The organism is Kocuria sp. CPCC 205258, assembly GCF_040981005.1.
In the GTDB taxonomy this organism is placed as follows: domain Bacteria; phylum Actinomycetota; class Actinomycetes; order Actinomycetales; family Micrococcaceae; genus Kocuria; species Kocuria rosea.
In genome coordinates this window covers 282,954-340,624 of the sequence record NZ_JAVKPS010000004.1, presented here as the reverse complement: position 1 = coordinate 340,624, position 57,671 = coordinate 282,954, and the positions used below count along the sequence as shown (strand labels likewise).

The window sequence follows — 57,671 nt, the reverse complement described above, 5'->3', positions numbered from 1 at the left end:
GCCGCCGTGGGCGAGATCGAGTCCACCAAGTCCGTGAGCGACATCTTCGCCCCCGTCTCCGGCGAGGTCACCGCGGTCAACGAGGCGCTCGAGGCCGAGCCCGGGACCGTGAACTCCGCCCCCTACGCGGAGGGCTGGCTGTTCGAGGTCCGCCCCTCCGGCGAGGACTACCGCTCCGGGCTGCTCGACGCCGAGGGGTACGCCGCCCAGCTCGACTGACCGGCGCAGGACCCGACCACGCGCGAGCCGGGACGTGTCCCGGCCGCCCCTCCGTGTCTCCACCACCCGGTACACTGACAATCAACCGGGTGGCTCCGGCCGGTCGCCCGGGAACCGCCGGGACAGGAGGTCGCGGGGCAGGGGTCCCACAGGACCCGTCCACCAACACGTCACCAGTCGAGGGAAGAGATGTCCAGAACCCAGAACGGCTCGAACGCACCCCAGGGGGAGCCGGAGACCACGTCGATCCAGATCGTGGCCGAGGTCCTCTCGCACGCGGCTTCCCACAAGCTCTCCCCCGAGGAGAGCTCAGCGGTCTCCGCGCTCCCGCCGCGCAGCGCACTGCTCGTGGCCCACGACAGCGGCGGCTCCGGGTCACGCTTCCTGCTGGACCGGGACGAGGTCCCCGCCGGCCGCCACCCGTCCTCCGAGATCTTCCTGGACGACGTCACCGTCTCGCGCCGGCACGCGCGGTTCGTCCGGCGCGGCGACTCCTTCGAGATCATCGACTCCGGATCCCTGAACGGCACCTACGTCAACGGCGACCGCGTGGACAGCGCGCAGCTGGACAACGGCGACGAGGTCCAGATCGGGAAGTTCCGGTTCACGTTCTACCGTTCGCTGCGCTCGCAGTCGGACCAGTAGAAGGGAGCCATGACCGACCCCGCGGAGACCGATCCCCACCGGGACGACGTCCAGCACGAGGCCCGGGTGGGCATCAGCGCCGTGCTCAAGGAGCTCGGCGAGGACCACCCCGGCATCACCGCCTCGAAGCTGCGCTTCCTGGAGGACAAGGGCCTGGTCCACCCGGCGCGCACCGCGTCCGGCTACCGCAAGTTCTCGCGCGCGGACGTGGACCGGCTGCGCCGGATCCTGGAGCTCCAGCGCGACCGCTACCTCCCGCTGAAGGTGATCCGGGAGCGGCTGGACGCCGACGAGGACGCCCGCGCCGACGACGCCCGGCGCACCGCGGAGCCCGCCGACCCGGTCACCGCCCCCCTGCCGGTCGTCAGCGCGCCGCGCACCTACAACCTGCGGGAGCTCGCCGCCCGCACGGGCGCCGGCATCCCGCTCGTCCGCGAGCTCGTGAGCTACGGGCTGATCCGGGAGCAGAACGGGGCCTTCGACGACCACGCCCTCGCCATCACGCGGGCGGCCCTCGCGCTGACGGCCCACGGCCTGGAACCGCGCCACCTGCGCCCCTTCAAGGCTGCCGCGGACCGGGAGCTGGGCCTCGTGGAGCGCGCCGTCGCGCCCCTCACCTCCCGCCGGGACGCCGCCTCGAGGGCCCGCGCGGTCGAGCGCGCCCAGGAGATCTCGGGCCTGTGCCTCACCATCCACACCTCGCTCGTGCGCTCGGAGATCGCCGCGCTCCAGGAGCGCGCCGTGGTGGAGGGCTGACGTGGCCGTGCACCAGGTCCTGATGGAGATCGCGGGCGTCCGCATGGACGTGCCGTCGGCGCAGCCCGTCGTCGTCCTCCGCGAGGTCGAGGGTGGACGGCACCTGCCGATCTGGATCGGCACGAACGAGGCGACGTCCATCGTCTTCGCCGTGCAGGGGATCGAGCCGCCCCGGCCCCTGACGCACGACCTCGTGCTGTCGGTGGCCACCGCGTTCGGGCGCACGCTCACCCGGGTGCGGATCCACACGGTGGAGGAGGGGGTCTTCCACGCCGCGCTCGAGTTCTCGGACGGCACGGTCGTCGACTCCCGCGCCTCGGACGCGATCGCCCTGGCCGCCCGCACCGACTGCCCCATCCTGTGCACCGAGACCGTCCTCGACGAGGCCGGTCTCGTGATGAGCGGGGACGGGGAGCTGCGGGAGCCGTCCCCCCGCGCGGGGGAGGGGGAGCCGCAGCTGCCCCCGGAGACGCAGGTCGAGCAGTTCCGTGACTTCCTCGACAACGTCGACCCCGAGGACTTCTGAGCCGTCCCCGTCCGCCCGACACGGGCTCCGGGCCCTTGATGTCTTTGACCCCGTCCCCGGGGAGGTCTACCGTCATAAGGTGTACTCGAGGTGTTCCCGGGGGGATCCGGACGTCTCTGCGAGACCATCCACTCCCGGCGCCGCGAGCACCGGGTCCACGAGCGAGGAGGCGGCGTGAGCGAACGCGAGCAGCCCGGCGGCCCTCCGGCGCACGGCACCCAGGGCGTCCTCTTCGACGACTCCGTGATCCGGGACGAGTCCGTCGGCTACCGCGGCCCCACCGCCTGCAAGGCCGCGGGCATCACCTACCGGCAGCTCGACTACTGGGCGCGGACCGGTCTCGTGGAGCCCACCGTGCGCGGCGCCTCGGGGTCCGGCACGCAGCGGCTCTACAGCTTCCGCGACATCCTCGTCCTGAAGATCGTCAAGCGGCTCCTGGACACCGGCGTCTCCCTGCAGCAGATCCGCACCGCCGTGGGGGCGCTGCGCGCCCAGGGCGTGGAGGACCTGGCCCGGCTCACCATGATGAGCGACGGCGCCAGCGTCTACGCGTGCACGTCCCCCCACGAGGTCATCGACCTGGTGCAGGGCGGACAGGGCGTCTTCGGGATCGCCGTGGGCCGGGTGTGGCGCGAGGTCGAGGGGACCCTCGCGGCGCTCCCCGGGGAGCACACCGGAGCGGACCGCGCCCCCGCCCAGGAGCCGCTGCCCGGGGACGAGCTCTCCGAGCGCCGGGCCCGCCGGCAGAGCGCGGGCTGAGCCGGGCGGCTCAGGACGAGCCGTCGAGCAGGCCCTGCAGGATCGCCGTGTACCGCCCGGAGATGTCCTGGGCCTCCGCTCCCGGCCAGCGGTGGATCGGCCAGGCCGCGCCCTGCGCCTGCTGCCAGACGGGCAGGTCCGGGATCACCGGGCTGACCAGCAGGGGGCCGAACAGCTCCTGCAGCTCGTCCAGGCGGTGCCGGTGCTCCACCGACGAGTGCTGGACCTTGTTGACCACCACCCCGGCGGCCGGCACGGCCCACGTGCGGCTCTGCTCGAACTGGGCGATCGCCGTCATCGTGCGCTTGGTGCCCGCCACCGAGAACAGCGAGGGCTCCGCCACCGAGAGCACCTTGTCGCTGGCGGCCCACGCCGTGCGGGTCAGCGCGCTCAGGGTGGGCGGGCAGTCGACCAGCACCAGGTCGTACCCCTGGGCGCCGGAGAGCGCGCGCTCCAGCCGGCCCAGGTCTTTCTCCCGGTACTCGGAGCGGTCGAGGTGGGACGAGCGGGCCGAGCCCGGGGCGACGTCGAGGGCCCTGCTGTCCAGACCGGCCCGCACCGCCCAGGCCGAGGCAACGACCACGCGCTCGAGCGCTCCCCGGCGCGGCCTGCGCAGCACCTCCCCGATGTCGTGACCGCGCTCCGGGTGCACGCCCAGTCCGGTCGTGGCGTCGGCGTGCGGGTCGAGGTCCACCACCAGCGTGGGCACTCCCGCCTGCAGGGCCGCCGAGGCGATCCCCAGGGTCACGGAGGACTTGCCGACACCGCCCTTGAGGCTGCTGACGCTGACGATCTGCACGGAGGGGACACCCTTCGCTCGCGGGGAAACGGGAGGAGCGGCTCCTCGGGTCCGGGATCGGGGGCCGCGGCGAGGAGACGGCTGCGCCCATCGTAGCCGGGCGGGCGCGCTCCGCCCCGCTCCGGCGCGGAGCCGCCCGCGGCCGCCCCGCCGCCGCCGTGTACGCTGACCACGACGTCGCTCTGTGACAGCAGTCACAGTGTGCCCCGGGGTGGCGTGGTTCACTGGTCAGGACCGCCCGCGGACGGCCATGCTGACCGTGTGCGCGACGTTGTACGACCTTCGACGAATCAGTGCCCGGGTGTCCGCCGAACGGCCCCGGGTGCGGAACGGGTGTTGATGTTCTCCAAGATCCTGGTGGCCAATCGCGGCGAGATCGCGATCCGTGCCTTCCGTGCCGCCTACGAGCTGGGCGCCAAGACGGTGGCGGTGTTCCCGTACGAGGACCGCAACTCGATCCACCGGCAGAAGGCCGACGAGGCGTACCGGATCGGGGAGGAGGGCCACCCCGTGCGGGCCTATCTCGACGTCGAGGAGATCGTCCGGGTGGCCAAGGAGTCCGGGGCGGACGCGATCTACCCCGGCTACGGGTTCCTCTCGGAGAACCCGGACCTGGCCCGTGCCGCCGCGCGCGAGGGCATCACCTTCGTCGGCCCGCGGGCCGAGATCCTGGAGCTGGCCGGCAACAAGGTCGCGGCGCTGAAGGCGGCGAAGCGGGCGGGGATCCCGACGCTGGCCTCCACGGAGCCCTCGGCGGACCCCGAGGAGCTGCTGGCGCAGGCGGAGGGCATCGGGTTCCCCATCTTCGTGAAGGCCGTGGCCGGCGGCGGGGGCCGCGGCATGCGCCGGGTGGAGACCCCCGAGGCGCTGCCCGAGGCGCTGGCCGCCGCGATGCGCGAGGCCGACACCGCCTTCGGCGACCCCACCGTCTTCCTGGAGCAGGCCGTGCTCCGGCCCCGCCACATCGAGGTGCAGATCCTCGCCGACAACGAGGGCGGGATGGTGCACCTGTTCGAGCGCGACTGCTCCCTGCAGCGCCGGCACCAGAAGGTCGTGGAGATCGCCCCGGCGCCGAACCTCGACGAGGGGATCCGCCAGGCCCTGCACCGGGACGCGGTGAAGTTCGCGAAGGAGCTCGGCTATGTCAACGCCGGCACCGTGGAGTTCCTGGTGGACACGGCCGGGGAGCGGGCGGGGCAGCACGTGTTCATCGAGATGAACCCGCGCATCCAGGTGGAGCACACGGTGACCGAGGAGATCACCGACGTCGACCTCGTCCAGTCGCAGCTGCGCATCGCCTCCGGGGAGACCCTGGCGGACCTGGGCATCGCCCAGGACGAGCTGGCCGTGCGCGGGGCCGCCCTGCAGTGCCGGATCACCACCGAGGACCCGGCCAACGGGTTCCGCCCCGACGTCGGGAAGATCTCCGCCTACCGCTCCGCCGGCGGCGCGGGGGTGCGCCTGGACGGCGGCACGGTCTACGCCGGGGCGGAGATCTCCCCGCACTTCGACTCGATGCTGGTGAAGCTCACCTGCCGGGGCCGGGACTACGCCACCGCCGTGCACCGGTCCCAGCGTGCCCTGGCCGAGTTCCGGATCCGCGGGGTGTCCACCAACATCCAGTTCCTGCAGGCCGTGCTGGCCGACCCGGAGTTCCTCGCCGGCAACGTGGCCACCGACTTCATCGAGCGCCGCCCCGAGCTGCTCGAGGCCCGCACCTCCGGGGACCGGGCCACCAAGGCGCTGACCTGGCTGGCCGAGGTCACGGTGAACCAGCCCAACGGGGAGCGGGTGGAGGGCATCGACCCGCGCACCAAGCTGCCCCACTACCCGGGCGACAAGCAGGACGAGCCGTTCCGCTCGCCCTTCGACGGACCCTCCGAGCACACCCCGCCGCCGGGGTGGCGGCAGCGGCTCGTCGAGCTCGGCCCCGAGGGGTTCGCCCGGGCCCTGCGGGAGCAGCAGGCGGTGGCGGTGACCTCGACGACGTTCCGGGACGCCCACCAGTCGCTGCTGGCCACCCGGGTGCGCACCCGGGACCTGCTGGCCGCGGCCCCGGCCTACGCCCACACGCTGCCGCAGCTGCTGTCCGTGGAGGCCTGGGGCGGGGCGACCTACGACGTCGCGCTGCGCTTCCTCGGCGAGGACCCGTGGGAGCGACTGCGGCTGCTGCGGGAGGCGATGCCGAACATCCCGATCCAGATGCTGCTGCGCGGGCGCAACACCGTGGGCTACACCCCGTACCCGACCGAGGTGACGGACGCGTTCGTGGCCGAGGCCGCGGCCACCGGGGTGGACATCTTCCGGATCTTCGACGCCCTCAACGACGTGGAGCAGATGGCCCCGGCCATCGAGGCCGTGCGCAGGACGGGCACCGCGGTCGCCGAGGTCGCCCTGTGCTACACCGGGGACCTGCTCGACCCGGCCGAGGACCTCTACACCCTGGACTACTACCTCGAGCTCGCCCAGCAGTGCGTCGACGCCGGGGCCCACGTGCTGGCGATCAAGGACATGGCGGGGCTCCTGCGCCCCGCGGCGGCGGCGAAGCTGGTGACCGCCCTGCGGGAGCGCTTCGACCTGCCCGTGCACCTGCACACCCACGACACCGCCGGCGGGCAGCTCGCCACGCTGATGGCCGCGATCGACGCGGGCGTGGACGCGGTGGACGTGGCCGAGGCCTCGATGGCCGGCACGACCTCCCAGGTGCCCGCCTCGGCGCTGATCGCCGCCCTGGCCCACACCGACCGGGACACCGGCATCCCCCTGGAGGCCGCGACCGCCCTGGAGCCCTACTGGGAGGTCATCCGCCGGATGTACGCCCCGTTCGAGTCCGGGCTCACCGCCCCGACCGGGCGCGTGTACCGGCACGAGATCCCCGGTGGGCAGCTGTCCAACCTGCGCCAGCAGGCCATCGCGCTGGGGCTGGGGGAGCGGTTCGAGGCGATCGAGGACATGTACACCGCCGCCAACGCCATGCTCGGCAGGCTGGTCAAGGTCACCCCCTCCTCCAAGGTCGTGGGCGACCTCGCCCTGCAGCTGGTGGGCATGGGCGTGGACCCGGCCGAGTTCGAGGCGAACCCGCAGAAGTTCGACATCCCCGACTCGGTGATCAGCTTCCTCGCCGGGGAGCTCGGCACGCCTCCCGGCGGGTGGCCCGAACCGTTCCGCTCCAAGGCCCTGGAGGGCCGCAACGTCAAGGTCGGGATCACGGAGCTGGCCCCGGAGGACTCCCAGGCCCTGGCGGGGGACTCGGCCACCCGCCGTGCCACGCTGAACCGGCTGCTGTTCGCCGGCCCGACGCGGGACTACGAAGCCAGCCGGGCGAAGTACGGCGAGCTGGCGCTGCTGCACACCCGGGACTTCCTCTACGGGCTGACCTCCGACCGGGAGCACGTGATCTCCCTGGGCAAGGGGGTGCGGCTGCTGGTGACCCTGCAGGCCATCTCGGAGCCGGACGACAAGGGCATGCGCACCGTGATGGTCACCCTCAACGGCCAGCCCCGGATGATCGAGGTCCGCGACACCTCGATCACCTCCTCGGTGCCCGAGACCGAGAAGGCCGACCCCACGGACCGCGGCCACGTGGCCGCCCCGTTCGCGGGTGCCGTGACCGTGACGGTGGCCGAGGGCGACACCGTGGAGGCGGGCGGCCAGGTGGCCACCATCGAGGCCATGAAGATGGAGGCCTCCATCACCGCCCCCACGGACGGCACGGTCGCCCGGGTGGCCCTCAAGGGCGTCACCCAGGTCTCCGGCGGCGACCTCCTGCTGGCGCTCGACACCGCCGGCTGACCCGGCACGCCCGCGCCGGCACCACCGACCCCGGGAGGGCCGCGGTGCCGGCGGGGGCCGCCCGGCGGCCGCGCATAGGATGGGCCGCATGCGGAAATTCGACCTCATCATCATCGGCTCCGGCTCGGGCAACTCGATCCTCACCGAGGACTACGAGGGCCTGGACGTCGCCATCATCGACGGCGGGACCTTCGGCGGCACCTGCCTCAACGTGGGCTGCATCCCGACGAAGATGTACGCGTACCCGGCGAGCGTGGCCCGCCGCGCCCAGGAGGCGGACCGGCTCGGCCTCGACGTCTCGGTGGAGGGCGTGCGTTGGCGGGAGATGCGGGACCGGATCTTCGGGCGGATCGACGCGATCTCCCACGGCGGGCTCGAGTACCGCCGGACGCTGCCGCACGTGACGGTCTACGAGGAGCACGTGCGCTTCACCGCCCCGCGGACCCTGCGCACCGCCTCGGGGGAGGACCTCACGGCCGACCAGATCGTGGTGGCCTCCGGCTCGCGCCCGGTGCGGCCCGAGATCCCCGGGATCGACCTGCCCCAGGTGCACACCTCGGACACGGTGATGCGCATCGAGGAGATGCCCCGCCGCGTGGTGGTGGTCGGCGGCGGCTACATCGGCGCCGAGTTCGCCCACGTCTTCTCCAGCCTCGGCGCGCGGGTGACCCAGGTCAACCGCTCGCACCGGATCCTGCGCTACCACGACCCGGAGATCGCCGAGCGGTTCGCCCGGGAGGCCTCCCGGCAGTGGAAGCTCGAGACGGGCTGGTCGCTGAGCGAGGTCGAGGAGTGGGACGGCGACGAGTGCGCCGTGATGGTCACCTTCCGCGACCCGCAGGACCCGGAGCTCGTCATGCGCCTGCCCGCGGACGTGGTGCTGGTGGCCACGGGCCGGCAGCCGAACACCGACGTGCTCGACGCCCGGGCGGGCGGGCTGGACGTGCGGCCGGACGGGCTGCTGGCCGTCGACGAGCACCAGCGCGCCCTCTCCGGGGGCCGCCCCGTCGAGGGCGTGTGGGCGCTGGGCGACATCAGCTCGCCCTACCAGCTCAAGCACGTGGCCAACGCCGAGGCCCGCACGGTGCAGCACAACCTCCTGAACCCCGGCGACCTCCGGGCCACGGACCATCGGTTCGTGCCCTCCGCCGTGTTCACCAGCCCGCAGATCGCCTCCGTCGGCATGACGCAGGAGGAGGCCGAGCAGTGGGCGGTCGAGCAGGGCAGCGAGATCACCGTCAAGGTGCAGGACTACGGGGCCACGGCCTACGGGTGGGCCATGGAGGACCGCACGGGGCTGTGCAAGCTGATCGCGGAGAAGGGCACCGGTCGCCTCCTGGGCGCGCACCTGATCGGGGAGGAGGCCTCCCTGCTCATCCAGCCGCTGGTGCAGGCCATGTCCTTCGGCCTCGACGCGCACACGATGGCGCGCGGCCAGTACTGGATCCACCCCGCCCTGAGCGAGGTCGTCGAGAACGCCCTGCTGGGCCTCGACGTCCCCGAGCACTCACCGCTGTCCCCGGGGGCCCTCGTCGGCGGCCGGTGATCCCACCGGCCGCCGGCCGGCCCCGGGTCAGCCGCGGCCCGGCAGGTGCGCGTGGGAGAGCTTCTCCTTGATCCGCTCCGCCGGGGTGGCGGGGGCCGCGGCCGGTTCGGGGGCGGGGCGCGAGTAGATCTCCTCGATCCGGTCCGCGAAGTCCTGCGCGATCCTGGCCCGCTTGATCTTCATGGACGGGGTCAGGTGCCCGGAGGCCTCCGTCCAGTCGACGTCGAGGATCTCGAAGGCCCGGATGCTCTCCGCGCGGGAGACCGCCTGGTTCGCCCGGGTGACGATGTCCTGGACGTGCTCGACGACCTTCGGGTGGCGGGCGGCCTCCGCCACCGGCATCGCGGGGTCCAGGCCCATCAGCTCCAGGCGGGCGGGGAGCACGTCCTGGTCGAGGGTCACGAGGGCGGCCACGAACGGCCGGTCGTCCCCGACCACCATGACCTGGGAGACCAGGGCCGAGGCGCGGATGGGGTCCTCCAGCACGTTGGGGACCACGTTCTTGCCGCCGGCGGTGACGATGATCTCCTTCTTCCGGCCGGTGAGGGTGAGGGCGCCGTCCTCGTCGAGCGAGCCGAGGTCGCCGGTGCGGAACCACCCGTCCTCGAAGGCCTCGGCGGTGAGGTCCTCCCGCCCGTGGTAGCCGCGCATGACATGGGTGCCCCGGACCAGGACCTCCCCGTCCTCGCCGATCCGCACCTCGTTGCCCGGCAGCGGCAGGCCCACGGTGCCGATCTTGCCGATCTCCGGGGTATTGACGGCGATCGGGGCCGTGGTCTCCGTGAGCCCGTAGCCCTCCACGACGTACACGCCGATCCCGTTGAAGAAGTGGCCCAGCCGGGTGCCGAGGGCGGCGCCGCCCGAGACGGCGTGCGTGACCTCCCCGCCCATCGCGTCCCGCAGCTTCGAGTACACGAGCCGGTCGTAGAGGGCGTGGCGCGCGCGCAGGAGCGGCGGGACCCGCCCGTCCTGACCGGCCTTCGAGTACGCGACGGCCGTGGTCACCGCGCGCTCGAAGATCAGGGACTTCGCCCCGCCGGCCTTCTCGGCCTTGAGGCGGGCGCTCTGGTAGATCTTCTCGAACACGCGCGGGACGGCCAGGATGAACGTGGGCCGGAAGGCCCCGAGGTCCGCCATCAGGTTCTTCACGTCCGGGGTGTGGGCCAGGACGGTCCCGGAGTAGAGGGCGATCACCTCCACGAAGCGGGCGAAGACGTGGGCCAGCGGCAGGAACAGGAGCGTCCGGGCACCCGGGTGGATGATGTCCTCGACGACCAGGGTCGTGTTCTCGCACAGCCGCACGAAGTTCCCGTGCGTCAGCTCGCACCCCTTGGGCGGTCCGGTGGTCCCCGAGGTGTAGATGATCGTGGCGACGTCCTCGAGCCCGCGCGACGTGCGGCGGGCCTCGAGCTCCTCGTCCGGCACGTCCGCGCCGGCGCGCGCGAGGTCGTCGAGGCCCGTGCCGGTGCCGTCCAGGCGCCAGACGTTCTCCGCGGCGCGGAACGGCGTCTCCCGCGAGGCAGCGAGCACGGACTCCTCGAGGGCCTGCGTCTCGACGAACACGGCCTTGGCGTCGGAGTCGCCCATGATCCAGGCGATCTGCTGTGTCGAGGACGAGTCGTAGACGGGGACGGGAACGGCGCCGGCGTACCAGATCGCGAGGTCCGCGAGGGTCCACTCGTAGCGCGTCCGGCTGAGGATGCCCACCCGGTCCCCGGGCTCGATCCCCGCGGCCACGAGACCCTTGGCCACACCCTGCACGGCGGCGAGGAACTCCCGGGCGCGCACCTCGCGGGCGGCCCCCTCCGGTGCCAGGACGGTGTACAGGTGCGGATCCTCGTCCTGGCCCGCCTGCATGAGCAGGAAGTCGGTGATGCGGCTGTGGGCCGGTGGGTCCACGAGGGCGTCGGTCGCGACGTGGCGCATAGGGTTCTCCTCGGATCGGGGTCGGTGGGCCGTCCGCTCCAGTCTAGTGAATTGGCTCACGCAAACCCCGTCAGACGCGGGCGCCGTCGTCCAGGTCGTCGCGGTCGTCGGGCAGGGACCGCAACAGGTGGCCGATGGCCCCGACCACGGCGACCAGGCCCCCCACGATGGCCCACCACGGCAGGGAGCCGGGCAGGAGGGAGAGCACCACCAGCAGCACGGGCACCCCGACCAGCACGGTCCAGGACAGCAGCGCCCCGCCGCTGAGTCCCTGCGTGACCGGCCCGGGGTCGGGGGAGTACGGCGCGTCGTCGTCCCCCGCGTCCTCCGGCTCCCCGGCGCCCTCTGCCCCGGCAGCCTCTGCCCCAGCGTCCGCCGCCCCGGCGGACGCGCCCGGCGCGGCGTCCTCGGGGGACCAGTCCCGGGGCCCGGCGAGGTGCCGGTCCCCGGCCCGGCGCACGTCCTCGAGGTCCGACACGATCCGGCTCCACTCGTCCTCGGGGCCGTGCCCGGCGCCGCCCGGCGTCCCCGGGCCCGCGCTCATCGCCGGTCCCCCCGGGAGACGGGGCGCGACGGTCTCGCGGTGACCGGGTTGCGGCCCGCCAGCAGGTCCTCCAGGAAACGCACGGACCGCGCCGCGACCACGTCCGCCTCCCGGTCCAGGGTGGCCACGTGGAAGCTCTCCGCCAGCCGCACCAGCTCCACGTCCCCGCCCGCCCGGCGCAGCACGTGCAGGTGCGAGGCGTCCGAGACCACGTGGTCGTGCTGCGAGCGCAGCACCAGGACCGGGGCGGTGACCGCGGGCAGCATCCTCCGGGTCCGGGCCATGAACCGGCCCAGCTCGGCGACGCTCGCCACGGGCGTGCGCGGGTAGGCGTGCTCGGTGACGCCCGGAAGGCTGATGTCGTCCCCCACACCCGGCACGGAGGGCACCGCGCGGTGCAGGGCCGGGGCGAGGCGGGCCGTGCGGCTGACGAGGGACAGCGCCGGGTTCAGGGCCACGACCCCGTCGACGGGCAGGGTCGCGGCGAGGTGCAGGCCGAGCGCCCCGCCCATGGACAGCCCGCACACCACCACCACGTCGTGCCGGTCCCGCAGCCGCTGTACGTGCTCGGCCGCGTGGTCGCGCCACTGCTCCCAGCGGACGCCGGCGAGGTCCTCCCAGCGGGTGCCGTGGCCGGGCAGCACGGGCCCGACGACGTCGGCGCCGGCCGCGTGTAGCGCCCGGCCCCACGGGCGGACGCTGAACGGGACGCCGGTGAAGCCGTGCAGCACGAGCGCGCCCGCGGGCCCGTCGGCCGGATGGTGGAAGGGCGCGCCCGGATCCTCCGTGGCGGCGGGCCCGCCGGCCGCGGAGGGGGCGGGCAGGTGCTGGTCCTCGACGGGTGGCGTCATGCGTCCATGATGTCAGGGCGGGCGCCGTCGGCGGGCGGACCGGCGCGGGTGCCCGTGCGGACGTGAGAGAATACCGGAGGCCGGACCCGGTCCGAGCGGCACGGACCCTCGCGACATCCCGATCAGCACGAAGGAGTCCTCTCCCACATGGTCTACATGTTTCTGAAGCGCTACGTCGTCGGCCCCCTGATCAACGTCGCCTTCCGTCCCGAGGTGCGCGGCCTGGAGCACGTGCCCGAGGAGGGCCCGGCCATCCTCGCGAGCAACCACCTCTCCGTCTCCGACTCGGTGTTCATGCCCGTGGCCGTGCCGCGGCAGGTGTACTTCCTGGCGAAGTCCGACTACTTCAACAGCCCCGGCGTCAAGGGGCGGGTGATGGCCGCGTTCTTCCGCGCCATCAACCAGATCCCCATGGACCGCTCCGGGGGCCGGGCCAGCGCGAAGTCCCTGAGCAACGGCGGCCGCAAGCTGCTGGAGGGCGAGCTGCTCGGGATCTATCCGGAGGGCACCCGCTCCCCGGACGGCCGGATGTACAAGGGCAAGATCGGGGTGGCCCGGCTCGCGCTCGAGACGGGGGCCCCGGTCGTCCCGATCGCCATGGTCGGCACCGACAAGGTCCAGCCGATCGGGACCAGGCTCCCGCTGCCCCGCCGCAGCGCCCGGGTCACCACGATCTTCGGCGAGCCCCTCGACTTCTCCCGCTACCGGGGCCGGCAGGGCGAGCACGCCCTGCTCCGCGAGGTCACCGACGAGATCATGCACGCGATCCAGGCCCTCTCCGGCCAGGTCTACGTGGACGTGTACGCCTCGGAGCACAAGAAGCGGCTCGCGGAGCAGAAGCGCCAGGAGACCAAGCAGGCCGCGGCGGAGCTCGTGGGCAACGCCAAGGACAAGGCGCGCAGCGCCGCCCACACCGCCCGCCGGACCGCGGACTCCATCGCCCACCGCGACCGTCCCGGGGTCGCGGACGACGACACCCCGCGGCCCACCGCACCCTGATCCCGCGCCCGGCCCCGCCCCGGACGAGACATAGGAAGACATGATGCTCGACTTCACCGTTCCCGACAGCCTCCGCAACCTCGCCTCCCCGGTGCCCTCCGCGGCCGACTACCCGGGGCTGGACGACTGGCGCGAGCTGGCCGCCGACCAGCAGCCGACCTGGCGCGACCACCCCGACTTCGCCGCCTCGATCGCCGAGCTCAACGCGGTCCCGCCCCTCGTCTTCGCGGGGGAGGTGGACAAGCTGCGCGACCGTCTGGCCGAAGTCGCCAACGGCCGGGCGTTCTTCCTGCAGGGCGGGGACTGCGCCGAGACCTTCGAGGGGGCCACCGCCGACCGGATCAGCGCCCGGGTCAAGACGCTGCTGCAGATGGCCGTGGTGCTCACCTACGGCGCGTCCATGCCCGTGGTGAAGATGGGCCGGATGGCCGGGCAGTTCTCGAAGCCCCGCTCGTCCAACGACGAGACCCGCGACGGCACGACCCTGCCGACGTTCCGCGGCGAGATGGTCAACGGCTTCGACTTCACCGAGGAGTCCCGGGTCCACGACCCGCGGCGGATGGTGCGCGGCTACCACACCTCGGCCTCGACCCTGAACCTCATCCGGGCCTTCACCACGGGCGGGTTCGCGGACCTGCGCCTCGTGCACGCCTGGAACATGGGCTTCACCACGAACCCGGCCCACGCCCGGTACGAGTCGCTGGCCCGCGAGATCGACCGGGCCGTGAAGTTCATGGACGCGTGCGGCGCGGACTTCGACGCCCTGCGCACCACGGAGTTCTACGCCGGCCACGAGGCCCTGCTGCTGGACTACGAGCGTGCGCTGAGCCGCATCGACTCCCGCACCCACCTCCCGTACGGCACGTCCGGGCACTTCCTGTGGATCGGCGAGCGCACCCGGGAGCTCGACGGCGCCCACGTGGACCTGCTCTCCCGGCTGCGCAATCCCATCGGCGTGAAGCTCGGCCCCAAGACCACCGGGGACGACGCGCTGGCGCTCATCGACAAGCTCGACCCGGAGCGCGAGCCCGGACGGCTCACCTTCATCACCCGCATGGGCGCGAAGAACATCCGGGAGAAGCTGCCGCCGCTCGTCGAGGCCGTGGAGCGCTCCGGTGCCAAGGTCGTGTGGGTCACCGACCCCATGCACGGCAACACCGTGTCCCTGCCGTCCGGGTACAAGACCCGCAACTTCGACGACGTCGTGGACGAGGTCCGGGGCTTCTTCGAGGTGCACGAGGCGATCGGCTCCTTCCCCGGCGGCATCCACGTGGAGATGACGGGCGACGACGTCGCGGAGTGCCTCGGCGGCGCCGACCCCGTCGACGAGTCCTCCTTCCAGGACCGCTACGAGTCGCTGTGCGACCCGCGCCTGAACCACATGCAGTCCCTGGAGATCGCGTTCCTCGTGGCGGGCTACCTCTCCCGCCGCTGACCGCGGGACCGGCCGACGGGGCCGGGGCCGTTCCTGCCGTCCGCTCAGACGACGGTGAGGACGACCTCGGCCCCGTCCGTCGTCTGGGCCACCACGTAGCCGAAGGGGGCGCCGAGGCTCTCCTCGACCCGCGCCGCGAACCCCGCCTCGGCGAGGAGCCGGACCGCCTCGTCCACGGGCCTGCCCAGCACCCCGGGCGCGGAGTCGGCGCGGGCCCCGAGGGAGACGGCGAGGTCCACCGCCGACCCCTCGGCCACCGCCTCGCCCGCCTCGGGATGCTGCCCCACGACCGTCCCGGCGGCGGCGTCGTCGGCGACCGGGCTCCGGGTGCCGACCGCCAGCCCGGCGTCCTCGAGGCGCGCCCGGGCGTCCTCCTCGGACATCCCGGTGACGTCGGGCGCGGTCGTCCGCACGGGACCGGTCGAGACCAGCAGGACGACCTGCTCCGCGGACCGCACTGTGGCCCCGGCCTCCGGGTCGGTGCCGAGCACGGTGCCGGCGGGGGCCACCGGGTCCGCGGTCTCGTGCACGGCGACGTTGCCCAGACCGGCCCCGGCGAGGTACTGCTCGGCGAGCTCCGGACCCGCCCCCCGCACGTCCGGCACGCTCACGGTCCCGCCCGGACCGGAGCCCAGGAGCCAGCCCAGGAACGCCGCCCCGGCCACCGCGAGCGCGACCAGGGCCAGCGTCCCCGCCGCGTGCAGGGGCCGGGTGGGCCGCAGCTCGACCTCGGGCCGCCAGGGGTCGGAGGAGCCGCTCGAGGTCCGCGCCGGCAGCGGCCGGCCGGAGACCCCCGGGGCCCCGGCCCCGGCCGCTCCCAGGGTCGCCGCGTGCGGACCCGGCACCCCGGTCCGGCCGGCCGCCGGGCCGAACGCCTCCGTGGGAGCGGTCCGGCCGAGGGCCTCCGTGGGGGCGTTCCGGCCGAGGGTCTCGGTGAAGGCGTCCCGGCCGAGGGCCTCCGTGGTGCCGCTCGAACCGAGGGCCTCCGTGGGAGCGGTCCGGCCGAGAGCTTCCGTGGGAGCGCCCGCCCCGAGGGCCGCGGTGGGTCCGACCGCGGGGTCCAGGGCCGCCGTGGCCGCGCCGTCCGGAGCCGGCACGGCCGGGATGCCGCGGGCGGCACCGGGTCCCGGGGGGCGGTCGAGTTCCGCCGGCCGCAGACCCGCCCGGACCGACCGGAGCTCGTCGAGGAAGCTGCCGGCGTCGGGCGGACGCCGCTCCGGCTCCCGTGCCGTGGCCCGGGCGACCAGCCGTGCCACACCGGCCGGGAGACCGGGGTCGAGGGTGCGCAGGTCCGGGACGGCGCCCTCCGCGTGGGCCCGGGCCACGGCGAGCGGACCGCCCTCGAAGGGACGGCGGCCGGCCAGTAGCTCGAAGAGCACGATCCCGGCCGAGTACACGTCCGCGCGGGTGTCGACCCGCTGCCCCGTGACGAGCTCCGGCGAGGCGTAGCCGACCGTGCCCAGCACCGTTCCGGTCGCCGTGTGCTGGTCGACGGCGCGGGTGAGACCGAAGTCCGCGACGGTCACCCGGCCGGCGGCGGAGATCAGCACGTTCTCCGGCTTCACGTCGCGGTGCACCAGGCCCTCGCGGTGGGCCGCCGCCAGCCCGTCGAGGACCGGTTCCAGCAGCCCGAGCGCCTCGCCCGGGGGCAGGGCGCCGCGCCGGCGCAGGAGGTCCCGCAGCGTCGAGCCCGCCACGTGCTCCATGACCAGGTACGGCACCCCGTCCGGGGCGTGGCCCTGGTCGAGCACGGAGACCACGTGGGGATGGGACAGCCGCGCCGCCGACCGGGCCTCCCGCACGAACCGGTCCGCCGCGGCCGGGTCCTCGGCCAGGTGGGCGTGCATGAGCTTGACCGCCACGACGCGCTGCAGGCGGGTGTCCACCGCCCGGTACACGGTGGCGGTGCCACCGCGGGCGATCCGCGGACCCAGCTCGTAGCGGCCCTCGAGGACGGTCCCGGTCAGGTGGTCGGGGAGCGCGTGCTGCACGGGATCAGCCTAGGGCGGGGCGCTGTGCGCAGGCTGGGTCGCAGGTCACGGTCCGAACCGCTTGCGGTGGGTCTTGACGCTCTTGACGTACTGCTTGGTGTCGTCGTACATCCCGTACTTCTTCACCCCGTGCAGGCCCTGGTAGTACGCGGCGATGGCCACGTCGGTGCTGGGCGCGGCGCGGCCCAGCTGCCGGATGATGGCCACGCCGGCGGTGACGTTGTCCTGCGGGTCGAGCAGGTCGAGCTCCCGGCCCACGAGTCCCGAGGCCCAGTCCCCGGCGTCCGGGATGACCTGCATGGTGCCCACGGCGTCCGCGGGGGACACGGCCCGGTGGTCGAAGCCCGACTCCTGGTGGGCGTGCGCCAGGGCGAGCGCCGGGTCCACGCCCATCCGCACGGCGGTGTCGTGGACGAGCCGGCGCATCTCCTCGCGCGAGGGCGCGGGGCGGGCGGCGAGCTGCTCGTGGTGGCGGTTGGCGGAGTCCACCACCCCGTCCTCGTACGTGCGGCCCAGGAAGGTGTCGCCGACGGCGCGCTCGGGCGCCGGCCGGGGCTGCTCGGCCCGCTCGGGGGCGGGGGCCTGGGCGGTCCGCACGGTGTCGGGGGCCGGCTCCGTGACCGACAGCCGCTGGCCCGGGCGCAGCAGCGAGTTCACCGTGAGGTCGTTGCCGTCGAGGAGCGACTGGACCGACACCCCGCGCGCCTGCGAGATGCTCCACAGCGAGTCGCCCGAGCGCACCATGTGCTCCGTCCGGGGCGGCTCCGCCGCGGGCGGGGCCGGCTTCTTCGAAGGCTCGGCCGCCGGGGCCGCCCCGCCGGAGAGGCGCAGCTCCTGCCCGGGCAGCAGCAGCGCCGCGCCGGAGAGGTCGTTCCACCGCATGAGCTCGTCCACGGCCACGCCGTGGCGCTGGGCGACCGCCCACAGGGAGTCCCCGGGGGACACGGTGTGCATGGGGGTCTTCGTCGTCTTCTGGCCGGCGAGCAGGGGCGCCGAGGCCACCTGGGCCGTCTGGGCGGGGGCGGCGTGGGCCACGGTGCCCCCGCCCAGGGCGGCGAGGGCGGCGACGGCGGTGACCGCCGACCCCGTCCGGGCGCGGCGCGCCCAGCCGGGGGAGCGGTCGTCCTGCTGCCCGGAGGCCTCGGCAGTGGTCTCGGCGGTGGTCTCGGCGGTGGTGGAGCGCGGTGCGTCGTTCGGGTCGGTCGTGTCGCTGTCGGGGGGATACGGCATGAAGTAACTCTCTGACGCTGATCGGGGAAGGTGCGGAGGTCTCAGCCGGCTCCGCGGGTCGAGCATACCGTGGCGGGCCCGCGTGGCACGGGCACCGGCGGACGTGGCACTCTGGGGGCGTGAAGAACACATCCGGAATCAGCACCGAGGAGTTCGACCGCCTGGACGGTCTCGTCCAGGAGTGGTTGCCCCTGCCCGACGTCGCCGAGCAGCTCGGCCTCGTGGTCACCCGCGTCCACGGCCTCGTCGACGACGGGACGCTCCTCGCCGTCCGCAACCCGCACGACAGCATCCGCCGGGTGCCGGCCGCCTTCCTGCTGGACGGCGCCGTGGTCGACTCGCTGAAGGGCACGGTGGCGGTCCTGCGGGACTCCGGCTTCACCGACGTCGAGGCGATCACGTGGCTGTTCACCGAGGACGAGTCCCTGCCGGGCCGTCCCGTCGACGCGCTGCGGGACGGGCGCAAGACGGAGATCCGCCGCCGGGCGCAGGCCCTGGCCTGGTGACCCGCTCCTGACCGGCGCGCCGGACCGGTCCCGACCGCGGGACCCGCCCGGCGCGCCGGACTCAGGACGAGCGGCGGACCGCCGCCGTCGCGAGGCCGCGCAGCGCGGCCATGGGCACGGCGTCGGCCCCGAGCCGGTCCAGCGCCGTGAAGGCCTCCCCGCTGAGCCGTTCGATGAGCTCCTCCGTGGAGCCCAGGGCGCCGCACGCCGTGATGAGCGAGCGGAGCTCCTCGACGTCGTCCTCCGTCAGCTCCGGCCGGCCCAGGGCGTCCTCGAGCCGCGCGATCTGCGCCTCGCTGCCGAGCGTGCGGACATAGCCGACGAGCACCGTCCGCTTGCCCTCGCGCAGGTCGTCGCCGGCGGGCTTGCCCGTGGCCGCCGGGTCGCCGAACACGCCCAGGACGTCGTCGCGCAGCTGGAACGCCTCGCCCAGGGGCAACGCGAACGCGGAGCAGCGCTCGAGGACCGGCTCCGGCGCCCCGGCCAGGGCGGCGCCGAGCACCACGGGATGCTCCACCGAGTACTTCGCCGACTTGTACCGGATGACGTCCAGGGCCCGCTGCACCGCGCCGTCGCGGTCCTGGCCCCCGCCGGCGACCTCGCCCTGCACGTCGAGGTACTGCCCGGCCATCACCTCGGAGCGCATGAGGTCGAAGACCGCCCGTGCGCGGTGGCCGCCGGGCGCCGTGGTCGTGGCCGCGGCGAACGACTGCTCGCTCCAGGACAGGCACAGGTCGCCCGAGAGGATCGCGGCGGCCACGCCGAAGGCGGGACCGTCCAGGGCCCAGCCCCGGTCCGCGTGCACGGACTCGAAGCGGCGGTGCACGCTGGGGGCGCCGCGGCGGGTGTCGGAGCGGTCGATGACGTCGTCGTGGATGAGCGCGGCGGACTGGAAGAGCTCGAGCGCCGCCCCGGCCCGGACCACGGCCGGGTCCTCCGGGTCGCCGCCCGCCGCCCGCCAGCCCCAGTAGCACAGCCGCGCCCGCAGCCGCTTGCCGCCGGCGGAGAGCGCGACGACGGCGTCCAGCAGCGGGAGGGCGTCCGCCGAGATGCCGCCCAGGACCGCTCGCTGCCGGCCGAAGAACTCCTCCAGCTCCGCGTGCAGCCGCGCCACGAACCGCTCGTCCTCGGCGCGGAAGGCGTCCTCGGGCCGGGCCTGCGGCGCGGTGCCGGCGGGGGCGTCGGGGTGGTGCGGGAGGGACGGGCACGTCATGGGCGGATCGACCTCGGTCTCGGGGCGGCGGCGGACGCCCTCTGCCGGCCGTCCGCGATGTCCGCCCCAGCCTATCGAAGGCCCGGTGGGCGGACCGGGGCGCTCCGCCCGGGCCCGGGCCCGCACCGCGGCCGGGATGTCCGCGCCGAGGGCTAAGCTGTGCCGGACCCGGGAGGAGGACACGGTGACCGAGACGCCGAGGGACCGGCTGGAGCGCTGGCGGCAGTGCGCCGTGCTGCACGTCGACATGGACATGTTCTACGTCGGCGTGGAGCTGCTCGCGGCCCCCGGGCTGCGCGGCCGGCCCGTCATCGTGGCCGGGGCGGGCGGCCGCTCCGTCGTCCTCTCCGCGTCCTACGAGGCCCGGGCGTTCGGCGTTCGCTCCGGCATGCCCCTGGCGCGGGCCCGGGCGATGTGCCCCCGGGCCGTCCTGCTCGAGCCCCACCGGGACGCCTACGACGCCTACTCCCGCCGGGTCATGGCCATGTTCCGGGAGATCACCGACCGCGTCGAGCAGATCAGCGTGGACGAGGCCTTCCTCGACGTCGCCGGAGCGGTCCGGCGGCTCGGTCCGCCCGTGGGCATCGCCCGCGGCCTGCGGACCCGCGTGCGGGACGAGCTGGGACTGACCGCCTCCGTGGGGATCGGCGCCAACAAGACCGTCGCGAAGATCGCCTCCACCCGCTCCAAGCCGGACGGTCTGCTGCTCGTCCAGCCCGAGGACACCGTCGCGTTCCTGGCGGAGCTGCCGGTCTCGGCGCTGTGGGGCGTCGGCGGGCGCACGGCCGAGACGCTCACCGGCGCGGGGCTCAGGAGCGTGGGGGACCTCGCGGCCGCCCCCGTGCCGATGCTGACCCGCCTGGTCGGACGGGCTGCCGGCCACCACCTGCACGAGCTCGCCAACGGGCGGGACCCCCGTCCCGTCGAACCGGTCCGGGAGGAGAAGAGCGTGGGCGCGGAGGAGACCTTCCCCCGGGACGTCGCGGACGACCGCGTGCTGCACGAGACCCTTCTGCGGCTCAGCCACCGGACCGCCTCGCGGCTGCGCCGGCAGGGACTGCGCGCCCGCCGGGTGGGGCTCAAGGTGCGCTGGGCGGACTTCACGACCATCACCCGGTCGCGGACCCTCCAGCATCCCTTCACGTCCGCCCACGACCTCCTCGAGCACGGCGTGGGCCTGCTCGAGGAGCTCGGGGCCCGGCCCCAGCCGGTCCGGCTCATCGGCATCCGCGCCGAGCGGCTGGAGCCAGCCACGGACGCCCTGCAGCTGAGCCTGGACGGCCGCGAGGAGGAGTGGGGGGCCGCGGAGCAGGCCATGGACCGGGTGCACGCCCGCTTCGGCGCCGAGCGCCTCGGCCCCGCCCGTCTCCTGCCTCCCGCACCCCGGAGTCCGGAGGGCAACTCGGAGGCTGTTGACAGCCGTGTGCGCGGTGCCAAATCAGCACCCGACGGTCTATCCTGGTAGCAGGCGGCGCCGGAACAGCCGGGGAATCCGCACCAGAAGGATGAGGAGGCATACCGTGCCACTGTCCGAGCACGAGCAACAGCTCCTGGCGCAGCTCGAGAAGCAGCTCCACGCGGACGACCCGAGGTTCGTGACGAACATGGGGTCCCGCGCCGTCAGGGGTGCTTCCACCCGCAACATCGTCCTCGGGATCGTGATCGCCGTCGTCGGCCTGCTCGTCCTCCTGGGCGGGGTCGTCATCGACTCCATCCTGGTCGGGGTCCTGGGCTTCGTCGTGATGGGCGCGGGTGTCTACGTCGCCACGCTGCGCTCCGGCAAGCCGCGCCCCGGCGGGGAGCCCGGCAAGGGGGGCCCGCCCCGCCGCTCGTCGCCCTTCCTGCAGAACCTCGAGGAGCGCTGGGACCAGCGCAACTCCGGGGGCCCGTCCACCTGACCGGCCCCGCCCGGACACGGAGCCGACCGCGAGGCACCCGCCGCAGGGCGCCGCCCGCTCGGACCGACCCGCCCGGCCCCTCCACCTCCCCCCACCCTGCCGCCGCACAGCGGTGTGCAGGGTCCGACCAGCTCCCCGGTGCACCGCCGGGGAGCTTTTCCATGCCCCGGAGGTGCCGCGGCCGCTCCCCGGCCGCACCACGGGAACGTCCGGGGAGCGTTCCTCCACCGCCCTCCCCGCAGCCCGCACCGCGGCGTCCTCCACTCTCCTCCCCGCAACCCTCCGCCGGCGCCCGGCGCCGGCGGGCCGCGGCGTCCTCCACCACGCTCCCCGCCGCCCGCCGCCGGCGCCCCGCACCGCGGGCCGCGGTGCCCTCCACGCTCCTCCCCGCCGCCGGCCGCCGCAGCGCCGCCGTGCCCACCTGGGGCGACGCCCGTCGCGGCGCCCGGGCGCCGCGCCACGCCGCGGCGCCCGGCCCCCGCGTTCGTTGACCGGGGAGTGAAGTGGAGTAAAGTGGGGCGAAGAGATGGATCTGGGAGAACTCTCGGGCTGGAGAGGCGGTGAGCATGTTTCTCGGAACGTACTCACCCCGTCTCGACGAGAAGGGCCGCCTGATCCTGCCGGCGAAGTACCGGGAGGAACTGGCGGAGGGACTCGTGCTGACCCGCGGTCAGGAACGGTGCCTCTACGTGTTCAGCGTCCGCGAGTTCGAACGGGTCCACGAGCAGCTGAGGGCGGCACCGCTGTCCTCGAAGCAGGCCAGGGACTACATCCGGGTCTTTCTCTCGGGCGCCTCGGACGAGGTCCCGGACAAGCAGGGCCGAGTCACCATACCGCCGCCGTTGCGGGACTACGCCGGGCTGGGCCGGGAGCTCGCCGTCATCGGCGCGGGCACCCGGGCGGAGATCTGGGACGCCCAGGCGTGGAACGACTACCTGAACGAGAAGGAGGCCGTCTTCTCCGAGACCGAGGAGGAAGTGGTGCCCGGGCTCTTCTGAGCGCAGGGCCGCCGAGACCACCGCGGAGCACGCGGAGCCGCTTCCCGGATGAGATCTCCAGCCGCACAGCCGTCACCGTCCTGACTCACCTTCCCCTGAGCCAGGCCGGATTCGAGGGACGGCCAGCGGATGGGGTTCTGATCCTGGAACGCCCGCCGCCGCACCACGGCGTCGACCCGGCGCCGGCCACCGAAGACCGATCCACCGTCGACCGCCGAAGAGAGGGCCCATGGCGCAACGCCCAGCCGAGCAGCTCCACGTTCCCGTGCTGCTCGAACGGTGCCTGGACCTGATGGCTCCCGCGCTCGGCGAGGACGGCGCCGTGGCGGTGGACGCGACGATGGGCATGGGCGGTCACTCCGAGGCGCTGCTGCGGCGCTTCCCCGGCCTGCGGCTGGTGGCGATCGACCGGGACCCGCAGGCTCACGCGCTGGCCGGCGCGCGGCTCGCCCCGTTCGGCGACCGGTTCCACCCCGTGCACACGACCTACGACCGGATCCCGGAGGCCCTCGGCCGGCACGGGTTCGACCACGCGGACGCGGTGCTCTTCGACCTCGGGGTCTCGTCCCTGCAGCTCGACGAGCGCGAGCGCGGCTTCGCCTACTCCTACGACGCGCCCCTGGACATGCGCATGGACTCCACCGCGCCCGTCACGGCCCAGGACGTGGTCAACGACTACAGCGAGGAGGACCTGCGTCGGATCCTGCGGGACTGGGGCGAGGAGCGCTTCGCCGGTCGGATCGCCCGCGCGATCGTGGCGCAGCGGGCCAGGACCCCGCTGCGGACCACGGGCGAGCTCGTCGAGGTCGTCCGCGGGGCCGTGCCGCAGGGCGCCCAGCACCGCAAGGGCCACCCCGCGAAGCAGACCTTCCAGGCGCTGCGGATCGAGGTCAACGAGGAGCTCGACGTGCTGCGCCGGGCGATCCCCGCCGCACTGGACGCCGTGCCCGTGGGCGGGCGAGTGGTGGCCATGAGCTACCACTCCCTCGAGGACCGGATCGTCAAGCAGGCCTTCGCCCGCGGAGCCGCCTCGACGGCGCCGAAGGGCTTCCCCGTGGAGCTCGACCAGCACAAGCCCACCCTGCGGGTCCTGACCCGCGGGACGGAGACCCCCACCCCCCGGGAGATCGACGAGAACCCCCGTGCCGCCTCCGCGCGCCTGCGCGCGGTGGAGCGCATCCGAGAGCACGTCCCCCCCACAGCACAGAACGCGCAGAGGTACACGGCATGAGCGGAACCGGACTCCAGCGACGCCCCGTCCGCCCGACCTCCCAGCGCACGGGCATCGGCGCCTGGGCCGGGCGGCGCGGGCAGCGTCCGCCGGTGGAGGGCACCTCCGCCCGTCAGCTGAGCGACCCGGCACCGCCCGCCGAGGAGCGGGCCGGGTCGACCCGGGCCCCGCTGTCCGTGGTCCCGGGCCGGGCGCGCCGGCAGCGCTTCTCCACCGTGGTGCTCAGCCTGGTGGCGCTCGTGGTGGCGCTGGCCTCGATCCTGGTCCTGAACATCCAGATCTCCGGGGGCCAGTACCGGCTCGTGGAGCTGCGCGCCCAGGAGCAGGCCCTCAGCCAGCAGAACGAGGCGCTCACCCAGGACCTCGAGTTCTACAACGCCCCGCAGAACCTCGCGGTGATGGCGACGGACCTCGGCATGGTCCCCGCGCAGGACTCGGGCACGGTCGACGTCACGAACGGGACCGTCGAGGGCGACCCCATGCCCGCGCAGCCCCAGGAGAACCACGAGATCCTGGTCGACCACGCCCACCAGACCGGCTCCGAGGCCGCGGACCGTGCCGCCCAGCGCGCCGAGGACCGGGAGCGGGAGCAGGCGGCGCAGGAGCGGGAGGACGCCGAGCGCAGCGCCCGCGAGGACGCCGCGCCGGCCGGCGCCGCGGACGCGGAGGGCGGCTCCCTCGCGGCCCCGCCGCAGCGCACGCCCGGGGAGTGACCGGGCCACCGGCCCCCGCACCCGCCGGCAGCAGCCCCCCGGACATCTTCCAGTCGCAACCAGGAACGAGGCAGACACGTGGCACGCGCACGCTCGACGTCCGACGCCCCCCGCGCCCGCGGCATCGGACGCAGCCACATCGGCGTCGTCCTCGTGCTCGGACTGCTCGTGGTCCTCGGGATCCGGCTCGTGTGGGTGCAGGGCTTCGACGCCGCCGGCCGGGCCGAGGCCGCCGCCGGTGAGCGGTCCCGCACCGAGGTGGTGCCCGCGCTGCGCGGCGAGATCCGCGACACCCACGGCAACGTCCTGGCCCGCACGCTCCAGCGCTACGACGTCACGGTCGACCAGTCCCTGGTGCGCGAGTTCGAGCGGCCCCTGGCCGACGGCACCACCGAGACCGTGACCCCCACACAGGCGGTGTACCAGCTCGCCGACGCCCTCGAGCTCGAGGACACCGAGGTCAAGGACGCCCTCGACGGCGACAAGCAGTTCGAGTACGTGGCCCGCGGGGTCACGCCCGAGCAGTGGAACACCGTGCGCGAGCTCGGCCTGCCCTACGTGTACGGGCAGCCGTCCTCCGACCGCATCTACCCCAACGGCCCGGTGGGCGGCAGCGTGGTCGGCTTCATGGGCGGGGACGACGAGGCGCTCGGCGGGATCGAGCAGACCCAGGACGAGCTGCTGCGCGGCACCGACGGGAGCCGGACCTTCGAGATCAGCGCCGACGGCGTGCGGATCCCGGTGGCGCCCCAGGAGGAGAGCCCGGTCGAGGACGGTTCCTCGGTGCAGCTCTCCATCGACAGCGACGTCCAGTTCTTCGCCCAGCAGGCCGTCACCGAGCGCGCCGAGGAGCTCGACGCCGAGTGGGGCACGGCCGTGGTCATGCGGATCGAGGACGGTGCGGTGCTCGCGCTGGCCGACTCCTCGACCGTGGATCCCAACGACATCGGCTCCGCCGAGGCGGAGGACCTGGGGGCGCGGGCCGTCACCCAGGCCGTGGAGCCCGGCTCCACCCAGAAGATCCTCACCGCGGCGGCCGCCGTGGAGGAGGGCGTGGCCACGCCCCGCACGGAGGTCACCGTGCCCCCGTTCCTGGAGATCGACGGGCAGAAGATCACCGACGCCTTCGACCACGGCGAGCAGCGGCGCACGTTCACCGGGATCATCGCCGACTCGATGAACACCGGCACCGTCCTGGTCGGCGGCAAGCTCGCCCCGGAGCAGCGCCACGAGTGGATGCAGCGCTTCGGCGTCGGCGAGACCACGGGCATCGAGCTGCCCGGTGAGTCGCCCGGCATCCTCACGAGCGCGGACCAGTGGGACGTGCGCCAGCAGTACACCGTGCTCTTCGGCCAGGGCGTCGCCCAGACCCCGCTGCGCACGGCGACGATCTTCCAGGCCATCGGCAACGGCGGGGTCCAGGTGGAGCCCCGGGTCGTCGAGTCCGTCCTCGCCCCCGACGGCACCAGCACCCCGGTCGAGCGGCCCGAGGGCGAACGGGTCGTCTCGGAGGAGACGGCCGAGCAGGTGCTGGACATGATGGAGGTCACCGTCACCCAGGGCGGCGCCAAGGAGGCCGCCGTGGAGGGCTACCGGGTGGGCGGCAAGACCGGCACCGCCGAGGCCCCCAGCCCGGAGGGCGGCTACGACGGGTACACCACCTCCTTCGTGGGCGTCGCCCCCGTGGAGGACCCCCAGTACCTCGTGGCGGTCACGCTCCAGCGCCCCCAGGGCGACGTCCGCGCGATCGGCACCACCCCCACCTTCAGCAAGATCATGGGCCAGGTGCTGCGCCACTACGACGTCCCGCCCTCCACCACCGAGCCCGTGCGGATCCCGCTGCGCACGGACGATCCGGAGGAGGACGAGAGCGAGCAGACCGCGCCGGTGGACACCCCGCCGGGCGTCGAGGCGCCCGAGGACGGCGGCACCCGGGCGGACGCCCCGGCCGACGCCGAGGAGGGCCCCGCCGCCGACACGGAGGCCGGCACCGAGGCCGGCCCCGGGGCCGACGCCGCGGCCGGAACCGGGGCCGCCGGGACCGGCGGGACCGCCCCGGAGGCGTCCCGGCGGGCCGACGAGGGCGACTAGACTTCCATATCGCCGTGCCCGGCCACCCCCGGGCCCGCCCCCCGCTCCCGGCGGACCACCCACCCGCCGCCCAGACCATGAAGGACGTTGATGGACGCGACAGCCCAGCAGGGACACGACGCGCAGACGATGCGCCCCGCCCGCCCCCGGCCGCTGAGCCTCGCGGAGACCGCCCGGCTCGCGGGCGGGACGGCGCCGACCCGCGCGGTGGAGGTCACCGGCATCGCCCTGGACTCCCGGGACCTGCGTCCCGGGGACCTCTACGCGGCGCTGCCCGGCGCCCGCACCCACGGCGCCCGCTTCGCCGCGGCCGCCCAGCGCTCCGGCGCCGCCGCGGTGCTCACCGACGCCGAGGGCGCCGGGATCCTCCGGGACGCCGGCATCGGGCTGCCCGTGGTCGAGGCCCCGGACCCCCGCCGGTCCGTGGGGGCGATCGCCGCACGCGTCTACGGCTCCCGGCCGGAGGACGGGACCGCCCCGGCCCTGTTCGCGGTGACCGGCACCAACGGCAAGACGACCACGACCTACTTCACCAACTCGGTGCTCCGCGCCCTGGGCCGGCGCACGGGCCTGATCGGGACCATCGAGATCCTCGCCGGCGACGAGTCGATCCCCTCCCGGCTCACCACCCCGGAGGCCCCGCACGTGCACGCGCTGCTGGCGCTCATGCGCGAGCGCGGCATCACGGCGGCGTCCATGGAGGTCTCCTCCCACGCCCTACAGTTCCACCGGGTGGACGGCGTCCGCTTCGACGTCGCCGGGTTCACCAACCTGACCCAGGACCACCTCGACCTGCACGGGTCGATGGACGAGTACTTCGCGGTCAAGGCCCAGCTGCTCACCCCGGAGCGGACCCGCCGGGCCGTCGTCGTGGTCCAGGACGAGGACGACGTCTGGGGCCTGAAGATGGCCGAGCACGCGCGGGAGCGGCTCGGCCCGGACCTCGTCGACACGATCGCCCTGCGCGGCGGCGTGCCGGGGGACCGGGACGCCGGACCGGGCCGGCACGGCGCGGACTGGACGCTGACCAGCCTGACCCGCCGCGGGATCGGGCACTCCTTCGCGCTGCGGCACCGGGACGGCCGCACGCTGCGCGTGTCCACGGGCCTGCCGGGCGACTTCAACGTGGCCAACGCCGCGCTCGCCGTGGTCATGGTCGTGGCCTCCGGGGTCGACGTCGCCGACGTGCAGCGCGTCCTCGACGAGGCGGACCCCCTCACCACGGATGTGCCCGGGCGGATGCAGCTCATCGGCACGCAGCCCACCGCCGTCGTCGATTTCGCGCACAACCCGGACGCCCTGCGCCGCGCGCTCGCCGCCGTCGAACCGCCGGACGAGGAGGGCCGCGTGATCGTGGTCTTCGGCGCCACGGGGGAGCGGGACCGCTCCAAGCGCCCGGTCATGGGGGAGATCGCCGCCCGCCACGCGGACGTGGTGATCATCACGGACGACGACCCGCACGACGAGGACGCCGGCGCGATCCGCGCCGAGGTCGCGGCCGGGGCGTTCGCGGCCCGCGACGCCGGCGCCCGGGCCCAGGAGGTGCTCGTGCTCGAGCCCCGCACCGTGGCCATCCGCGCCGCGGTGGCCATGGCGGGGCGCACCGACTCCGTGCTCGTGGCCGGCCGCGGGCACGAGACGGTCCAGGAGATCCGGGGCGTGGACCACCCGCTGGACGACAGGGAAGAGCTGCGGGCCGCGCTGGCCGACGGGCAGCAGGACCGTTGGGAGAACCGATGATCGACCTCACCGCCGCACAGCTCGCGCAGATCACCGGCGGGCGCGCCGTCGGCGCCGCCGCCGCCGCGCCCGTCGTCCGCCACGTCGCGACCGACTCCCGCGAGGCGCGTCCCGGGACGCTGTTCGTCGCCAAACCGGGGGAGGTCACCGACGGCCACGAGTACGTGGGCGCGGCCTTCGCCGCCGGCGCCGTCCTCGCCCTCGTCGAGCACGAGGTCTCCGACGCCGCGGGGGTCACCTACCCGGGCGTGCTGGTCCCCGACGTGGTGGAGGCGATGGGCCGGCTGGCCGCCTGGGTCGTGGCCCAGCTGCGCGCGGACCACGAGGTGAAGGTCATCGCCGTCACCGGATCCGTCGGCAAGACCACCACCAAGGACCTCCTGCGGGGCATCTTCGCCGCGGAGGGTCCCACGGTCGCGCCCCGCGGTTCGTACAACGGGGAGGTCGGCGTGCCGCTGACCGTCTTCGAGGCCGGGCCGGACACCCGGTTCCTCATCATCGAGATGGGCGCCACCCGGATCGGCAACATCGACTACCTGTGCCGGATGGTCCGCCCCGACATCGGGGTGGTGCTGTGCGTGGGCTCCGCCCACGCCGGCGAGTTCGGCGGGGTCGCCAATATCGCCCGCGCCAAGGGCGAGCTCGTCGAGTCCCTGCGGGCCGACGGCGTGGCGGTCCTCAACGACGACGACCCGCTGGTCCGCCAGATGCACCGCCGCACCGCCGCGCCCGTGCTCTTCTTCGGGGAGTCCCCGGCGAACGCGCTGCCCGACGTCCCGGCCGCCCGGGTGCACGCCTCCGAGATCCGCCTCGGGCCCGGCGGCAGCCCGGAGTTCCTCCTGCACTTCCCGGCCGGCTCCGCGCACCGGATCGTCTCCCGGCTCATCGGGGAGCACCACGTCTCCAACCTGCTCGCGGCCGCTTCCGCGGCCTTCGTGGCCGGGGTCGCCCCGGAGCGGATCGCGGCCTCGCTCAACGCCCAGGGCGCCGCGAGCCGGTGGCGGATGGAGCGCACCGAGCGGGCCGACGGCGTCACGGTGGTCAACGACGCCTACAACGCCAACCCGCAGTCGATGCGCGCCGCGCTGCAGACCCTGGCCCAGCTGGGCCGCGGCTCCGCCGGGTCCGCGCCCCGCCGCACCTGGGCGGTGCTCGGGGGCATGCTCGAACTCGGCGACAGCACGATCGAGGAGCACGACGCCCTGGGCCGCATGGTGGTCCGGCTCAACATCTCCAAGCTGATCGCCGTGGGCGACCTCGCCCGCCCGGTCTACGACGCCGCCCAGCTCGAGGGCTCGTGGGGCAACGAGGCCACCTGGGCGGCGACCGCGGAGGACGCCGAGGAGATCCTGCGCCAGGAGCTGGCACCGGGTGACATCGTGCTCTTCAAGTCCTCCAACGCCGCCGGTCTCCGGGTCCTGGGGGACCGGGTCGCGGCCGACGCCGGGGACGGCGCCGGCGGGCCCGCCCCGGGCAACGACGCCCCGGCGCGCGGCGACCACTGGCGCTCGGCCGGTCCCTTCGTCAACGCCTCCCTCGACCCGAGCGGGAGGCCCACCACCCCGGGCCCCTCCGCGGACGGGAACGAGCCGGCATGATCCAGATCCTCATAGCGGCCTGCTTCGCCCTGGTCCTGTCCCTCTTCGGCACCCCGGCCTTCATCAAGTTCCTCGCCCGGCGCGGCTACGGCCAGTTCATCCGGGACGACGGGCCCACCAGCCACCACACCAAGCGCGGGACGCCCACCATGGGCGGCGTGGCGATCCTCGGCTCCGTGGTGGTCGCCTACGCGCTCACGCACCTGATCTCCGGGATGCTGTGGCCCTCCTACGGGGGCGTCACCCTCTCCGGGCTCTCCGCGCTGCTGCTGATGCTCGGCATGGGCTTCGTCGGGTTCATCGACGACTACAAGAAGATCGCCAAGAAGCAGAACCTCGGGCTCAGCCCCGTGGGCAAGATCGTCCTCCAGGGCCTCATCGGCACCGCCTTCGCCCTGCTCGTGCTGCTCGTGCCCGGTCCGCAGGGCACGACCCCCGCGTCCTCGGCGATCTCCATCACCCGGGACACCGCCCTCGACCTCGCCTTCGCCGGCACCGCGATCGGGGCCGTCCTCTTCGTGATCTGGGTGAACCTGATCGCCACGGCCACGACCAACGCCGTGAACCTCACCGACGGCCTCGACGGCCTCGCCACCGGTGCGTCCATCCTCGTGTTCAGCGGCTACCTGTTGATCGCCATGTGGCAGAACACCCACCTGTGCGGAGCCGTGGCCGAGGGGGTCTGCTACGAGGTGCGCGACGCCGCCGACCTCGCCCTCACCGCCGCCGCGCTGGTCGGGGCCCTGGTGGGCTTCCTGTGGTGGAACACCTCCCCGGCGAAGATCTTCATGGGCGACACGGGATCGCTGGGCCTCGGCGGCGCGCTCGCCGCGTTCGCGGTGCTCACCCGCACCGAGCTGCTGCTGGTGCTCATCGCCGGGCTGTTCGTGATCATCACGGTCTCCGTCATCCTGCAGGTCGGCTACTTCAAGCTCTCCGGCGGCAAGCGCATCTTCAAGATGGCGCCGCTGCAGCACCACTTCGAGCTCAAGGGCTGGAACGAGGTGACCATCGTGGTCCGCTTCTGGATCATCGCCGGGCTGTTCGTCGCGGCCGCGCTCGGCGTCTTCTACGGCGACTGGCTGCTCTCCCACGGAGGAATGATCCAATGATCCACGCGAGCAACGACAACCCCGTCCTGGACCGGCCGCGCCTGGCCGGGCTCACCACGTGGGACGCCGACTGGGCCGGGTTGCGCGTGGTCGTCGCCGGCATCGGCCTCTCGGGTTTCGCCGCCGCGGACACCCTGGTCGAGCTCGGCGCCCGCGTCGTCGTCGTCGACGGGGCGGACACCCCGGAGAACCGGGCGAAGGCCGACACCCTGCGGATCGTGGGCGCCGCCGACGTCCTGCTGGGGGAGGCCGCCCAGGGGGCCGTGCCCGACGTCGAGGGCGAGCGCCCCGACCTGGTCGTCACGTCCCCGGGGCTGCGGCCCGACCACCCCCTGCTCGCCGCCGCGGCCGTCGAGGGCGTCCAGATCTGGGGCGACGTGGAGCTCGCCTGGCGGGTGCGCGAGCGCGCCGGGCGCAGGACCGCCGAGTGGGTGTGCATCACCGGGACCAACGGCAAGACCACCACGGTCGGGATGACCGCGTCGATGCTGCAGGCCGCCGGGCTCACCGCGGCCGCCGTCGGCAACGTGGGCACCCCCATCCTGGACGCGCTGCGCGAGCCGGTCGAGCACGACGTCCTCGCCGTGGAGCTCTCCAGCTTCCAGCTGCACTGGACGTCCTCGATGTCGCCGCTGGCGTCCGTGGTGCTCAACGTGGCCGAGGACCACGTGGACTGGCACGGCGGCTACGAGAACTACGTGGCGGACAAGTCCCGCATCTACGAGCACACCCGGGTGGCGTGCGTCTACAACGCCCAGCAGGCCGAGACCGTGCGCATGGTCGAGGAGGCCGACGTGCTGGAGGGCTGCCGCGCCGTGGGCTTCACCCTCGAGACCCCGGACGTCAGCATGCTCGGCGTCGTGGAGGACCTGCTCGTGGACCGCGCCTTCCTCGACGACCGCCTGGGCTCCGCCCTCGAGCTCGCCTCCATCACCGACACCGGCCCCCTCCCCACGCCCCACGGCGTGGCCAACGCGCTGGCCGCCGCGGCGCTGGCCCGGGCGGCCGGCGCCCCGCCGGAGGCCGTGCGGGAGGGGCTGCGCGCCTGGGAGCCCGGCGACCACCGGATCCAGGCCGTCGCCACGACCCACGGCGTGCTGTGGATCAACGACTCCAAGGCCACCAACCCGCACGCGGCCGACGCCGCCCTGGCCGCGTTCGACTCCGTGGTGTGGATCGCCGGCGGCCTGTCCAAGGGCGTCTCCTACGACCGGCTCGTCGCCCGGCACGCCGGGCGGCTGCGCACCGTGGTGCTCATCGGCACGGACAACGACTCGCTGCTGGCCGCGCTCGCCGCGTACGCCCCCGAGGTCCCCGTCCTGCGGACCGCCGAACGTCCCGGCCCCGCGGCGGGCGACGCCGTGATGGGCGAGGCGGTGCGGCTCGCCCACGAGGTCGCCCGGAAGGGCGACACGGTGCTGATGGCCCCGGCGTCCGCCTCGATGGACCAGTTCAGCTCCTACGCCCACCGCGGTGACGCGTTCGTCCGGGAGGTCGCGGACCTCGTGGGACGGCTCTCGTGACGCAGGTGCAGGACCGGGCGGGGCTTGCGGAGACGGCCCGCGGCTCCCTGGGCGGGGCGCGCCGCTTCTGGCGTGCCCTCGTGGACGGCCCCCTCATCCACTCCTACTACGCGCTGGCCGGCTCCGTGCTGCTGCTCACGGCCATCGGCATCATGATGGTCCTCTCCGCCTCGGCGGTCGAGTCGATCTCGGCGCAGGAGTCCGCGTACTCGTACTTCGTCAAGCAGGCCACCTTCGGGGGGATCGGCGTGGTCCTGATGTTCGCGCTGTCCTTCGTGCCCACCGCCTGGTACCGCCGGGGCGCCACCGGACTGCTGGTCCTCGCCGTGCTGCTGCTCATGCTCGTCTTCACCCCGCTCGGACAGGAGATCAACGGCAACCGGAACTGGATCGTGGTGGGCGGGCAGTCCTTCCAGCCGTCCGAGGCCGCCAAGCTCGCCGTGGCGATCTGGCTGGCCATGGTCCTGGCCCGGCAGGGCGACGCCGTGCGCGACTGGCGCCAGGCCCTGTGGCCGTCCGGGCTGGGCATCGGGATCCCCGCCGCGATGATCGTGCTGGGCGACGACGTCGGCACGGCCATCGTCTTCGTGCTGATCTACGGGGCCGCCCTGTTCTTCGCCGGGGCGCCGCTGCGGCTGTTCGCGATCGCGGCCGCCGGGGCCGCGCTGGTCGGCACACTGGCCGTGGTCACCGCGCCCCACCGCGTGGACCGGATCACCGGCTGGCTGTTCGGCGAGTGCGGCGCCACCGACGCCTGCTACCAGTCTCAGCAGGGGCTCAACGCCCTCGCCTCGGGCGGCTGGTGGGGCGTGGGGCTGGGCCAGTCCCGGCTCAAGTACAACTACGTCCCCGAGGCGCACAACGACTACATCTTCTCGATCATCGGCGAGGAGCTGGGCCTGCTGGGCACGGTGCTGATCCTGGCCCTCTTCGCGGTCATGGCCCTGGCGATGGCCCGGGTCATCCTGCGTGCCCGCAGCGGCTTCGTCCGGATCGCCACCGCCTGCATCGTGACCTGGCTGGTCGGCCAGGCGTTCATCAACATCGGCATGGTCACGGGGGTGCTGCCCGTGATCGGCGTCCCCCTCCCGTTCATCAGCTACGGTGGGTCGTCGCTGCTGATGAGCCTCGCGGCCGTCGGCGTCGTGATGTCCTTCACCCGGCTGCCGCGCCGGATCCAGGTCCCCACCCGCACCCCCCGCCCCCGCACCCCGAACGAGGATCGCGCATGACACCGTCCGAACCCACCACCGGAGGCCCCGCGCCGTCGGTCCTGCTGGCCGGCGGGGGCACCGCCGGGCACGTCAGCCCCCTCTTGGCCGTGGCCGCCGCGCTGCGGGAGCAGGCCCCGGAGGCCCGCCTCACGGCGGTGGGCACCGCGTCCGGGATGGAGACCCGGCTCGTCCCGCAGGCCGGGCTCGAGCTCGAGCTCGTCGACCGGGTCCCGCTGCCCCGCCGGCCCTCCGTGGACCTCGTCCGGCTGCCCGGACGGCTCCTCGGCGCCGTGCGGCAGGCCGGGGAGATCCTCGACCGCGTCCGGCCGGACGTGGTGCTGGGCGTCGGCGGCTACGTCTGCACCCCCGTCTACCTCGCCGCCGCCCGGCGCGGGCTGCCCATCGTGGTGCACGAGGCCAACGCCCGCCCCGGTCTGGCCAATCGGGTCGGCGCGCGCTGGGCCAGGACCGTGGCCGCCGCGTTCCCCGGCACCCCGCTGCGCGGAGCCGTCACCGTCGGCATGCCCATGCGCCGGGAGATCTCCCACCTGGACCGGGAGGCGCTGCGCGCCGAGGCCCGCCGGTCCTTCGGGCTCGACCCCGACCTGCCCACCGTCGTGGTCACCGGCGGCTCCTCGGGCGCCCTCGCCATGAACCGCACCGTGGCCGGCGTCGTCGGGGAGGTCGCCGCGCGCGGCTACCAGCTCCTCCACGTCACCGGCCGGGGCAAGCAGCTCACCCGGGAGGACGGCGCGCCGCTGAGCGCCCCCGGCTACGTGCAGGTCGAGTACGTGGACGGCATGGAGCGCGTCTACGCCGCCGCGGACCTGCTCGTGGCCCGCGCCGGCGCCGCGACCGTCTCGGAGGTCGCCGCCGTCGGCCTGCCCGCCGTGTTCGTCCCGCTGCCCGTCGGCAACGGCGAGCAGGCGCTCAACGCCGCCTCCCTGGTGGCGGCCGGCGCGGCGCAGCTCGTCGCCGACGACGCGTTCACCCCCGACTGGTACCGCCGGAACGTGCACCCCCTGCTGGCCGACCCCGGCCGCCTCGCCGCGATGGCCGCCGCGAGCCGCGCCCACGGCGTGCGCGACGCCGACACCGTGCTGGCACGGATGATCCTCGAGGAGGTCCCCGGTGAGCGCTGAGCACGAGACCGACCCCGCCCTGCTGGGCCGGGTCCACTTCATCGGGATGGGCGGCGCGGGGATGTCCGCCGTCGCCAAGCTGATGCTCGCTCGCGGGGTCCCGGTCAGCGGCTCCGACCGCCAGGACTCCCCGGCGCTGCGCCAGCTCCAGAACCTGGGCGCCACCGTGCACGTGGGCCAGCGCGCCGAGCACGTGGACGGGGCGCAGACCGTGGTCGTGTCCACCGCGATCCCGCCCGAGGACCCCGAGTACTCCGCCGCCCGGGCCGCCGGGCTGCGCGTGCTGCACCGCTCCGAGGCCCTCGCGGCCGCGATGCACGGCCGCGCGGTCGTGGCGGTGGCCGGCACCCACGGCAAGACGACCACGAGCGCCATGGCCGCGCTCGCGCTGCACACCGCCGGGCTGGAGCCCTCCTGGGCCATCGGCGCGCACGTGGCCGACCTCGGCTCCAACGCGGCCCTCGGCACGGGCCCGTGGTTCGTGGCCGAGGCCGACGAGTCGGACGGCTCCTTCCTCGCGTACGGTCCGCGGATCGCCGTGGTCACGAACATCGAGCCCGACCACCTCGACTACTACGCCTCCCGCGAGGCCTTCTACCGGGCCTTCGACGAGTTCGCCGCGACCCTGCCCGCGGACGGGCTGCTCGTGGCCTGCCAGGACGACCCCGGCTCCCGGGCGCTCGCGGAGCGCCACCGGTCCGCCGGCGGACGGGTGGTCAGCTACGGCACGGACCCGGGCTCTGACGTCCGGGTGCTCCCCGGGGAGGCCGACGGGCTGCGCACCACCAGCACCCTCCTCCTGGGCGAGGGCGCCGACCGCCGGGAGGAGCGGCTCGAGCTCGTGGTGCCGGGCCGGCACAACGTCCTCAACGCGACCGCCGCCTTCTGCGTGGCCGTCGAGGCCGGCGTCCCGCCCGCGGACGCGGTGCGCGGGCTGGCCGGCTTCCACGGCTCCGCCCGGCGCTTCGACCTGCGGGGCGAGGTGGACGGGGTCCGGGTCTTCGACGACTACGCCCACCACCCGACCGAGGTGGTCGCGGCGCTCACGGCCGCGCGGGAGGTCGCGTCCGGGCACCGGGTGATCGCGATCTTCCAGCCGCACCTGTTCTCCCGCACGCGCGAGTTCGCGGCCGAGTTCGCCGACGCCCTGGCGCTGGCCGACGAGGCCCTCGTCATCGACATCTTCGCCGCGCGGGAGCAGCCCGTCGACGGCCTCACGAGCCGGATCGTCACCGACCGCGCCCCCGCCCACGTCCGCTACGTGCCGGACGGCGCCGACGCGGTCGCCGAGGCCGCGGCGGCCGCACGCCCCGGGGACCTGGTGCTCACGGTGGGCGCCGGGGACGTCACCGCCCTCGGGCCCCGGCTCGTGGACCGCCTCGGGGCCCGCTGATGAGCCGGCACGGCCGCCCGCACCAGCCCCGCTTCGGGGACCCGGCCGGGGACTCCGCCGGGGACTCCGGCGGGCCCGCCGGCGGGCCCGTGCCGGAGACCACCGCGGGCCCCGCCCCCGAGCGGGGCACCGCCCCCGAACGCGACCCCGGACCGCCGGCCGGCCCCGGGGGCCCGCCGCGCTCCGGGAGCACCGCCTCCGGCGCGGCCGCGCCGGAGGGCGGGCGCGTGCGGGTGCGCGTGAACGACGGGACCAAGGTCACGCCCCTGGCCGACGAGGACGACCTCGAGGAGGTCCCGGCCGCCGGCGGGCGCTTCAGCGCCTGGCGGCGGCACCGGCAGGAGCGCGCCGCCACCCGCACGCTCACCGCCTCCCGGCTCCCCCCGGTGGAGGAGCCCCCGCGGGCCGGTTCCACGGCCGTGGGGGCCACAGCCGTGGGGGCCACGGTCGTGGCCTTTCCCGCCTCACCGGGGGCCCGGCGCCGGCGCCGGCGGATCGGCGCGGTCCTCGGGGTGCTCGCCGCCCTCGCGGTGCTCGCCGGCGTCCTGTTCCTCTCCCCGGCGCTGGCCGTGCGGGACATCACGGTGCGCGGTGCGGAGCTGACGGACCCGGCCCGGGTCGAGTCCGCGCTCGACGCCTACCGGGGCGTCCCGCTGACGCGGATCTCCAAGGACGAGGTGCGGGAGCGGGTGGGGCGGATCCCGCAGGTCCGCTCCATCGAGGTCCTGCTCGAGCCCCCGCACCACCTCGTGGTCGCGCTGCGCGAGCGCGTGCCCGTGGCCGCGATCGAGGACGACGGGGAGTTCGTGGTCGTCGACTCGGAGGGGGTGGAGCTGATGACCGCCGGCTCCGCGGAGGAGGCGGGCGTCCCCGTCGTCACGGGCGGGCGCGACGTGCTGGAGGGCGAACGGTTCGAGGCCATCGCGGACGTGCTGGCGGCCCTGCCGGAGTCCGTCCTCGCCCAGCTGCGCACCGCCTCGGCCGAGTCGCTGTCCTCGGTGGAGCTGGCCTTCACCGACGGCCGCACGGTCGTCTGGGGCACCGCCGAGGACAGCGAGCTCAAGTCGCAGGTCCTGCGGGAGCTCGTCGAGGCGCGCGGCGCCGGCAGCGGCGTCGAGACCTACGACGTGTCGAGCCCGACCCGTCCCGTGGTGCGCTGAGGCACGACACCGGACCTCACGTTCCACCAGAGGTCGAGAGTGCGGCCGAAACGCAGCACGACCTGCGGTTTTGGCGAAAAGTGTCGAAAGCGGTATGGCTTGTCGTGCAGGTGGTCCCCGTCGTTGTTAGGCTTGACCCCGACATCGAACCCGCCGGGGGAGCAGCTGACGGCATGAGATTCGACCTTCGATAGAAGGTTGAGAAACGGCTCGCCATCCCCGACCCGAACCATCTCCAGTTAGGTACCCATGGACTCCTCCACCCCCCAGAACTACTTGGCCGTCATCAAGGTCGTCGGAATCGGCGGCGGCGGCGTCAACGCCGTCAACCGGATGATCGAGGAGGGGCTGCGCGGCGTCGAGTTCATCGCGATCAACACGGACGCGCAGGCCCTGCTGATGAGCGACGCCGACGTCAAGCTCGACGTCGGGCGAGAGCTCACGCGCGGCCTGGGCGCCGGCGCCAACCCCGATGTCGGCCGCCAGGCGGCGGAGGACCACCACGAGGAGATCGAGGAGGTCCTCAAGGGGGCCGACATGGTCTTCGTGACCGCCGGCGAGGGCGGCGGCACCGGCACCGGCGGCGCCCCCGTGGTCGCCCGCATCGCCCGCTCCCTGGGCGCCCTGACCATCGGTGTCGTCACCCGCCCGTTCACCTTCGAGGGCCGCCGCCGGTCCAACCAGGCGGAGAACGGGATCGAGACGCTGCGCGACGAGGTCGACACCCTCATCGTGATCCCCAACGACCGGCTGCTGTCCATCTCCGACCGCAACGTGTCCATGCTGGACGCCTTCAAGTCCGCGGACCAGGTGCTGCTCTCCGGCGTGCAGGGCATCACGGACCTGATCACCACCCCGGGCCTGATCAACCTCGACTTCGCCGACGTGAAGTCCGTGATGCAGGGCGCCGGCTCGGCGCTCATGGGCATCGGCGCCGCGCAGGGCGAGGACCGCGCCGTGAAGGCGGCCGAGCTCGCCATCGCGTCGCCGCTGCTCGAGGCCTCGATCGACGGCGCCCACGGCGTGCTCCTGTCCATCCAGGGCGGCTCCGACCTCGGGCTGTTCGAGATCAACGAGGCCGCCCGCCTGGTCCAGGAGGTCGCCCACCCCGAGGCGAACATCATCTTCGGCGCGGTCATCGACGACGCCCTGGGCGACCAGGCCCGCGTCACGGTCATCGCCGCGGGCTTCGACTCGGTGAGCCCGGAGACCAACGCGAACAACACCAACGCGGCCGCCCAGCAGGCGGCGACCACGCGCGCGGCCTTCGGGTCCGGCGCCGGTCAGCCCGCCGGCGTGGGCCGTGCCCCGCAGCGCGGCGGGACCCCGTCCTTCGCCCAGCCCTCCACCTCGCAGCGGTGGGCGCAGCCGGTGCAGAACGACGACGTGCCCGACGACGCCGGCTTCGACGTCGACCTGCCCGCCGAGGCGGAGGCCGGCGCCGGGGCGGGCTCCGGGCGCAAGGACTCCCTGGACTTCCCCGACTTCCTGAAGTGAGTCCGGCCCCCTGGGGGCGGACGCGGTGGACCCGCGTCCGCCCCCAGGGCGCGTTAAGCCCCGCCGTCGGTTCCTCCGGCGGCACGACGAGACACGACGAGCAACGACAGGAGGACCCGGTGCTCTGGTGGCAGGACGACGTCGGGCAGGGTGTCCGGGTGGCCTTCACGGACCGCGGCGCGGGCAACCTCGCCCTGCACACGGGCGACGACCCGGGCGCGGTGCGGGCCCGCCGGGCCGCGCTCGAGCGGTCGATCGGCGTCCCGGGCGGCTCCCTGATGTTCCTCGACCAGGTGCACGGCACCGACGTGGCCGACGCGGACCGGCACGACCGGCCGGCCGTGCCGACCGCGGACGCCGCCGTCACGGCGACGGGTGTGCCGCTGGCCGTGATGGTCGCCGACTGCGTGCCCGTCGTGCTCGTCGCGGAGGGGCCCCGAGGCCCGCTCACGGGCGTGGCGCACGCCGGGCGCCGCGGACTGCTCGAGGGCGTGCTCGAGCGCGCGGTCGAGCAGCTGCGGGCACGGGGCGCGAGCGGGCTGTCGGCCTGGCTCGGTCCCTCGATCTGCGGCAGCTGCTACGAGGTGCCGGCCGCCATGCGCGAGGAGTCCGCGGAGCGGATCCCCGCGGTGGCCGCCACGACGTCCTGGGGCACCCCTGCCCTCGACCTGCGCGCCGGGGCCCGGGAGCGGCTGTCCGCCCTCGGGGTCGGCGTCGTCGAGCCGTCGGGGGCCGGCTCCACCTGCACCCTCGAGAACGAGCGGCTGTCCTCGCACCGCAGGGACCCCGGCTCCGGCCGCATCGTCGGCCTCGTCTGGAGCCCCGGTCCCCGCGGAAAGGACGCCGCGTGAGCGCCGAGGCGGCCGCCGCCCCCGGCGGCGACGATCCGCGGACCCTGGAGCTCGCCCGGTCCCTCGACCGGGTGCGTGCCCGGATCGAGGCCGCGGCGCGGGGGAGCGGGGCGGCCGAGGAGCCCGTGCTGGTCGCCGTGACGAAGTTCTTCCCGGCCGCGGACGTGGCCCGGCTGCACCGGCTCGGCGTCCGGGACGTGGGGGAGAACCGGGACCAGGAGGCCGCCGCCAAGGCGCGGGAGGTGGCCGGGCTCGTGGACGGCCCCCTCACCTGGCACTTCGTGGGCCAGCTCCAGTCCAACAAGGCGAAGTCGGTGGTGCGCTACGCGGCGTGGGTGCACTCCGTGGACCGGGCCTCGCTGGTCACGGCCCTCGGCAAGGCGGTGCAGCGGCACCGGGAGGCCGTGGCGGCCGGGGACGCGGCCCCCGGGCCGTGCGCCGAGCAGGACCTGACGTGCCTCGTCCAGGTGTCCCTGGACGCCGAGGAGCGCCGCGGCGGCGCCCGCCCCGAGGACGTCGTCGGGCTCGCCGAGCAGATCGCCGGCACCGAGGGGCTGCGGGCCGGGGGCCTCATGGCCGTCGCCCCGCTGGGGGCGCCCCCGGCGCCCGCCTTCGACCGCCTCCAGGAGCTCTCGCAGCGGCTGCGGCGGTCCCTCCCGGAGGCCACGGCCGTGTCCGCGGGCATGAGCCAGGACCTCGAGGAGGCGGTCGCCCGAGGAGCCACGCACGTGCGCGTCGGCTCCGATATCCTCGGGCCCCGGGCGCCCGTAGGATAGCTTGGAGGACGGCCCCGCGGGGCCAGGGCCGTACCGCGTTCCGGGCAGCACCACGGGCGCAGGGCGGTCCGAGGATCCCGGAACTCCCCCCACCGCCGATATCCGCACAGACAGTCAAGGAGAGCACCATGGCCGGAGCGTTGCGCCGCACCATGATCTATCTCGGCCTCGCCGAGACGGACGAGGACTACGACGAGCCGACGCCGTCCCGCCAGGAGCACCAGCCCACCGCCGCGGTCCGCGAGGAGCCGCGCGAGGCCCGCGCCCACGAGTCCACCGCAGTGGCCGTGCCGCGCCGGTCGGCCGAGTACCGGGCGCCGGTCACCCCCATCAAACGCGCCCCCTCCAGCTCTCGAGAGGACAGCTCGACCTTGCGCACGATCACCACGGTCCACCCCCGCTCCTACAACGACGCGAAGTCCATCGGCGAGGCCTTCCGCGAGGGCACGCCCGTCATCATGAACGTCAGCGACATGGGCGACGCCGAGGCCAAGCGCCTGGTGGACTTCTCCGCCGGCCTGGTCTTCGCCCTGCACGGCTCCATCGAACGGGTGACCGGCAAGGTCTTCCTGCTCACCCCGTCCTACGTGGAGGTCGTCGGGCACCCCGCCGGCGGCGAGGACGAGACCGACGACCACCAGGAGGACTGAGGCGGACCGATGGACCTGTTGCTCTCCGTGCTGTACCTGGCACTGCACCTCGTGTACGTCGCGCTGCTCGCGCGCCTCGTGCTCGACTGGGTGCAGATGTTCGCCCGCAACTGGCGGCCCCGCGGAGCCGCCCTCGTCGGGGCCTCCGCCGTGTACACCGTCACCGACCCGCCGATGCGGTGGCTCCGGCGGATCGTGCCGCCCCTGCGCTTCGGCGGGGTGTCGCTGGACCTCGGGTTCCTCATCCTCATCTTCGCCGTCAGCATCGTCCAGGGCATCATCGGCTCGATGCTGGTCTGACGCAGTGCTGGTCTGATCCCGTGCCGGTCCGACCCGGCCCGCCGGGGACCGGCCTGTACGCTGTAACCGCACGACCACCGGGCGCCGGCCACCGCGCCGCCCCGGCCCCGGTCGGACGGATCCCCCGCCGCGGGCCGTGCCCGCGCTCCGCCCACGAAGGAATGCACCCATGGCTCTGACGCCCGAAGACGTCATCAACAAGCGGTTCCAGCCCACCAAGTTCCGGGAGGGCTACGACCAGGACGAGGTCGACGACTTCCTCGACGAGATCGTCGTGGAGCTGCGCCGCCTGAACCAGGAGAACACCGACCTCAAGCAGCAGCTCGAGGCCGCCGGGCAGCCCGTCGCTCCCAAGGACTCCGCGCCGTCGCCCGTCTCCGAGCCCGGCCTCCCGGTCGCCGAGGACACCACCGCCGGAGAGACCGCTGGGGAGACCGTCGAGGCCCCCGCCCCGGTCGCCGGCGGTGCGCCGCAGGAGGCGGAGGAGCGGACCTCGCCCGCCGCGGCCGGCACCGGAGCCGCCGAGACCGTCCCCGCGGAGACCGCGCCCACCTCCGGTGCGGCGCAGTCCGCGGCCGGCGTCCTGGCGATGGCCCAGAAGCTGCACGACGAGTACGTCGCCGAGGGCACCGCCGAGCGGGACCGGATCGTCGGCGAGGCCCGCGAGCGGGCCGAGGAGCTCGTCACGGACGCCCAGCGCACGCGCGAGGAGACCCTCACGGCCCTCCAGGAGGAGCAGGCCGAGCTGCAGGCCCGCGTCTCGGGGCTGCGCGCCTTCGAGCAGGACTACCGCACCAACCTCAAGGCGTACATCCAGGACCAGCTGCAGGACCTGGACACCACCCCGTCCCTGGAGCCCGCACCGGCCGCCGACGGCGCCGCCGCCCCGATCCGGTCCGAGCAGGCCTAGCCGCCGCGCCGCGACGCGCACCCCGCGGAGGGACCGGCCACGTGCCGGTCCCTCCGTCGTCGCCCGCTCGGGCCGCCCCTGGCGGGGTGCTCCCGGGGCGGATGGCTCCCGGGCGGACGTGGCACCATGGAACGGGGCCGACGTCCCCGCCGCCCCGCCACCCCGGGGTGGGCCTGATCCCCGCCCCGCCACCCGAGGAGAGCATGAGCGAGTCCCCCGAAGTCCCCGCCGGAGCACCCGACCGCCGGACCCCGCGGGGCGTCCTCCTCCTCGCCGCGGCCGCCGCGCTGCTGGTGTACGCCGCGGACCAGCTCACCAAGTGGTGGGTCGTCGCGACCATGGAGCTCGGCCAGCGGACGCCGGTGGTCGAGGGACTGCTGTGGTGGCAGTTCATCCGCAACCCCGGCGCCGCGTTCTCCCTGGGGGAGAACATCACCTGGGTCTTCACCCTGGTCATGGTGGTCGTCTCCGTCCTCATCGTGCTCACCCTCCGCCGCGTCCGCTCGGCCGCGTGGGCCCTGGCCCTGGGGCTCGTCCTCGGCGGCGCCCTCGGCAACCTGACCGACCGGCTCCTGCGGGAGCCCGGCTCCGGGATGGGCCACGTGGTGGACTTCATCGCCGTGCCGCGCTTCGCGATCTTCAACATCGCCGACTGCGGGGTGGTCGTGGGGGTCTCCCTCGTGGTGCTCCTGACGCTGCTCGGCCGGGAGCTCGACGGCACCCGCACGGGCGCGGGCACCCCGGACGCGCAGCGGGTCGAGGCCTCGCCGGAGGAGGAGGGCACCCGTGGCTGAGCCCGAGGAGCACCTGCAGGAGCGCTTCACCGTGCCGCCCGAGCTCGAGGGCCAGCGCGCGGACGCCGCCGTGGCCGCCCTCACCGGGCTCTCCCGCTCCGCGGCCGCCGTGCTCTGCGCCGAGGGCCGCGTGCTGCACCGCGACCGGCCCGTCGCCAAGTCCTTCCGGGTCGAGGCCTCGCAGACCCTCACCGTGCACGTGCCCGTCCCCGAGGACCCGGCCCGGATCGTGCCCCAGCTGGTCGAGGACTTCCGCGTGGTGCACCTGGACGACGACATCGTGGTGATCGACAAGCCACCCGGCGTCGCCGCGCACCCCTCGCCGGGCTGGAAGGGACCGACCGTGGTCGGGGCCCTGGCGGGCGCGGGCGTCACCGTGAGCACCTCCGGCGCCCCCGAACGGGCCGGTGTGGTGCACCGGCTCGACGTCGGCACGTCCGGGCTGATGGTCGTGGCCCGCACCGAGCGCGCGTACACCGCGCTCAAGCGCGCCTTCAAGGACCGGACGGTCACGAAGGTCTACCACACGGTGGTGCAGGGCCTCCCGGACCCGCTGCGCGGGACGATCGACGCGCCGATCGGGCGCCACCCCGGCTACGACTGGCGCTTCGCCGTGGTCGACGGCGGCCGCGCGTCGATCACCCACTACGAGGTCCTGGAGGCCTTCGGCCGGGCGGCGCTCGTCGAGGTGCACCTGGAGACCGGACGCACCCACCAGATCCGCGTGCACTTCTCCGCGCTGCGCCACCCGTGCTGCGGGGACCTCACCTACGGCGCGGACCCCGCGCTGTCGGCCGGCCTCGGGCTCACCCGGCAGTGGCTGCACGCCAAGCGCCTGGGCTTCGAGCACCCCGGCACGGGGGAGCCCGTCGAGTACGAGAGCCCGTACCCGCCGGACCTCTCCTTCGCCCTCGAGACGCTGCGCGACGGCGGTCCCGCCTGACCCGGCGGAGCGGCGCCGGCCGGGGGAGCCGGCCGCCGCGGGACGGCCCCGGCGGGGCGGAGCGGTCGGTGCGGACCACTACACTGGTCGGGTGACGACGGCGACCGGCAAGAACAGCTTCACCCACCTCCACGTGCACACCGAGTACTCGATGCTCGACGGTGCGGCACGCCTCGACGACCTCTTCGAGGCCTGCCACGAACTGGGGATGTCCTCCCTGGCGACGACCGACCACGGCTTCGTCTTCGGGGCCTTCGACTTCTGGAACAAGGCCCGCAACGCGGGGATCAAGCCCATCATCGGCGTGGAGGCCTACCTGACGCCGGGCACCGCCCGCTCCGACCGCACCCGCGTGAAGTTCGCCGACGGCGGCCGGGACGACGTCTCGGGCGGCGGCGCCTACACGCACATGACGCTGCTCGCGGAGACCACCCAGGGCATGCAGAACCTGTTCCGCGCCTCGTCCCTGGCGTCCCTGGAGGGCCAGCTGTACAAGCCGCGCATGGACCGCGAGCTGCTGAACACCTACGGCAAGGGCCTCATCGCGACCACCGGCTGCCCCTCCGGCGAGGTGCAGACCCGTCTGCGCCTGGGCCAGTACCAGGAGGCGCGGCAGGCCGCGGCGGAGTTCCGCGACATCTTCGGCGCCGAGAACTACTACTGCGAGCTCATGGACCACGGCCTGGGGATCGAGAAGCGGGTCACCGGCGACCTGCTCAAGCTCGCCAAGGACCTGCAGCTGCCGCTCGTGGCCACCAACGACCTGCACTACACCCACGCCGAGGACGCGAAGTCCCACGCCGCCCTGCTGTGCGTGCAGTCCGGCTCGACGCTGGCGGACCCGAAGCGGTTCAAGTTCGACGCCGACGAGTTCTACCTGAAGTCCCCGGCGGAGATGCGGGAGCTCTTCCGGGACTTCCCCGAGGCCTGCGACAACACCCTGGAGATCGCGGAGCGGTGCAACGTCGAGTTCGACACCTCCGCGAACTACATGCCCCGCTTCCCGACCCCCGAGGGCCACGACGAGGAGTCCTGGTTCGTCGAGGAGGTGCAGCGGGGCCTGCACCACCGCTTCCCCGGCGGGATCCCCGAGGACGTCCAGCGGCAGGCGGACTACGAGAAGGGCATTATCCTGCAGATGGGCTTCCCCGGGTACTTCCTGGTGGTGGCCGACTTCATCAACTGGGCCAAGAACAACGGGATCCGGGTGGGCCCGGGCCGCGGCTCCGGGGCCGGCTCGATGGTCGCGTACGCCATGCGCATCACCGAGCTGAACCCGCTGGAGCACGGCCTGATCTTCGAGCGCTTCCTCAACCCGGACCGCGTCTCCATGCCCGACTTCGACGTCGACTTCGACGACCGCCGCCGCTCCGAGGTGATCCACTACGTCACCGAGAAGTACGGCGACGAGCGCGTGGCCATGATCGTCACCTACGGCACCATCAAGGCCAAGCAGGCGCTCAAGGACTCCTCGCGCGTGCTCGGCTACCCCTTCTCGATGGGGGAGAAGCTGACCAAGGCCATGCCGCCGGACGTCATGGGCAAGGGCATCTCCCTCAAGGACGTCTACGACGAGAGCGCCAAGCGCTACGGGGAGGCCGACGAGCTGCGCGAGATCCTCGCCCAGGACCCGGAGGCGAAGAAGATCTTCGACACCGCCGAGGGCCTCGAGGGGCTCAAGCGGCAGTGGGGGGTGCACGCGGCGGGCGTCATCATGTCCTCGGACCCGCTGATCGACATCATCCCGATCATGCGCCGCGAGCAGGACGGGCAGGTCATCACCCAGTTCGACTACCCCACCTCCGAGGGGCTCGGGCTGATCAAGATGGACTTCCTGGGGCTGCGCAACCTCACGATCATCTCCGACGCGATCGAGAACATCACGCTGAACCAGGACGGGTTCGTCCTCGACCTCGAGAACCTCCTGCTCGACGACGCCGAGTCCTACGAGCTGCTGGCCCGCGGCGACACCCTCGGGGTGTTCCAGCTCGACGGCGGGCCCATGCGCCAGCTGCTCAAGCTCATGCGCCCCGACAACTTCGAGGACATCTCCGCGGTCATCGCGCTGTACCGTCCGGGGCCCATGGGCGCGAACTCGCACACGAACTACGCGCTGCGCAAGACCGGCCAGCAGGAGATCACCCCGATCCACCCCGAGCTCGAGGAGCCGCTCGCGGAGATCCTCAACACGACCTACGGCCTGATCGTCTACCAGGAGCAGGTCATGGCGATCGCCCAGAAGGTCGCGGGCTTCACGCTCGGCCAGGCGGACATCCTCCGCCGCGCCATGGGCAAGAAGAAGAAGTCGGAGCTGGACAAGCAGTACGAGGGCTTCCACGGCGGCATGGTGGAGCGCGGCTACTCCGAGGCCGCGATCAAGGCCCTGTGGGACATCCTCCTGCCCTTCTCCGACTATGCGTTCAACAAGGCCCACTCCGCCGCCTACGGCCTCGTCTCCTACTGGACGGCCTACCTCAAGGCGCACTACCCGGCCGAGTACATGGCCGCGCTGCTCACCTCGGTGGGCGACGACAAGGACAAGCTCGCCCTGTACCTCACCGAGTGCCGCCGGATGGGCATCACCGTGCTGCCCCCGGACGTCAACGAGTCCGCGCTGAACTTCACCCCGGTGGGCACCGACATCCGCTTCGGGATGGGCGCGGTGCGCAACGTGGGCGCCAACGTGGTCAGCGCGATGGTCGAGGCCCGGGAGGAGCACGGCGCCTTCACCTCCTTCAACGACTTCCTCGCGAAGGTCCCCGCCGTGGTGTGCAACAAGCGCACCATCGAGTCCCTGGTCAAGGCGGGCGCCTTCGACCGGCTGGGCCACACCCGGCGCGGACTCGTGCTCTGCCACGAGGAGGCCGTGGACGCCACGGTCGCCGTCAAGCGCCAGGAGGCGGCCGGGCAGTTCGACCTCTTCGGGGGCATGGGGCTGGACGACGAGGACCCCTCGACGTCGCTGACCGTCGCGGTGCCGGACGTGCCCGAGTGGGAGCGCAAGGACCTGCTGGCCTTCGAGCGCGAGATGCTCGGCCTGTACGTCTCCGACCACCCGCTGCGCGGCCTCGACGAGGCGCTCGGGCAGTACGCCGACACCTCGATCCAGCCTCTGCTCGGCGAGGACGGCCGGCCCGACGGAGCCGTGGTGACCGTGGCGGGCATGATCACCTCCCTGTCCCGGCGGATCGCCAAGACCTCGGGCAACGCCTACGCGCGGGTGGAGCTCGAGGACCGGACGGGCTCGATCGAGATCATGTTCTTCGGCAAGGCCTACGCCCCCATCGCGGGCGTGCTCGCGGAGGACCTCATCTGCGTGATCAAGGGCCGGCTGCAGCGCCGGGACGACGGGTCGGTGACGATCTCCGCGCAGGAGCTCACCGTGCCGGAGCTCTCGGCGGACGGGCACAGCGGCCCCGTGCTGATCGCCCTCCCCGAGTTCCGCGCCACGGAGGAGACGGTCAAGGAGATCGGCGCGGTGCTGCGCAACCACCGCGGGGACTCCGAGGTGCGCATCCACCTCGAGACCCGCCAGAAGGTGCAGGTCCTGCGCCTGGGCCCCGATCTGCGCGTGAACCCCTCACCGGCGCTGTTCGGGGACCTCAAGGTGCTGCTCGGCCCGACCTGCCTGGAGGTGTAGCCCACCGGGCGGCGGAGCGCAAGGCCCGGCACCCGGCCGGGCGCCGCGGTGGAATACCATGGAGAGCGTGACTACTGCTGAGACGACCACGACTCCCGTCCTGCGAACGATCGACCTGCGCGGCCGGCACCTGTCCTGGTCCGATCTGCGGGCGGCCGTGCCCCGGCAGAGCTCCACGTCGCTCGCCTCGGCGCAGCAGGCCGTGGAGGAGATCATCGCCGCGGTCCGCACCGAGGGCGCCGTCGCGCTGCGCCGCTACGCGCAGCGCTTCGACGGCGTGGCCCAGGACCGGCTGCGCGTCGACCCGGCGGAGATCCGGCGGGCCGTCGACGAGCTGGACCCGGCCGTGCGCCGGGGCCTGGAGACTGCCATCGAGCGCACCCGGGCCTTCGCGCAGGCGCAGCGCCCGGCCGACGCCCGCGTCGAGGTCGCGCCCGGCGCCGTGCTCGTGCACCGGTGGACGCCCCTGCGCCGGGCGGGGCTCTACGTGCCCGGCGGGCTGGCCGTCTACCCCTCGTCCGTGGTCATGAACGTCGTCCCAGCCCAGGCGGCGGGGGTCGGCTCCGTGGTGCTGTGCAGCCCGCCGCAGAAGGAGTTCGGGGGCCTGCCGCACCCCACGATCCTCGCGGCCGCGGGGCTGCTCGGGGTGGACGAGGTCTGGGCCATCGGCGGCGCCCAGTCGCTGGCCGCCATGGCCCACGGGGTCACGGACGGCGACGACGTCCTCGAGCCGGTCGACACCGTGACCGGTCCGGGCAACGTCTACGTCGCCGCCGCCAAGCGCCTGCTCCGCTCCGTGGTCGGCGTGGACGCCGAGGCGGGGACCACCGAGATCGCCGTGCTGGCCGACGACACCGCCGTGCCGGCCTACGTGGCCGCCGACCTGATCTCCCAGGCCGAGCACGACCCCGCCGCCGGCGCGGTGCTGATCACCCACTCGCCCGGGCTCGCCGAGCGGGTCGCCGCGGAGCTCGCCGTCCAGGTCCCCGAGGCGAAGCACCGGGAGCGGATCACCACCGCCCTGTCCGGGCCGCAGTCCGGGATCGTGCTCACCGACGACCTCGACTCCTCGATCGCCGTGGCCGACGCCTACGCCGCCGAGCACCTCGAGATCCACACCGCCGACCCGCAGGAGGTCGCCGCCCGGGTGCGCAACGCGGGGGCGATCTTCCTGGGGCCCTACAGCCCCGTCCCGCTCGGCGACTACGCGGCGGGCTCGAACCACGTGCTGCCCACGGGCGGGACGGCGGTGCACGCCCAGGGCCTGTCCACCACCGCCTTCATGAAGGCGGTGCAGATCGTCGAGTACACCCAGGACGCGCTCGCCGTGATCGGGGAGGACATCGTGGCCGTCGCGCGCTCCGAGGACCTGCCCGCGCACGGCCGGGCCATCACGATCCGCACCGGGAGCTGATCCGACCGTGCACTGCCCGTTCTGCCGTCACACCGACTCCCGCGTCGTCGACAGCCGCACCACGGACGACGGGACGGCGATCCGCCGCCGCCGCCAGTGCTCCGAGTGCGGCCGGCGCTTCACCACGCTCGAGACCACGACCATCTCGGTCATCAAGCGCTCGGGCGTCACCGAGCCCTTCGACCGGCAGAAGATCGTCAACGGGGTGCGCAAGGCCTGCCAGGGGCGGCCGGTGAGCGAGGACGACCTCGCGATGCTCGCCCAGGAGGTCGAGGAGACGATCCGGGCGCTGGGCGCCGCGGAGATCGAGGCGCACGAGGTGGGGCTCGCGATCCTGGCCCCGCTCCGCCGGCTGGACGTCGTGGCGTACCTGCGCTTCGCCAGCGTCTACCAGGCCTTCGACGGCCTGGGGGACTTCGAGGAGGCGATCGACCTCCTGCGCCGGCAGCAGGCCGAGCAGACCGGGCAGCAGACCATCCCCGCCACCGTGGAGCCCATCGGCGCCGCCCGGAAGCGCAGCGGCCGGCGGCCGCGGGGCAAGGGCCTCGAGGGCGTGTCCCAGCCGAGGCTGCTCTGACGACCCGCCCGCGCGGCGCACCGGCTCCGGCCGCCACGTCCCGGCGTGTCCCTTGCCGCAGGCCGGAGGAGGACCGTAGAGTGGGGTCCACAACAAGCTCCCGCCGGGGGCTGCGGAGGGGAAGCCGCGGCCCCCGGCGGGTTTTTTCTGCCCCCGGCCGGATCGTTCCCGCCCGGTCACGACGACGCCCGGTCACCTCCTCGCGGAGGTGACCGGGCGTCGTCGTCGGACCGGGCTCAGCTCTCGGGCGCGTGCGGGATGCCGGCCCACAGGGCGGCGCCCACGATCCCGGCGTTGTTGCGGAGCTCGGCGACCTTCACGGGCGTGCGCAGCTCGATGAAGGGGAGGAACTTCTCCGCCTTCTTCGACACCCCGCCGCCGACCACGAACAGGTTGGGCGAGAACAGGAACTCCACGTGGCTGAAGTAGCGCTGCAGGCGGGTGGTCGCCCACTTCTTCCACGGCATGTCCTCGCGCTCGCGCGCGGCGGCGGACGCCTTCGTCTCGGCGTCGTGGCCGTCGATCTCCAGGTGCCCCAGCTCGGCGTTGGGGACGAGCTTGCCGTTGAGGATCAGGGCGGAGCCGATCCCGGTGCCCAGGGTGATCACGATGACCAGGCCCTTGACGCCCCGTCCGGCGCCGTAGACGGCCTCGGCCAGCCCCGCGGCGTCGGCGTCGTTGAGGGCCTCGACCGGACGGCCGAGCCGTTCGGTCATGAGGCCGTCGACGTCCGTGCCGATCCAGGACTTGTCGATGTTCGCCGCGGACAGGGCCACGCCCTCCTTGATGATCGCCGGGAAGACGATGCCCACGGGCGAGTCGGGGGCGGGAGCCTCGGGACGGGACTGCAGCTCCGCGACGATCTGCTGCATCACCTCCGCGACCTTCTCGGGGGTGGCCGGGCGGGGGGTGGCGATCCGGAAGCGCTCGCCGACGAGCTCGCCCGTGTCGAGGTCCACGATCCCGCCCTTGGTCCCGGTGCCGCCGAAGTCGATGCCGATGACGCGGCGGTTCGGGACGGCGGCGACGTCGCGGTCTGGTGTGGTCATGGGGCGGTCCTCTCGTGGGGCCGTGGTCGGATGATCAGTGGGCAGTCTACGGCAGGGCCTACGGAAGGGTGAGGACGTCCGCCCCGTCCTCGGTGACGGCCATGGTGTGCTCGAACTGCGCGCTGCGCCGCCGGTCGCGCGTGGTCACCGTCCAGTCGTCGTCCCACTGCTCCCACTGGATCGTGCCCAGGGTCAGCATGGGCTCGATCGTGAAGACCATGCCCGGGACCATCGGGGTGGAGTAGGACGGCGCGGCGTCGTAGTGGGGGACGATCAGCCCGGAGTGGAACTCCCGGCCCACCCCGTGGCCGGTGAAGTCCCGCACCACGCCGTAGTCGAAGCGCCGGGCGTACTTCTCGATGACGCGGCCGATGACGTTGATCTCGCGGCCCGGGCGGACGGCCTTGACGGCCCGGTTCAGGGCCTCCTCGGTGCGCTCGACCAGCAGGCGGGACTGCTCGTCGACCTCGCCCACCAGGAACATCCGGTTGGTGTCGCCGTGGAAGCCGTCCTTGTAGGCCGTGACGTCCAGGTTGATGATGTCGCCCTCCTCCAGCACCGTGGAGTCGGGGATGCCGTGGCAGATCACCTCGTTGAGGGACGTGCAGATGGACTTGGGGAAGCCCCGGTACCCCAGGCAGGAGGGGTAGGCCCCGTGGTCGCACAGGTACTCGTGGGCGATCCGGTCGAGCTCGTCCGTGGTCGTGCCCGGCACGGCGGCCCGGCCGGCCTCCTGCAGGGCGCGCGCCGCGATCCGGCCCGCCGCGCGGATGAGCTCGATCTCGTCCGGGGTGTAGACGTTGCCGCCGCGGCCCTCGTCCGGCTCCGCCCGGCCCACGTACTCGGGGCGGGGGATGGACGCCGGCACGGGCCGGCCGGGGGTCACGGAGCCGGGGGCGAGGGCGCCGACGGGGGCGGTGCCGCCGGGGGCGGGAGCGGTGAGGTTGTGCGTGGGCACGGGGGTCTGGACCTCCTGGATCGGGTGGGCCGGCCCCGTCCGGGCCGGTCCGGGCCTAGGATCTACCCTAGCGCGCCGGGCACGGGGCCGGTCCGGTCACCGGGGCCCGGCGGCCACCGAGAGGAGAGGTCATGGCCGAGTACTGGTTCAACACCTACACCCACCAGGTCGAGGAGGGCCCGCAGTCGGACTACCGCAAGCTGCTCGGGCCCTACGCCACGCGCGAGGAGGCGCAGAACGCGCTGAAGCTCGCCGCGGAGCGCACCCGGCAGTGGGACGAGGAGGACCGCGCCTTCGAGGAGGGCTGATCCGCCGCGGGCGCAGTGCCCCGACGGCCGGGGCGCCCCGGAACGGTGCGCCGGGCGCGGTGGCTCAGAAGCCGTGCTCCGGGGCCGGGAAGGCCCCCGAGCGCACGTCCTCGACGTAGCGGCCCACGGCGTCGGAAACCACCCCGTGCAGGTCCGCGTACTGCCGGACGAAGCGCGGCATCCGGCCCCGGCGCAGCCCCAGCATGTCCTGCCACACGAGCACCTGGCCGGTGGTCGCGGGCCCGGCCCCGATGCCCACGGTCGGGATCTCCAGGGCGGCGTCCACGGCCGCGGCGGCCTCCGCCGGGACCATCTCCATCACCAGGCAGAAGGCCCCGGCGTCCTCGAGGGCGCGGGCGTCCTCCGCGAGCGTGCGCGCGGCGTCGCCGCGGCCCTGCACCCGGTACCCGCCCAGGGCGTGCTCGCTCTGCGGGGTGAAGCCGATGTGGGCCACGACGGGCACCCCGGCCTGGACCATGGCCCGGACGTGGGGGGCGAACCACGCCCCGCCCTCGAGCTTCACCGCGTGCGCGCCGCCCTCCTTGAGGAAGCGCACCGCGGTGGCCACCGCCTGCTCGGGGGAGGCCTCGTAGGAGCCGAAGGGCAGGTCCACCACCACGAACGCGCGCTCGACGGCGCCGGACACGGCACGGCACATCGGCAGCAGCTCGTCCACGGTGACGGGCAGGGTGCTGGAGTGGCCCAGGACGTTGTTGCCCGCGGAGTCCCCGACCAGCAGCGAGTCGACGCCGGCCGCATCGAAGATCGCCGCCGTCAGGGCGTCGTAGCACGTGAGCATCGTGAACTTCTCGTCACGGCGCTTGGCCTCGCGCAGGTGGTGCGTGCGCACCCGGCGCACGTCCAGCGCGCCCGGTGCCGGACGGGGTGTCTCCTGGGTCATGGCCCCACCCTATCGGGCGCGCCCGTCCGCGCCGTCCGGTCCGGCGGGCGCGGCGGGGCAGCGCGTTAGAGTGGGCGGGACAGCAGGCGTGCCCGGGCGGCACAGCACTCCCGGGCAGGAAGACGAGGAAGACAACCATGGACCGTCAGCAGGAGTTCGTCCTCAGGACCATCGAGGAGCGCGACGTGCGCTTCGTGCGCATGTGGTTCACGGACGTCGTCGGGAGCCTCAAGTCGGTGGCCCTGGCCCCCGCCGAGGTCGAGGCGGCCTTCGAGGAGGGGCTCGGCTTCGACGGCTCCTCCATCGAGGGCCTGTCGCGGGTCTCCGAGGCGGACATGCTCCTGCAGCCGGACCCGTCCACGTTCCAGATCCTGCCCTGGCGCAGCGAGACGGAGCCCACCGCCCGGATGTTCTGCAACATCCTCACCCCGGACGGCGAGCCCTCCTCCTCGGACCCGCGCGGGGTGCTCAAGCGCGTCCTGGAGAAGGCCTCGGACATGGGCTTCACCTGCTACACGGCACCGGAGATCGAGTTCTACCTGCTGAAGTCCGCGGACCTCGACGCCGAGGGCCGGCCCACGCCCGTGGACCACGAGGGGTACTTCGACCACGTGCCGGGCGGCGTGGTGCAGGACTTCCGGCGCAAGGCCGTGAACATGCTGGAGGCCGTCGGGATCTCCGTCGAGTTCTCGCACCACGAGGCCGGCCCCGGGCAGAACGAGATCGACCTGCGCTACGCCGACGCCCTGCAGACGGCCGACAACATCATGACGTTCCGCACGGTCATCAAGGAGGTCGCGCTCTCGCAGGGGCTGTACGCGACCTTCATGCCCAAGCCGTTCACCGAGCACCCCGGCTCCGGCATGCACACCCACTTCTCGCTGTTCGAGGGGGACACCAACGCCTTCTTCGAGGCCGGATCCGAGTTCCGCCTCTCCCGCACGGCCGGGCACTTCATCGCCGGCATCCTGCGGCACGCCCCCGAGTTCACGTCGGTGACCAACCAGTTCGTCAACTCCTACAAGCGGCTGTGGGGCGGGGGAGAGGCCCCCTCCTACCAGTCCTGGGGCCACAACAACCGCTCCGCGCTCGTGCGGGTGCCCCTGTCCAAGCCGGACAAGGTGCAGGCCGCGCGCATCGAGTACCGCGGCATCGACTCCGCCACGAACCCCTACCTCTCCTACGCCGCGCTGCTGGCCGCGGGGCTGCGGGGCATCGAGAACGAGTACGAGCTCCCGCCCGTGGAGCTGGACGACGTCGCGGCGATGAGCTCCGCGGAGCGCCGCGCCCTCGGCCACAACCCGCTGCCCTCGAGCCTGTACGACGCCATCCGGGAGACCGAGGAGTCGGAGTTCATGGCCGAGCTGCTCGGGGAGCAGGTCTACGACTACTTCCTGCGCAACAAGCGCCGCGACTGGAACGACTACCGCCGGGTCGTCACGCACTTCGAGCTCAAGAACAACCTCGGCATCCTCTGACCCCGGACGGACCGTCCCATGACACACCCTCCCCAGTCCGCGGCCCCGGCGGGCACCGTCCCGTCCGGCCGTCTCATCAAGGTCGGCTTCGCGGACACGGGCAACGCCCAGCGCTGGCTCGGCTTCCCGGAGCTCGCCGAGGTCGACCTCGACCGGCTGCTGGAGGGTCTGGCCCTGGCGGCCTCGCCCGACGTCGCCCTGCGGCTCACCGTCCGGCTCCTCGAGGGCTCCCCGGAGCTCGCCGAGCGGATCAACGCCGGCCCGGAGGCCTCCGAGGCCATGTTCCGGCTCCTGGGCTCCTCCGAGGCGCTCGGGGAGTTCCTGCTCCGGCGCCCCGAGCACCTGGACCTGCTCGCGGAGCCGGCCGCCGCCGAGCCGGCGGAGATCCCCGGCGAGCAGTTCCGGGACGCGCTGCTGACGGCGGTCGGCGCGGACCCCGCCGCGCGGACCCCGGTGGCCGCCGGGACCGGTGACGCCGCCTGCAGCGCCCTGCGCGCGGCCTACCGGCGGGAGCTGACGCGCATCGCGATCCGGGACGTCGGGGCCCTCTACCCCGCCGACCACATGCCCGCGGTGGGCCGCCAGCTCGCCGACCTGGCCGCCGCGGCCCTCGAGGGGGCGCTCGCCGTCTCCCGGGCGGAGGCGGCGGGGACCTGGGCCCCCGAGACCGTCGACCGGGTGCGGCTCGCCGTGATCGGGATGGGCAAGTGCGGCGCCCGGGAGCTCAACTACATCTCCGACGTCGACGTCGTCCACGTCATGGCCGTCGAGAACCCGGACGGCGCGGAGCCCCTGGACGGGGCGGAGGCCACCGTCATCGCCACGGCCCTCGCCACGGGCACCGCCCGGGCGCTCATGGCCCGCGGCGCGGAGCCCCCGCTGTGGGAGGTGGACGCCAACCTCCGGCCCGAGGGCAAGGACGGGCCGCTCGTGCGCACCCTGGACTCGCACGTGCGCTACTACGAGCGGTGGGCCGAGTCCTGGGAGTTCCAGGCCCTGCTCAAGGCCCGGCCCGTCGCCGGGGACCCGGAGCTCGGGGAGGCCTACCGGAAGGCCATCGAGCCGTTCGTGTGGCGCAGCTCCGGGCGCGAGGGCTTCGTCGAGTCCGTGCAGGCCATGCGCCGGCGGGTCACCGACAACATCCCGGCCGCCGAGGGCGAGCGCCAGATCAAGCTGGGCCCCGGCGGGCTGCGCGACGTCGAGTTCACCGTCCAGCTCCTCCAGCTGGTGCACGGGCGCACGGACGAGCGGGTCCGGACCCAGGCCACGACCGAGTCCCTGGCCGCGCTCTCCGACGGCGGCTACATCGGCCGCCGGGACAGCGAGCAGTTCTCCGCCCACTACCGCTGGCTGCGCCTCCTGGAGCACCGCATCCAGCTGTTCCGGCTGCGCCGCACCCACCTCATGCCGCGGGGCGAGCAGGAGCTCACGGTCATCGCCCGCTCCCTGCGCGGCGCCGCGGACACCGCCCGCCCCTCCGGCGACTCGCTGCTCGAGGAGTGGCGCAAGGTCAAGCGCAGCGTCCGGGGGATGCACGAGCGGATCTTCTACCGGCCGCTGCTGGCCGCGCTCGCCCACCTGCCCGAGACCGACACCCAGCTCTCGGCGGAGTCGGTGCGGGACCGGCTCGCCGCGCTCGGCTACCGGGACCCGAAGGCCGCCGTGCGCCACATCGAGGCGCTCACCCGCGGCGTCAGCCGGCGGGCCGAGATCCTGCGCACCCTGCTGCCCGTGCTCCTGGCCTGGCTGGCCGACGGCGTCGACGCCGACGCCGGGCTGCTGGGCTTCCGGCGGCTCTCCGAGTCCCTCGGGACCACCCCCTGGTTCCTGCGCCTGCTCCGCGACTCGAACGCCGCCGCCGAACGCCTGTGCCAGATCCTCTCCAGCTCCCGGTACGTCACCGACCTGCTGGAGAACTCTCCGGAGGCGACCGCCTGGCTCGGCCAGGACGACGAGCTGTGCCCGGTGCCCTTCGAGACGCTGTGGAGCGAGATCCGCGCCCAGATGGCCCGTCACCCCGACCCCGGGGAGGCCGTGCGGATGATCCGCCTCATCCGGCGCCGCGAGGAGCTGCGCGTGGCGCTCGCGGACACCTCCGGGCTGCTCGACGTCGAGCAGGTCGTGGCGGCGCTGTCCGACATCGACCGGGTCTGCGTCCTGGGCGCCCTGCACGTGGCCGAGCGGGAGGTCTACGACCGCGCCGGCCGGCTCGCCGACGTCCTCGTCGTCGCGATGGGCCGGCAGGGCGGGCGGGAGATCGGCTACGGCTCCGACGCCGACGTCATGTACGTCTACGCCCCGGTGGGGGACGCGGACCCCGCCGCGGCCCGGGAGCAGGCCGAGACCCTGCTGCAGCGGATGGTGCAGCTGCTCAAGGCGCCCTGCACGCCGCCCATCGTGGCGGAGCGCGTGCTGGAGATCGACAACGACCTGCGCCCCGAGGGCAAGCAGGGGCCCATGGTGCGCTCCGTCGAGTCCTACGCCGAGTACTACGCCCGGTGGGCGCAGACCTGGGAGTTCCAGGCGCTCACCCGGGCGCTGCCCCTGGCCGGCAGCGACGAGCTGGCCGACGCGTTCCGGCGGGTCGTGGACCCGCTGCGGTACCCGGCGGAGTTCACGGAGCGCCAGCTGCTGGAGATCCGGCGGATGAAAGCCCGCGTGGAGAACGAGCGGATGCCGCGCGGCGCGGACCCGGCCCGGCACCTGAAGCTGGGCCGCGGGGGGCTCTCGGACGTCGAGTGGCTCGTCCAGACGCTGCAGCTCCAGCACGGGCACCGGATCCAGGGGCTGCGGACCACGAGCACCCTGCGGGCCCTGCACGCCGCCGAGGAGGCCGGTCTCGTGAGCGCCGAGGACGCCCTGGCCCTGTCCGCCGCGTGGCGGCTGGCCACGGCGGTGCGCAACGGCAACGTCCTGCGGACCGGGCGCCGCTCCGACGCCCTGCCCGCCAAGCGGGCCGACCTCGAGGCGGTGGCCCGCTGGTGCGGGTACCCCCACGGATGCGCCGGCCGGCTCGAGGAGGACTACCTGCGCACCACCCGCAAGGCCCGGGCCGTGTTCGAGCGGCTCTTCTAC

General features: G+C 74.0%; 48 protein-coding genes (2 of these 48 cut by a window edge). 38 read left to right on the top strand and 10 right to left on the bottom strand.

All coding sequences use genetic code 11. The features are described 5' to 3' along the window. From gcvH to RF644_RS09855, 5 genes are all read left to right on the top strand, one after another. Positions 1-219, top strand: partial view of a glycine cleavage system protein GcvH gene (gene gcvH, locus RF644_RS09875; protein WP_126350063.1) — the 3' portion only. Its footprint begins 168 nt before the window's first position; 219 of the gene's 387 nt are visible here — the last part of the coding sequence; its start codon lies beyond the left edge, outside the window; the stop codon is at positions 217-219. A 189-nt stretch (positions 220-408) separates the two neighbouring features. Further along, a complete protein-coding gene (locus tag RF644_RS09870; protein WP_017833713.1) occupies positions 409-864 on the top strand; it encodes an FHA domain-containing protein in 456 nt (151 codons plus the stop codon). 9 nt (positions 865-873) lie between these two features. Then, positions 874-1,620 carry a MerR family transcriptional regulator gene (locus tag RF644_RS09865; RefSeq protein WP_368796374.1) on the top strand — a complete coding sequence of 249 codons (747 nt, stop codon included), beginning with the start codon at positions 874-876 and terminating at the stop codon, positions 1,618-1,620. Between the two features lie 22 nt (positions 1,621-1,642). Further along, the gene (locus RF644_RS09860; protein WP_031283123.1) at positions 1,643-2,146 is read left to right on the top strand and encodes a bifunctional nuclease family protein; all 504 of its coding nucleotides are present in this window, start codon (positions 1,643-1,645) and stop codon (positions 2,144-2,146) included. Between the two features lie 174 nt (positions 2,147-2,320). After that, positions 2,321-2,905 carry a MerR family transcriptional regulator gene (locus RF644_RS09855; protein ID WP_017833710.1) on the top strand — a complete coding sequence of 195 codons (585 nt, stop codon included), beginning with the start codon at positions 2,321-2,323 and terminating at the stop codon, positions 2,903-2,905. 10 nt (positions 2,906-2,915) lie between these two features. On the opposite strand, the gene RF644_RS09850 is transcribed toward RF644_RS09855, so the two are convergent. Further along, positions 2,916-3,704 carry a ParA family protein gene (locus tag RF644_RS09850; RefSeq protein WP_017833709.1) on the bottom strand — a complete coding sequence of 263 codons (789 nt, stop codon included), beginning with the start codon at positions 3,702-3,704 and terminating at the stop codon, positions 2,916-2,918. A 339-nt stretch (positions 3,705-4,043) separates the two neighbouring features. Here RF644_RS09850 and RF644_RS09845 point away from each other — a divergent pair, with 339 nt between their 5' ends. Next, positions 4,044-7,496, top strand: a complete 3,453-nt coding sequence (locus tag RF644_RS09845; protein ID WP_368796373.1) for a pyruvate carboxylase — start codon at positions 4,044-4,046, stop codon at positions 7,494-7,496. Between the two features lie 88 nt (positions 7,497-7,584). Further along, a complete protein-coding gene (locus tag RF644_RS09840; protein ID WP_368796372.1) occupies positions 7,585-9,042 on the top strand; it encodes a mycothione reductase in 1,458 nt (485 codons plus the stop codon). A 27-nt stretch (positions 9,043-9,069) separates the two neighbouring features. Here the strand turns inward: RF644_RS09840 and RF644_RS09835 are convergent, their stop codons facing one another. The 3 genes from RF644_RS09835 to RF644_RS09825 form a co-directional block, all read right to left on the bottom strand. After that, positions 9,070-10,968, bottom strand: a complete 1,899-nt coding sequence (locus tag RF644_RS09835) for a long-chain fatty acid--CoA ligase (protein WP_368796371.1) — start codon at positions 10,966-10,968, stop codon at positions 9,070-9,072. 70 nt (positions 10,969-11,038) lie between these two features. Next, the gene (locus RF644_RS09830) at positions 11,039-11,512 is read right to left on the bottom strand and encodes a hypothetical protein (RefSeq protein ID WP_368796370.1); all 474 of its coding nucleotides are present in this window, start codon (positions 11,510-11,512) and stop codon (positions 11,039-11,041) included. Beyond that, the gene (locus RF644_RS09825; RefSeq protein WP_368796369.1) at positions 11,509-12,363 is read right to left on the bottom strand and encodes an alpha/beta hydrolase; all 855 of its coding nucleotides are present in this window, start codon (positions 12,361-12,363) and stop codon (positions 11,509-11,511) included. The genes RF644_RS09830 and RF644_RS09825 overlap by 4 nt, the downstream gene beginning before the upstream one ends. A gap of 147 nt (positions 12,364-12,510) precedes the next feature. Between RF644_RS09825 and RF644_RS09820 the strand changes: the two genes are divergently transcribed. Next, positions 12,511-13,362 (top strand): lysophospholipid acyltransferase family protein, encoded by an 852-nt coding sequence (locus RF644_RS09820; RefSeq protein WP_368796368.1) that lies wholly within the window; start codon positions 12,511-12,513, stop codon positions 13,360-13,362. A gap of 43 nt (positions 13,363-13,405) precedes the next feature. Then, positions 13,406-14,797, top strand: a complete 1,392-nt coding sequence (locus tag RF644_RS09815; protein WP_031283120.1) for a class II 3-deoxy-7-phosphoheptulonate synthase — start codon at positions 13,406-13,408, stop codon at positions 14,795-14,797. Between the two features lie 44 nt (positions 14,798-14,841). Here RF644_RS09815 and RF644_RS09810 read toward each other — a convergent pair whose 3' ends face one another. Continuing rightward, positions 14,842-16,788 carry a PASTA domain-containing protein gene (locus RF644_RS09810; protein WP_368796367.1) on the bottom strand — a complete coding sequence of 649 codons (1,947 nt, stop codon included), beginning with the start codon at positions 16,786-16,788 and terminating at the stop codon, positions 14,842-14,844. A gap of 45 nt (positions 16,789-16,833) precedes the next feature. After that, the gene (locus RF644_RS09805) at positions 16,834-18,018 is read right to left on the bottom strand and encodes a LysM peptidoglycan-binding domain-containing protein (RefSeq protein ID WP_368796366.1); all 1,185 of its coding nucleotides are present in this window, start codon (positions 18,016-18,018) and stop codon (positions 16,834-16,836) included. A gap of 119 nt (positions 18,019-18,137) precedes the next feature. Here RF644_RS09805 and RF644_RS09800 point away from each other — a divergent pair, with 119 nt between their 5' ends. Continuing rightward, positions 18,138-18,524 carry an Rv2175c family DNA-binding protein gene (locus RF644_RS09800; RefSeq protein ID WP_017833699.1) on the top strand — a complete coding sequence of 129 codons (387 nt, stop codon included), beginning with the start codon at positions 18,138-18,140 and terminating at the stop codon, positions 18,522-18,524. Positions 18,525-18,585: 61 nt separating this feature from the next. Here the strand turns inward: RF644_RS09800 and RF644_RS09795 are convergent, their stop codons facing one another. Beyond that, complete coding sequence (locus RF644_RS09795) at positions 18,586-19,737, bottom strand: polyprenyl synthetase family protein (RefSeq protein ID WP_368796365.1); 1,152 nt, start codon at positions 19,735-19,737, stop codon at positions 18,586-18,588. A gap of 184 nt (positions 19,738-19,921) precedes the next feature. Here RF644_RS09795 and dinB point away from each other — a divergent pair, with 184 nt between their 5' ends. The 25 genes from dinB to nrdR all read left to right on the top strand — a co-directional run bounded on the left by dinB (position 19,922) and on the right by nrdR (position 49,902). After that, positions 19,922-21,202 (top strand): DNA polymerase IV, encoded by a 1,281-nt coding sequence (gene dinB, locus RF644_RS09790; RefSeq protein WP_368796364.1) that lies wholly within the window; start codon positions 19,922-19,924, stop codon positions 21,200-21,202. Between the two features lie 55 nt (positions 21,203-21,257). Continuing rightward, positions 21,258-21,635: a DUF3040 domain-containing protein gene (locus RF644_RS09785; RefSeq protein ID WP_017833696.1), complete on the top strand. Its 378-nt coding sequence runs from the start codon at positions 21,258-21,260 to the stop codon at positions 21,633-21,635. 566 nt (positions 21,636-22,201) lie between these two features. After that, positions 22,202-22,633, top strand: a complete 432-nt coding sequence (mraZ, locus tag RF644_RS09780; RefSeq protein ID WP_031283112.1) for a division/cell wall cluster transcriptional repressor MraZ — start codon at positions 22,202-22,204, stop codon at positions 22,631-22,633. Positions 22,634-22,862: 229 nt separating this feature from the next. Further along, the gene (rsmH, locus tag RF644_RS09775; protein ID WP_144836552.1) at positions 22,863-23,864 is read left to right on the top strand and encodes a 16S rRNA (cytosine(1402)-N(4))-methyltransferase RsmH; all 1,002 of its coding nucleotides are present in this window, start codon (positions 22,863-22,865) and stop codon (positions 23,862-23,864) included. Beyond that, positions 23,861-24,577, top strand: a complete 717-nt coding sequence (locus RF644_RS09770) for a hypothetical protein (protein WP_240722753.1) — start codon at positions 23,861-23,863, stop codon at positions 24,575-24,577. Before rsmH ends, RF644_RS09770 begins: the two co-directional genes overlap by 4 nt. 78 nt (positions 24,578-24,655) lie before the next feature. Next, a complete protein-coding gene (locus RF644_RS09765) occupies positions 24,656-26,668 on the top strand; it encodes a peptidoglycan D,D-transpeptidase FtsI family protein (RefSeq protein ID WP_368796363.1) in 2,013 nt (670 codons plus the stop codon). A gap of 90 nt (positions 26,669-26,758) precedes the next feature. After that, a complete protein-coding gene (locus RF644_RS09760; RefSeq protein ID WP_368796362.1) occupies positions 26,759-28,408 on the top strand; it encodes a UDP-N-acetylmuramoyl-L-alanyl-D-glutamate--2,6-diaminopimelate ligase in 1,650 nt (549 codons plus the stop codon). After that, positions 28,405-30,006 carry a UDP-N-acetylmuramoyl-tripeptide--D-alanyl-D-alanine ligase gene (gene murF / locus RF644_RS09755; protein ID WP_368796361.1) on the top strand — a complete coding sequence of 534 codons (1,602 nt, stop codon included), beginning with the start codon at positions 28,405-28,407 and terminating at the stop codon, positions 30,004-30,006. Before RF644_RS09760 ends, murF begins: the two co-directional genes overlap by 4 nt. After that, positions 30,003-31,118, top strand: coding sequence for a phospho-N-acetylmuramoyl-pentapeptide-transferase (gene mraY / locus RF644_RS09750; RefSeq protein WP_368796360.1), 1,116 nt, complete (start codon positions 30,003-30,005; stop codon positions 31,116-31,118). The genes murF and mraY overlap by 4 nt, the downstream gene beginning before the upstream one ends. After that, positions 31,115-32,641: a UDP-N-acetylmuramoyl-L-alanine--D-glutamate ligase gene (gene murD, locus RF644_RS09745; RefSeq protein ID WP_368796359.1), complete on the top strand. Its 1,527-nt coding sequence runs from the start codon at positions 31,115-31,117 to the stop codon at positions 32,639-32,641. Before mraY ends, murD begins: the two co-directional genes overlap by 4 nt. Next, on the top strand, positions 32,638-33,873 hold the full coding sequence (gene ftsW, locus RF644_RS09740; protein ID WP_368796358.1) for a putative lipid II flippase FtsW: 1,236 nt from the start codon (positions 32,638-32,640) through the stop codon (positions 33,871-33,873). Before murD ends, ftsW begins: the two co-directional genes overlap by 4 nt. Continuing rightward, positions 33,870-34,997 (top strand): undecaprenyldiphospho-muramoylpentapeptide beta-N-acetylglucosaminyltransferase, encoded by a 1,128-nt coding sequence (murG, locus tag RF644_RS09735; protein ID WP_368796357.1) that lies wholly within the window; start codon positions 33,870-33,872, stop codon positions 34,995-34,997. The genes ftsW and murG overlap by 4 nt, the downstream gene beginning before the upstream one ends. Continuing rightward, complete coding sequence (gene murC, locus RF644_RS09730; RefSeq protein ID WP_368796356.1) at positions 34,987-36,390, top strand: UDP-N-acetylmuramate--L-alanine ligase; 1,404 nt, start codon at positions 34,987-34,989, stop codon at positions 36,388-36,390. Before murG ends, murC begins: the two co-directional genes overlap by 11 nt. Continuing rightward, positions 36,390-37,550: a cell division protein FtsQ/DivIB gene (locus RF644_RS09725; protein ID WP_368796355.1), complete on the top strand. Its 1,161-nt coding sequence runs from the start codon at positions 36,390-36,392 to the stop codon at positions 37,548-37,550. The genes murC and RF644_RS09725 overlap by 1 nt, the downstream gene beginning before the upstream one ends. 249 nt (positions 37,551-37,799) lie before the next feature. Beyond that, positions 37,800-39,047, top strand: a complete 1,248-nt coding sequence (gene ftsZ / locus RF644_RS09720; protein WP_035924051.1) for a cell division protein FtsZ — start codon at positions 37,800-37,802, stop codon at positions 39,045-39,047. A gap of 119 nt (positions 39,048-39,166) precedes the next feature. Next, the gene (locus tag RF644_RS09715) at positions 39,167-39,898 is read left to right on the top strand and encodes a polyphenol oxidase family protein (protein WP_368796354.1); all 732 of its coding nucleotides are present in this window, start codon (positions 39,167-39,169) and stop codon (positions 39,896-39,898) included. Continuing rightward, positions 39,895-40,674, top strand: a complete 780-nt coding sequence (locus RF644_RS09710; RefSeq protein ID WP_368796353.1) for a YggS family pyridoxal phosphate-dependent enzyme — start codon at positions 39,895-39,897, stop codon at positions 40,672-40,674. Before RF644_RS09715 ends, RF644_RS09710 begins: the two co-directional genes overlap by 4 nt. A 128-nt stretch (positions 40,675-40,802) precedes the next feature. Further along, positions 40,803-41,324 carry a cell division protein SepF gene (locus RF644_RS09705; RefSeq protein WP_017833680.1) on the top strand — a complete coding sequence of 174 codons (522 nt, stop codon included), beginning with the start codon at positions 40,803-40,805 and terminating at the stop codon, positions 41,322-41,324. 9 nt (positions 41,325-41,333) lie between these two features. Continuing rightward, on the top strand, positions 41,334-41,624 hold the full coding sequence (locus RF644_RS09700) for a YggT family protein (protein ID WP_017833679.1): 291 nt from the start codon (positions 41,334-41,336) through the stop codon (positions 41,622-41,624). Positions 41,625-41,793: 169 nt separating this feature from the next. After that, the gene (locus RF644_RS09695) at positions 41,794-42,534 is read left to right on the top strand and encodes a DivIVA domain-containing protein (protein ID WP_368796352.1); all 741 of its coding nucleotides are present in this window, start codon (positions 41,794-41,796) and stop codon (positions 42,532-42,534) included. A gap of 203 nt (positions 42,535-42,737) precedes the next feature. After that, complete coding sequence (gene lspA, locus RF644_RS09690) at positions 42,738-43,328, top strand: signal peptidase II (protein WP_368796351.1); 591 nt, start codon at positions 42,738-42,740, stop codon at positions 43,326-43,328. Further along, positions 43,321-44,271, top strand: coding sequence for an RluA family pseudouridine synthase (locus RF644_RS09685; protein ID WP_368796350.1), 951 nt, complete (start codon positions 43,321-43,323; stop codon positions 44,269-44,271). The genes lspA and RF644_RS09685 overlap by 8 nt, the downstream gene beginning before the upstream one ends. 91 nt (positions 44,272-44,362) lie before the next feature. After that, positions 44,363-47,911: a DNA polymerase III subunit alpha gene (gene dnaE / locus RF644_RS09680; RefSeq protein ID WP_017833675.1), complete on the top strand. Its 3,549-nt coding sequence runs from the start codon at positions 44,363-44,365 to the stop codon at positions 47,909-47,911. Between the two features lie 58 nt (positions 47,912-47,969). After that, positions 47,970-49,325: a histidinol dehydrogenase gene (gene hisD, locus RF644_RS09675; protein ID WP_368796349.1), complete on the top strand. Its 1,356-nt coding sequence runs from the start codon at positions 47,970-47,972 to the stop codon at positions 49,323-49,325. 7 nt (positions 49,326-49,332) lie between these two features. Further along, positions 49,333-49,902 carry a transcriptional regulator NrdR gene (nrdR, locus tag RF644_RS09670; protein ID WP_081994156.1) on the top strand — a complete coding sequence of 190 codons (570 nt, stop codon included), beginning with the start codon at positions 49,333-49,335 and terminating at the stop codon, positions 49,900-49,902. Positions 49,903-50,138: 236 nt separating this feature from the next. Here nrdR and ppgK read toward each other — a convergent pair whose 3' ends face one another. Then, positions 50,139-50,951 carry a polyphosphate--glucose phosphotransferase gene (gene ppgK / locus RF644_RS09665; protein ID WP_017834143.1) on the bottom strand — a complete coding sequence of 271 codons (813 nt, stop codon included), beginning with the start codon at positions 50,949-50,951 and terminating at the stop codon, positions 50,139-50,141. 58 nt (positions 50,952-51,009) lie between these two features. Next, positions 51,010-51,909 (bottom strand): type I methionyl aminopeptidase, encoded by a 900-nt coding sequence (gene map, locus RF644_RS09660; protein WP_336649341.1) that lies wholly within the window; start codon positions 51,907-51,909, stop codon positions 51,010-51,012. A 131-nt stretch (positions 51,910-52,040) separates the two neighbouring features. Here map and RF644_RS09655 point away from each other — a divergent pair, with 131 nt between their 5' ends. Then, a complete protein-coding gene (locus RF644_RS09655; protein ID WP_017834145.1) occupies positions 52,041-52,217 on the top strand; it encodes an SPOR domain-containing protein in 177 nt (58 codons plus the stop codon). 64 nt (positions 52,218-52,281) lie between these two features. Here RF644_RS09655 and panB read toward each other — a convergent pair whose 3' ends face one another. Further along, a complete protein-coding gene (panB, locus tag RF644_RS09650; RefSeq protein WP_368796348.1) occupies positions 52,282-53,118 on the bottom strand; it encodes a 3-methyl-2-oxobutanoate hydroxymethyltransferase in 837 nt (278 codons plus the stop codon). Between the two features lie 137 nt (positions 53,119-53,255). Here panB and glnA point away from each other — a divergent pair, with 137 nt between their 5' ends. Continuing rightward, positions 53,256-54,596, top strand: a complete 1,341-nt coding sequence (glnA, locus tag RF644_RS09645; RefSeq protein WP_017834147.1) for a type I glutamate--ammonia ligase — start codon at positions 53,256-53,258, stop codon at positions 54,594-54,596. Positions 54,597-54,614: 18 nt separating this feature from the next. Continuing rightward, positions 54,615-57,671, top strand: the 5' portion of a protein-coding gene (locus tag RF644_RS09640) for a bifunctional [glutamine synthetase] adenylyltransferase/[glutamine synthetase]-adenylyl-L-tyrosine phosphorylase (RefSeq protein WP_368796347.1). Its footprint extends 9 nt past the window's final position; only the first 3,057 of its 3,066 coding nucleotides appear in the window; its start codon is at positions 54,615-54,617; the stop codon falls past the right edge of the window.

Bases quoted from the DNA above. Each gene is read 5' to 3' on its own strand.
- RF644_RS09870 (WP_017833713.1), top strand. From the start codon at position 409: ATGTCCAGAACCCAGAACGGCTCGAACGCACCCCAGGGGGAGCCGGAG.
- RF644_RS09865 (WP_368796374.1), top strand. From the start codon at position 874: ATGACCGACCCCGCGGAGACCGATCCCCACCGGGACGACGTCCAGCAC.
- RF644_RS09860 (WP_031283123.1), top strand. From the start codon at position 1,643: ATGGAGATCGCGGGCGTCCGCATGGACGTGCCGTCGGCGCAGCCCGTC.
- RF644_RS09845 (WP_368796373.1), top strand. From the start codon at position 4,044: ATGTTCTCCAAGATCCTGGTGGCCAATCGCGGCGAGATCGCGATCCGT.
- RF644_RS09840 (WP_368796372.1), top strand. From the start codon at position 7,585: ATGCGGAAATTCGACCTCATCATCATCGGCTCCGGCTCGGGCAACTCG.
- RF644_RS09835 (WP_368796371.1), bottom strand. From the start codon at position 10,968: ATGCGCCACGTCGCGACCGACGCCCTCGTGGACCCACCGGCCCACAGC.
- RF644_RS09830 (WP_368796370.1), bottom strand. From the start codon at position 11,512: ATGAGCGCGGGCCCGGGGACGCCGGGCGGCGCCGGGCACGGCCCCGAG.
- RF644_RS09825 (WP_368796369.1), bottom strand. From the start codon at position 12,363: ATGACGCCACCCGTCGAGGACCAGCACCTGCCCGCCCCCTCCGCGGCC.
- RF644_RS09820 (WP_368796368.1), top strand. From the start codon at position 12,511: ATGGTCTACATGTTTCTGAAGCGCTACGTCGTCGGCCCCCTGATCAAC.
- RF644_RS09815 (WP_031283120.1), top strand. From the start codon at position 13,406: ATGCTCGACTTCACCGTTCCCGACAGCCTCCGCAACCTCGCCTCCCCG.
- RF644_RS09805 (WP_368796366.1), bottom strand. From the start codon at position 18,018: ATGCCGTATCCCCCCGACAGCGACACGACCGACCCGAACGACGCACCG.
- RF644_RS09795 (WP_368796365.1), bottom strand. From the start codon at position 19,737: ATGACGTGCCCGTCCCTCCCGCACCACCCCGACGCCCCCGCCGGCACC.
- mraZ (WP_031283112.1), top strand. From the start codon at position 22,202: ATGTTTCTCGGAACGTACTCACCCCGTCTCGACGAGAAGGGCCGCCTG.
- rsmH (WP_144836552.1), top strand. From the start codon at position 22,863: ATGGCGCAACGCCCAGCCGAGCAGCTCCACGTTCCCGTGCTGCTCGAA.
- RF644_RS09770 (WP_240722753.1), top strand. From the start codon at position 23,861: ATGAGCGGAACCGGACTCCAGCGACGCCCCGTCCGCCCGACCTCCCAG.
- RF644_RS09760 (WP_368796362.1), top strand. From the start codon at position 26,759: ATGGACGCGACAGCCCAGCAGGGACACGACGCGCAGACGATGCGCCCC.
- murF (WP_368796361.1), top strand. From the start codon at position 28,405: ATGATCGACCTCACCGCCGCACAGCTCGCGCAGATCACCGGCGGGCGC.
- mraY (WP_368796360.1), top strand. From the start codon at position 30,003: ATGATCCAGATCCTCATAGCGGCCTGCTTCGCCCTGGTCCTGTCCCTC.
- murD (WP_368796359.1), top strand. From the start codon at position 31,115: ATGATCCACGCGAGCAACGACAACCCCGTCCTGGACCGGCCGCGCCTG.
- murG (WP_368796357.1), top strand. From the start codon at position 33,870: ATGACACCGTCCGAACCCACCACCGGAGGCCCCGCGCCGTCGGTCCTG.
- RF644_RS09725 (WP_368796355.1), top strand. From the start codon at position 36,390: ATGAGCCGGCACGGCCGCCCGCACCAGCCCCGCTTCGGGGACCCGGCC.
- ftsZ (WP_035924051.1), top strand. From the start codon at position 37,800: ATGGACTCCTCCACCCCCCAGAACTACTTGGCCGTCATCAAGGTCGTC.
- RF644_RS09705 (WP_017833680.1), top strand. From the start codon at position 40,803: ATGGCCGGAGCGTTGCGCCGCACCATGATCTATCTCGGCCTCGCCGAG.
- RF644_RS09700 (WP_017833679.1), top strand. From the start codon at position 41,334: ATGGACCTGTTGCTCTCCGTGCTGTACCTGGCACTGCACCTCGTGTAC.
- RF644_RS09695 (WP_368796352.1), top strand. From the start codon at position 41,794: ATGGCTCTGACGCCCGAAGACGTCATCAACAAGCGGTTCCAGCCCACC.
- lspA (WP_368796351.1), top strand. From the start codon at position 42,738: ATGAGCGAGTCCCCCGAAGTCCCCGCCGGAGCACCCGACCGCCGGACC.
- hisD (WP_368796349.1), top strand. From the start codon at position 47,970: ATGGAGAGCGTGACTACTGCTGAGACGACCACGACTCCCGTCCTGCGA.
- ppgK (WP_017834143.1), bottom strand. From the start codon at position 50,951: ATGACCACACCAGACCGCGACGTCGCCGCCGTCCCGAACCGCCGCGTC.
- RF644_RS09655 (WP_017834145.1), top strand. From the start codon at position 52,041: ATGGCCGAGTACTGGTTCAACACCTACACCCACCAGGTCGAGGAGGGC.
- panB (WP_368796348.1), bottom strand. From the start codon at position 53,118: ATGACCCAGGAGACACCCCGTCCGGCACCGGGCGCGCTGGACGTGCGC.
- glnA (WP_017834147.1), top strand. From the start codon at position 53,256: ATGGACCGTCAGCAGGAGTTCGTCCTCAGGACCATCGAGGAGCGCGAC.